55 protein-coding genes and 2 tRNA genes (2 of these 57 only partly in view) are annotated in these 57,485 nt (G+C 54.2%); 22 read left to right on the forward strand and 35 right to left on the reverse strand.

All coding sequences use genetic code 11. From position 1 onward, the window contains the following. The 7 genes from LF95_RS05695 to LF95_RS05720 form a co-directional block, all read right to left on the reverse strand. Positions 1-824: the 5' portion of a hypothetical protein gene (locus LF95_RS05695; RefSeq protein WP_073954065.1), read on the reverse strand. Its footprint begins 775 nt before the window's first position; only the first 824 of its 1,599 coding nucleotides appear in the window; its start codon is at positions 822-824; the stop codon falls past the left edge of the window. A 104-nt stretch (positions 825-928) separates the two neighbouring features. Then, entirely contained in the window at positions 929-1,099 is a 171-nt protein-coding gene (locus tag LF95_RS22930) for a hypothetical protein (RefSeq protein ID WP_168173661.1), read from the reverse strand. 235 nt (positions 1,100-1,334) lie between these two features. Beyond that, on the reverse strand, positions 1,335-1,646 hold the full coding sequence (locus LF95_RS05700) for a Dabb family protein (RefSeq protein WP_073954066.1): 312 nt from the start codon (positions 1,644-1,646) through the stop codon (positions 1,335-1,337). 88 nt (positions 1,647-1,734) lie between these two features. After that, entirely contained in the window at positions 1,735-2,886 is a 1,152-nt protein-coding gene (locus LF95_RS05705) for an ABC transporter permease (RefSeq protein WP_371440807.1), read from the reverse strand. Next, complete coding sequence (rbbA, locus tag LF95_RS05710; protein WP_083607520.1) at positions 2,886-5,768, reverse strand: ribosome-associated ATPase/putative transporter RbbA; 2,883 nt, start codon at positions 5,766-5,768, stop codon at positions 2,886-2,888. The genes LF95_RS05705 and rbbA overlap by 1 nt, the downstream gene beginning before the upstream one ends. Beyond that, the gene (locus LF95_RS05715; protein WP_073954869.1) at positions 5,765-6,787 is read right to left on the reverse strand and encodes an HlyD family secretion protein; all 1,023 of its coding nucleotides are present in this window, start codon (positions 6,785-6,787) and stop codon (positions 5,765-5,767) included. The genes rbbA and LF95_RS05715 overlap by 4 nt, the downstream gene beginning before the upstream one ends. A 276-nt stretch (positions 6,788-7,063) precedes the next feature. Further along, a complete protein-coding gene (locus LF95_RS05720; RefSeq protein ID WP_073954068.1) occupies positions 7,064-10,072 on the reverse strand; it encodes an FAD-binding and (Fe-S)-binding domain-containing protein in 3,009 nt (1,002 codons plus the stop codon). Positions 10,073-10,220: 148 nt separating this feature from the next. Between LF95_RS05720 and LF95_RS05725 the strand changes: the two genes are divergently transcribed. From LF95_RS05725 to LF95_RS23660, 3 genes are all read left to right on the forward strand, one after another. Further along, complete coding sequence (locus tag LF95_RS05725; protein ID WP_073954069.1) at positions 10,221-11,237, forward strand: LysR family transcriptional regulator; 1,017 nt, start codon at positions 10,221-10,223, stop codon at positions 11,235-11,237. Positions 11,238-11,391: 154 nt separating this feature from the next. Continuing rightward, the gene (locus LF95_RS05730) at positions 11,392-12,507 is read left to right on the forward strand and encodes a patatin-like phospholipase family protein (RefSeq protein WP_083607521.1); all 1,116 of its coding nucleotides are present in this window, start codon (positions 11,392-11,394) and stop codon (positions 12,505-12,507) included. An 86-nt stretch (positions 12,508-12,593) separates the two neighbouring features. Further along, positions 12,594-13,181, forward strand: coding sequence for a sugar O-acetyltransferase (locus tag LF95_RS23660; protein WP_073954070.1), 588 nt, complete (start codon positions 12,594-12,596; stop codon positions 13,179-13,181). A gap of 89 nt (positions 13,182-13,270) precedes the next feature. Here LF95_RS23660 and LF95_RS05740 read toward each other — a convergent pair whose 3' ends face one another. Together LF95_RS05740 and LF95_RS05745 are read right to left on the reverse strand one after the other, a co-directional pair. Next, on the reverse strand, positions 13,271-13,738 hold the full coding sequence (locus LF95_RS05740; protein WP_073954071.1) for a hypothetical protein: 468 nt from the start codon (positions 13,736-13,738) through the stop codon (positions 13,271-13,273). Between the two features lie 137 nt (positions 13,739-13,875). Beyond that, positions 13,876-15,129, reverse strand: a complete 1,254-nt coding sequence (locus LF95_RS05745; RefSeq protein WP_073954072.1) for an FAD-dependent oxidoreductase — start codon at positions 15,127-15,129, stop codon at positions 13,876-13,878. A 186-nt stretch (positions 15,130-15,315) separates the two neighbouring features. On the opposite strand from LF95_RS05745, the gene LF95_RS05750 reads away from it, so the two are divergent. Both LF95_RS05750 and LF95_RS05755 read left to right on the forward strand, forming a co-directional pair. After that, positions 15,316-15,639 carry a DMT family transporter gene (locus LF95_RS05750; RefSeq protein WP_073954073.1) on the forward strand — a complete coding sequence of 108 codons (324 nt, stop codon included), beginning with the start codon at positions 15,316-15,318 and terminating at the stop codon, positions 15,637-15,639. Between the two features lie 55 nt (positions 15,640-15,694). Further along, positions 15,695-16,456: an alpha/beta hydrolase family protein gene (locus tag LF95_RS05755; RefSeq protein ID WP_073954074.1), complete on the forward strand. Its 762-nt coding sequence runs from the start codon at positions 15,695-15,697 to the stop codon at positions 16,454-16,456. A gap of 3 nt (positions 16,457-16,459) precedes the next feature. Here the strand turns inward: LF95_RS05755 and LF95_RS05760 are convergent, their stop codons facing one another. After that, on the reverse strand, positions 16,460-17,059 hold the full coding sequence (locus LF95_RS05760) for a LysE family translocator (protein ID WP_073954075.1): 600 nt from the start codon (positions 17,057-17,059) through the stop codon (positions 16,460-16,462). Positions 17,060-17,156: 97 nt separating this feature from the next. Between LF95_RS05760 and LF95_RS05765 the strand changes: the two genes are divergently transcribed. Beyond that, positions 17,157-18,047, forward strand: a complete 891-nt coding sequence (locus LF95_RS05765) for a LysR family transcriptional regulator (RefSeq protein ID WP_073954076.1) — start codon at positions 17,157-17,159, stop codon at positions 18,045-18,047. 203 nt (positions 18,048-18,250) lie between these two features. Here LF95_RS05765 and LF95_RS05770 read toward each other — a convergent pair whose 3' ends face one another. Next, entirely contained in the window at positions 18,251-18,715 is a 465-nt protein-coding gene (locus LF95_RS05770; protein WP_073954077.1) for a RidA family protein, read from the reverse strand. 208 nt (positions 18,716-18,923) lie between these two features. Here LF95_RS05770 and LF95_RS05775 point away from each other — a divergent pair, with 208 nt between their 5' ends. Beyond that, positions 18,924-19,832, forward strand: a complete 909-nt coding sequence (locus LF95_RS05775; protein WP_073954078.1) for a DMT family transporter — start codon at positions 18,924-18,926, stop codon at positions 19,830-19,832. Between the two features lie 28 nt (positions 19,833-19,860). Continuing rightward, complete coding sequence (locus LF95_RS05780; RefSeq protein WP_073954079.1) at positions 19,861-20,487, forward strand: hypothetical protein; 627 nt, start codon at positions 19,861-19,863, stop codon at positions 20,485-20,487. Between the two features lie 15 nt (positions 20,488-20,502). Here LF95_RS05780 and LF95_RS05785 read toward each other — a convergent pair whose 3' ends face one another. The 6 genes from LF95_RS05785 to LF95_RS05810 form a co-directional block, all read right to left on the reverse strand. Then, entirely contained in the window at positions 20,503-20,922 is a 420-nt protein-coding gene (locus tag LF95_RS05785; RefSeq protein WP_073954080.1) for a secondary thiamine-phosphate synthase enzyme YjbQ, read from the reverse strand. 19 nt (positions 20,923-20,941) lie between these two features. Further along, a complete protein-coding gene (locus tag LF95_RS05790) occupies positions 20,942-21,763 on the reverse strand; it encodes a DODA-type extradiol aromatic ring-opening family dioxygenase (protein WP_073954871.1) in 822 nt (273 codons plus the stop codon). A 162-nt stretch (positions 21,764-21,925) separates the two neighbouring features. Then, positions 21,926-22,150, reverse strand: a complete 225-nt coding sequence (locus tag LF95_RS05795) for a hypothetical protein (protein ID WP_073954081.1) — start codon at positions 22,148-22,150, stop codon at positions 21,926-21,928. Between the two features lie 146 nt (positions 22,151-22,296). Then, a complete protein-coding gene (locus LF95_RS05800; protein WP_073954082.1) occupies positions 22,297-22,509 on the reverse strand; it encodes a DUF3185 family protein in 213 nt (70 codons plus the stop codon). Positions 22,510-22,647: 138 nt separating this feature from the next. Further along, a complete protein-coding gene (locus LF95_RS05805; RefSeq protein ID WP_073954083.1) occupies positions 22,648-23,217 on the reverse strand; it encodes a cysteine hydrolase family protein in 570 nt (189 codons plus the stop codon). Between the two features lie 103 nt (positions 23,218-23,320). Then, positions 23,321-27,031, reverse strand: coding sequence for a vitamin B12-dependent ribonucleotide reductase (locus LF95_RS05810; protein ID WP_073954084.1), 3,711 nt, complete (start codon positions 27,029-27,031; stop codon positions 23,321-23,323). Positions 27,032-27,901: 870 nt separating this feature from the next. Between LF95_RS05810 and LF95_RS05815 the strand changes: the two genes are divergently transcribed. The 4 genes from LF95_RS05815 to LF95_RS05830 all read left to right on the forward strand — a co-directional run bounded on the left by LF95_RS05815 (position 27,902) and on the right by LF95_RS05830 (position 29,656). Next, positions 27,902-28,264, forward strand: coding sequence for an NADH:ubiquinone oxidoreductase subunit NDUFA12 (locus LF95_RS05815; protein WP_073954085.1), 363 nt, complete (start codon positions 27,902-27,904; stop codon positions 28,262-28,264). Positions 28,265-28,334: 70 nt separating this feature from the next. Then, a complete protein-coding gene (gene mlaD / locus LF95_RS05820; RefSeq protein ID WP_073954086.1) occupies positions 28,335-28,835 on the forward strand; it encodes an outer membrane lipid asymmetry maintenance protein MlaD in 501 nt (166 codons plus the stop codon). A 135-nt stretch (positions 28,836-28,970) separates the two neighbouring features. Then, positions 28,971-29,207 carry a hypothetical protein gene (locus tag LF95_RS05825; protein ID WP_083607522.1) on the forward strand — a complete coding sequence of 79 codons (237 nt, stop codon included), beginning with the start codon at positions 28,971-28,973 and terminating at the stop codon, positions 29,205-29,207. Positions 29,208-29,212: 5 nt separating this feature from the next. Then, complete coding sequence (locus tag LF95_RS05830; protein WP_083607523.1) at positions 29,213-29,656, forward strand: DUF2155 domain-containing protein; 444 nt, start codon at positions 29,213-29,215, stop codon at positions 29,654-29,656. A 139-nt stretch (positions 29,657-29,795) separates the two neighbouring features. Here the strand turns inward: LF95_RS05830 and LF95_RS05835 are convergent, their stop codons facing one another. Beyond that, positions 29,796-30,491, reverse strand: a complete 696-nt coding sequence (locus LF95_RS05835) for an alpha/beta hydrolase (RefSeq protein WP_073954087.1) — start codon at positions 30,489-30,491, stop codon at positions 29,796-29,798. Between the two features lie 497 nt (positions 30,492-30,988). On the opposite strand from LF95_RS05835, the gene LF95_RS05840 reads away from it, so the two are divergent. Further along, complete coding sequence (locus LF95_RS05840) at positions 30,989-32,332, forward strand: MATE family efflux transporter (protein WP_073954088.1); 1,344 nt, start codon at positions 30,989-30,991, stop codon at positions 32,330-32,332. Between the two features lie 74 nt (positions 32,333-32,406). Here LF95_RS05840 and LF95_RS05845 read toward each other — a convergent pair whose 3' ends face one another. Then, positions 32,407-32,886: an Lrp/AsnC family transcriptional regulator gene (locus LF95_RS05845; RefSeq protein WP_073954089.1), complete on the reverse strand. Its 480-nt coding sequence runs from the start codon at positions 32,884-32,886 to the stop codon at positions 32,407-32,409. Positions 32,887-33,417: 531 nt separating this feature from the next. Here LF95_RS05845 and LF95_RS05850 point away from each other — a divergent pair. Then, the gene (locus LF95_RS05850; protein WP_252509666.1) at positions 33,418-33,915 is read left to right on the forward strand and encodes a GNAT family N-acetyltransferase; all 498 of its coding nucleotides are present in this window, start codon (positions 33,418-33,420) and stop codon (positions 33,913-33,915) included. Positions 33,916-33,918: 3 nt separating this feature from the next. Further along, the gene (locus LF95_RS05855; protein ID WP_073954090.1) at positions 33,919-34,368 is read left to right on the forward strand and encodes an Rrf2 family transcriptional regulator; all 450 of its coding nucleotides are present in this window, start codon (positions 33,919-33,921) and stop codon (positions 34,366-34,368) included. An 84-nt stretch (positions 34,369-34,452) separates the two neighbouring features. Here the strand turns inward: LF95_RS05855 and LF95_RS05860 are convergent, their stop codons facing one another. Continuing rightward, positions 34,453-36,717, reverse strand: a complete 2,265-nt coding sequence (locus tag LF95_RS05860) for a DEAD/DEAH box helicase (protein WP_083607525.1) — start codon at positions 36,715-36,717, stop codon at positions 34,453-34,455. Between LF95_RS05860 and LF95_RS05865 the strand changes: the two genes are divergently transcribed. Together LF95_RS05865 and LF95_RS05870 are read left to right on the forward strand one after the other, a co-directional pair. Next, entirely contained in the window at positions 36,718-36,936 is a 219-nt protein-coding gene (locus LF95_RS05865; protein ID WP_073954091.1) for a hypothetical protein, read from the forward strand. 2 nt (positions 36,937-36,938) lie between these two features. Further along, a complete protein-coding gene (locus tag LF95_RS05870) occupies positions 36,939-37,496 on the forward strand; it encodes a hydrolase (protein WP_073954092.1) in 558 nt (185 codons plus the stop codon). 18 nt (positions 37,497-37,514) lie between these two features. Here LF95_RS05870 and LF95_RS05875 read toward each other — a convergent pair whose 3' ends face one another. Together LF95_RS05875 and parE are read right to left on the reverse strand one after the other, a co-directional pair. After that, on the reverse strand, positions 37,515-38,135 hold the full coding sequence (locus LF95_RS05875; RefSeq protein ID WP_073954093.1) for a hypothetical protein: 621 nt from the start codon (positions 38,133-38,135) through the stop codon (positions 37,515-37,517). 315 nt (positions 38,136-38,450) lie between these two features. Further along, on the reverse strand, positions 38,451-40,433 hold the full coding sequence (gene parE, locus LF95_RS05880) for a DNA topoisomerase IV subunit B (RefSeq protein WP_073954094.1): 1,983 nt from the start codon (positions 40,431-40,433) through the stop codon (positions 38,451-38,453). A gap of 242 nt (positions 40,434-40,675) precedes the next feature. Here parE and LF95_RS05885 point away from each other — a divergent pair, with 242 nt between their 5' ends. Both LF95_RS05885 and LF95_RS05890 read left to right on the forward strand, forming a co-directional pair. Beyond that, entirely contained in the window at positions 40,676-41,098 is a 423-nt protein-coding gene (locus LF95_RS05885; protein WP_073954095.1) for an acyl-CoA thioesterase, read from the forward strand. Positions 41,099-41,318: 220 nt separating this feature from the next. Further along, the gene (locus tag LF95_RS05890; RefSeq protein WP_073954096.1) at positions 41,319-42,638 is read left to right on the forward strand and encodes a beta-1,3-glucanase family protein; all 1,320 of its coding nucleotides are present in this window, start codon (positions 41,319-41,321) and stop codon (positions 42,636-42,638) included. A 49-nt stretch (positions 42,639-42,687) separates the two neighbouring features. Here LF95_RS05890 and LF95_RS05895 read toward each other — a convergent pair whose 3' ends face one another. From LF95_RS05895 to LF95_RS05945, 10 genes are all read right to left on the reverse strand, one after another. Further along, positions 42,688-43,437: an SDR family oxidoreductase gene (locus tag LF95_RS05895; RefSeq protein ID WP_073954097.1), complete on the reverse strand. Its 750-nt coding sequence runs from the start codon at positions 43,435-43,437 to the stop codon at positions 42,688-42,690. A 165-nt stretch (positions 43,438-43,602) separates the two neighbouring features. Further along, the gene (locus tag LF95_RS05900) at positions 43,603-44,547 is read right to left on the reverse strand and encodes an AraC family transcriptional regulator (RefSeq protein WP_252509668.1); all 945 of its coding nucleotides are present in this window, start codon (positions 44,545-44,547) and stop codon (positions 43,603-43,605) included. 73 nt (positions 44,548-44,620) lie between these two features. Beyond that, positions 44,621-45,670, reverse strand: a complete 1,050-nt coding sequence (locus tag LF95_RS05905; protein ID WP_083607526.1) for a dipeptidase — start codon at positions 45,668-45,670, stop codon at positions 44,621-44,623. 11 nt (positions 45,671-45,681) lie between these two features. Continuing rightward, a complete protein-coding gene (locus LF95_RS05910; protein ID WP_073954098.1) occupies positions 45,682-46,446 on the reverse strand; it encodes an ABC transporter ATP-binding protein in 765 nt (254 codons plus the stop codon). Positions 46,447-46,449: 3 nt separating this feature from the next. Further along, the gene (locus LF95_RS05915) at positions 46,450-47,292 is read right to left on the reverse strand and encodes an ABC transporter ATP-binding protein (protein WP_073954099.1); all 843 of its coding nucleotides are present in this window, start codon (positions 47,290-47,292) and stop codon (positions 46,450-46,452) included. A 2-nt stretch (positions 47,293-47,294) separates the two neighbouring features. Next, positions 47,295-48,218, reverse strand: coding sequence for a nickel transporter permease (gene nikC, locus LF95_RS05920; RefSeq protein WP_073954100.1), 924 nt, complete (start codon positions 48,216-48,218; stop codon positions 47,295-47,297). A gap of 5 nt (positions 48,219-48,223) precedes the next feature. Next, a complete protein-coding gene (locus tag LF95_RS05925) occupies positions 48,224-49,291 on the reverse strand; it encodes an ABC transporter permease (protein WP_073954101.1) in 1,068 nt (355 codons plus the stop codon). A 13-nt stretch (positions 49,292-49,304) separates the two neighbouring features. After that, positions 49,305-50,894 (reverse strand): ABC transporter substrate-binding protein, encoded by a 1,590-nt coding sequence (locus tag LF95_RS05930; protein ID WP_073954102.1) that lies wholly within the window; start codon positions 50,892-50,894, stop codon positions 49,305-49,307. Between the two features lie 479 nt (positions 50,895-51,373). Next, positions 51,374-51,450, reverse strand: a tRNA-Asp gene (locus tag LF95_RS05935). Positions 51,451-51,847: 397 nt separating this feature from the next. Beyond that, positions 51,848-51,924, reverse strand: a tRNA-Asp gene (locus LF95_RS05945). A gap of 304 nt (positions 51,925-52,228) precedes the next feature. Between LF95_RS05945 and LF95_RS05950 the strand changes: the two genes are divergently transcribed. Beyond that, positions 52,229-52,639 (forward strand): hypothetical protein, encoded by a 411-nt coding sequence (locus tag LF95_RS05950; RefSeq protein ID WP_143181950.1) that lies wholly within the window; start codon positions 52,229-52,231, stop codon positions 52,637-52,639. Positions 52,640-52,771: 132 nt separating this feature from the next. Here the strand turns inward: LF95_RS05950 and LF95_RS05955 are convergent, their stop codons facing one another. From LF95_RS05955 to LF95_RS05965, 3 genes are all read right to left on the reverse strand, one after another. Further along, positions 52,772-53,284: a transcriptional regulator gene (locus LF95_RS05955; RefSeq protein ID WP_073954105.1), complete on the reverse strand. Its 513-nt coding sequence runs from the start codon at positions 53,282-53,284 to the stop codon at positions 52,772-52,774. An 86-nt stretch (positions 53,285-53,370) separates the two neighbouring features. Then, positions 53,371-53,871, reverse strand: a complete 501-nt coding sequence (locus LF95_RS05960; protein WP_073954106.1) for a response regulator — start codon at positions 53,869-53,871, stop codon at positions 53,371-53,373. Between the two features lie 145 nt (positions 53,872-54,016). Then, the gene (locus LF95_RS05965; RefSeq protein WP_083607527.1) at positions 54,017-54,574 is read right to left on the reverse strand and encodes a deoxycytidylate deaminase; all 558 of its coding nucleotides are present in this window, start codon (positions 54,572-54,574) and stop codon (positions 54,017-54,019) included. Positions 54,575-54,847: 273 nt separating this feature from the next. On the opposite strand from LF95_RS05965, the gene pyk reads away from it, so the two are divergent. Both pyk and LF95_RS05975 read left to right on the forward strand, forming a co-directional pair. Further along, positions 54,848-56,272: a pyruvate kinase gene (gene pyk, locus LF95_RS05970; protein ID WP_073954107.1), complete on the forward strand. Its 1,425-nt coding sequence runs from the start codon at positions 54,848-54,850 to the stop codon at positions 56,270-56,272. Positions 56,273-56,670: 398 nt separating this feature from the next. Beyond that, on the forward strand, positions 56,671-57,485 hold the 5' portion of the coding sequence (locus LF95_RS05975) for a DUF2336 domain-containing protein (RefSeq protein ID WP_073954108.1). 703 nt of this gene lie beyond the right edge of the window; only the first 815 of its 1,518 coding nucleotides appear in the window; the start codon lies at positions 56,671-56,673; its stop codon lies beyond the right edge, outside the window.

Consider the following 57,485-nt stretch of genomic DNA (forward strand, 5'->3'; position numbering starts at 1 on the left):
CGGACTTTTTTTGCCGTGGTTGCGGCACGCGCGGCGAGGGCGGCTGCGGCAGGGGCCGCACCAACGCCGGATGAACTTGCCAGTGCCCCGATGAGCAGGCCGATCAGCCATATGATGACTTCGGGGATGACAAAGCCGACGCCCGTGCCGGACATTTCCATCCAGAAATTTGGCGTCATCATGGTGATCACCCGCATGGCCGTATTGGCAATCAGGCCTAGCACCGGTGTGCGGCGGATCATCTCGATCAGGGAATTGAGCCATTCGACACCCTTTTCAAAGGCGTCATGGATCAATTGCCCGAATTCACCAATGACACCTTCTGCGGTTTTCAGGGCCTCTAGCAGGCGGAGTTTGGCAAAAAGCCTGTCGATGTCACCAGTCAGAAGGGCGCGAAGCACGTCAACCAGGGGTTCGAGATGGTCATAGGCCGCCTGCGCGCCCGCCCATGTGGCACGCCCGATGGATTGAGCGGTGTCAATGGGGTGGGAAATGCCATCCCAAACGGCCAGGGCCGCGTGAGAGGTGGTATCGTAAAGCCATCCGGCGGCTGAGCCCCAGAAGTCCTTTTCGCCGTCCCACCAGGAGGAAATACCGTTTCCAACACCCCGGATATAACTGCCCAGAGCGCCCGTCACGCCGTCGCGTCGCCATTCATCGACATAGGGCTGGAAAACCCGGGTCATTTCGGTTTGAAAGCGCCACAGATCGGCAACGATGGCCTTTTCCAATTGCCATGCCGCATCTGCCGCACTGTCTATATCGGCTTTTGCCCCGGTATCGATAATCAGCGGATCACGAGGCAGATCCTGTTGTTCGGCCACCCCTGTCTGCAAGCGGATCGGCGGAAGGGAGGATTCACCGTCGCGCGCCCCGAAATTGAACGGATGATAGGTGCGTGTCCGGGCCAGAACATTTTGATCTTCGCTTAAAAGCGGACCCGCAGATCCGTAATCGGCGTTTGCAGGGGATCGTCGTAGAAAAACTGGACACGACGTGGCCCTGTACAGGTCTGGGTCACACCACCGAACGTGCCGCTGAGTTTGTTGGCGACGGGTTCGGCCTTTGACGTTATTTCGGCGGGGGTCATCCGGTTCATGACGCGGCGTGCCTCCGCGCTGCTATGATGCCATACGCATATTTTTGATTGAAAGGGGAAAAAGATGTCATCAAATTTCCTCTGCCGCTGCTGCCGTGTCTCTTATTTAAAGAATTTTTCCAACTATAACATCCATAGGTTGTCGTTCAAGAGACTTGTCAATCATTGGATCGTGCGCCCGTTGGGGCCGGCACGATCCATGTGCAGAACGCGAGAGGGTGCTTGAAGGGCCGGGTCAGCCGACTTTCAGGTCAAATACCAGCAGGCCCTTGATGCCACCCTCGGCAAGGCTGACCAGTTCTGCGCCCAACGTTTTATGGTCGGGCAAGGCAAGATAGGCATCGCGGGCATCCTCATCGACAAAATCAATGCAAATGCCGTGCTTAAAGCCCTGTTCCAGTCCTTCGGGGCTGATTGACGGGCTGGCGTCGAAGTCGCGCATGCCGGGAAGGTGTTTTCGCAAATCGGCGAGGCGGTCAAACAGGCTCTGGATGGTATCGCTGCTGACGTCGGCTTTGAAATTGACCAATACGATATGGCGGATCATGTCGTTGTTCCCCTGCTGATTTGAAGGTTATGATGTGAATGACCTTCATTTGGGAGGGTTCAGACATTTCGCCAGCCATGTGTTGGGATTAGTTCCGCATTACGGCAATGGATTTGCGAAACCGGAAGGCGGCAAAGGCAAAGAACAACCCGCCAATACCAGCGACCATCGCAAATTCCGGCCAGACGATGTCGAGCCCGGCACCGCGATACAGGATCGATTGTGCAATGGTGACATAGTGGGTGGAGGGCACAAATTGCATGATCCATTGCATCAGTTGAGGCTGGCTCTCGGTCGGGGTGTAGCCGCCTGAGAGCAGGCGCATGGGCAATACCACCAGCATGAACAGCAAACCGAATTGCGGCATGGATTGCGCCAGTGTTGCGAGAAAAATGCCCAGTGCGGTGGCAAAAAACAGATAAAGCATGGTGCCAAACAAAAACAGCGTTTCCGACCCGGCGATGGGCACCTTCAATAGCAGTTCAACCACAAAAATCAGCGACAGTCCGGATGCGGCCAGAATGATCAGGCCATTGGCCCAGACCTTTGCCATCATGATTTCAAAGGGTGCCAGCGGCATCACCAGCAGATGTTCGATCGTGCCATGTTCGCGTTCCCGAATAAGGGCGGCGCCTGCCAGAATGATCGAGAGCATGGTTACGTTATTGATAATTTCCATCACACTGGTAAACCACGCACTTTCGGCATTGGGGTTGAAAGCGTAGCGTAAAACCAGATTGACAGGGGGTTGTGCCATTTCCCCGGTTGCCTGGGTTTTGCCGCCGATCCAGGTGCGGATTTCCTGATTGAAAATATTGGTAATATAGCTTTCGCCGATCCCGGCCTGCATCATGGCTGTCGCATCGATATTTAACTGAATATCGGGCTTATGCCCGGCGATGACATCGGCTTCAAAATCGGTCGGGATCACCAGCACAAAGGTATATTCGCCACTATCCATTGCCGGGTCGATCTGGTTGTAATCAATGCGGACCGGCCTTTTGAAATAGGGTTTTTCAAACGCATCCTGGATGCGCATTGAGAGTTGGGATCGATCCTGATCGACAATCCCGACCGAGGCATTGTGCAAATCGTGCGAAAGCCCGGTGGCGGCGGTGTATATGGCAAAGGAAAACGCCCAGATGATCAGGGCAATGAGCACCATGTCCTGGCGCAGGCTGAACAGTTCCTTGATGCCAAGGCGATAGATATTTTCAAGGCGGTGACGAAGGTTCATCATTAACGCTCCTGCCGGGGAAGCAGCAGTATCGAAAGACCGGTCAGGGCCGGGAAAAACAGGGCCAGAATTAAAAACTGCGGATAAAGCTGCATAAAGCCAAGCGCCTTGGTAAAAACACCGATGCTGATGCTCATGAAATGTGATGTCGGGATGATCATGGACAGCAGGCGCGGCGGACCTTCCAGCGAGGAAATGGGCTGCATCATGCCTGAAAACATCACCGACGGGATCATGGTGGCAATGGCGGTGCCAAACAGGGCGGCAATTTGGGTTTTGGTGAAAGATGAAATCAGCAAACCCAGCCCCGTCGTGGATACGACAAACAAAAACGCGCCCAGCAACAATGCCAGAAAACTGCCTTTGACCGGCACGTTAAACACGGCAACTGCCATGAATGTCATCAGGGCAAAATTCGTCATGCCGAGTGCGATATAGGGAAGTTGTTTGCCAAACAAAAATTCAAACCGGCTGACCGGTGTTACATACAGGTTGGTGATGGAACCCAGTTCTTTTTCGCGCACCACACCCACCGCCATCAATACCGAGGGAATAAACATCAGCAACAGTGCAATAACGGATGGGACTATGGCATAGATGCTTTTGAAATCCTGGTTATAGCGGTACCGCGTTTGTATCCCGGCGGGCAGGGCGGTCATTTCGTTACCGGTTTCGCGCAGAATATTGTCGGCAAGGTATTTTTGATGAATGCCCTGCACATAACCATGAATGGTTTCGGCGCGAAACGGCATGGTCGCATCGATGGTCGCAGCAATTTCCGGTTGATTGTTTTGTTGCAGTTTCCGGCCAAAACTGGGCGGGATTTCAACAACCAGTGCCAGTTCGCCGCTTTTGATGCGCCGATCCATTTCTGCATAATCATGCAGCGGTGGTTTTTCGGTGAAATAGCGCGACCCTGCCAATCCTTCCAGATATGTGCGGCTTTCGGGCGTCTGGTCGCGGTCAAGGGCGGCATAGGTCAGGTTTTCAACATCAAAGGTAATGCCCAGGCCAAAAACCGGCATTAAAATCAAAGTGCCCAACAGGGCAAAAACCAGGCGGATCGGGTCGCGTATCAGGCCCATCGTTTCGCGCAGGCTATAGGCCCACAGGCGACGCGGGCTAAAACCGGGAACGGCCTTTTCTGCGGTGTCTTCCAGGGCATCCAGCCGGGTTTGATCCGCGTTTTGGTCGTTGCTGTCGCCCGCGATATTGGTTAGCGACAAGGTAGTTTCATCGCTGGTTTGGGCGGGCTGGCCGGTGTTTTTGCTATCCGCACCCGTGGCTTCTTTAAGATAGCCGATGAAGGCTGCTTCCAGGGTTTCCGTGCCGCGTTTTTTTATCAGCGCATCTGGCGTGTCGCTATCAAGCACCCGGCCTGCGTGCATCAGGGATATGCGATCACAGCGGGCTGCTTCATTCATGAAATGGGTGGAAATGAAAATCGTCACACCCTGTTTGCGCGAAAGATCGATCAGCAATTGCCAGAAATCGTCACGCGCGATCGGGTCCACGCCCGAAGTGGGTTCGTCAAGGATCAGGATTTCGGGCGAATGAATGATGGCAACCGCAAGCGATAGGCGCTGGCGAACACCAAGCGGCAGTTTTTCAGCCAGATCATCCATGTAATGGGTGAGTCCGAATTGCTGTGAAAGTTCCTCTATCCGCGAGGAAACATGGTCCTTGGGCAGGTGAAACAATCTGGCGTGAAGGTCAAGGTTCTGGCGCACCGTCAATTCGGCATAAAGCGAAAAGGCCTGTGACATATAGCCAACCCGTTCGCGCATTTTCAGATCGGAGCCATTTGATGGTTCGCCAAACAGCCAGGCCTTGCCTTCGGATGCGGGCAGCAGGCCGGTCAGCATTTTCATGGTGGTGGTTTTGCCGCAACCATTGGACCCTAAAAATCCAAAAATCTCGCCTTTTTCGATGCGAAAGCTGACATGGTCCACGGCGGTAAAATCACCAAAGCGGCGGGTCAGTCCTTCGGCCTCGATCGCGGGTTTGTCATCGCTGTGCGGGCGCGGGGGAATGACCAGTTCGTGATGATCCTTGCGTTGGTCTTCCGGCAGCAGGGCGATAAAGGCGGCTTCCAGGTTTTGGCTGCCCGTGCTTTCCAGCAATTGTTCGGTGCTGCCCTGGGCGAGTATTTTGCCATCATTCATGGCAATCAAATGATCAAACCGGCTGGCTTCATCCATATAGGCGGTGGCAACCAGCACGGTCATATTCGGGCGTGACTGGCGAATATCGTTAATCAGGTCCCAGAATTGCTGGCGCGAAAGCGGGTCCACCCCGGTTGTCGGTTCATCCAGGATCAGAATATCGGGGTCATGAATCAGCGCGCAGCACAGCCCCAGTTTTTGCTTCATCCCGCCCGAAAGATTGCCTGCCGGGCGTTTGGTAAAGGGGGCAAGTCCGGTGGCTGTGACCAGCCTGTCAATGCGCTGTTTGCGTTCCGGTTTTTTTTGACCAAACAGGCGACCAAAAAATTCCAGATTTTCGCGAACGGTCAGGTCCATATACAGGTTTTTGCCCAATCCTTGTGGCATATAGGCAATGCGCGGCGACGTTCTGGACCGCTGGCGGGCATTGCGCATGTCGCCATCAAGGGTGGTGACGTTTCCTGTTTGCACTTCGCGGGCCCCGGCAATCAGCCCCAAAAGGGTGGATTTGCCAACACCATCAGGGCCGATAAAACCGTAAATCTGTCCGGTGGGTAAGGTTAATTCGATATCGGACAGGGCTTGGGTTTTGCCATACATATGCGAAACAGCCTCGACCCTGACGGCGGCTGCCTGGTTTTGGGGGCGTTCCCGGTTCGTCGCCCGGGCGGGGCGCGCATCCCCTGTATTGCCGGTATCGTGGTCATTCGGGCCGGTCATTTGCCCGTTTCTCCTGTCGTGGCGTCGGAGCCTTGGCCGGTGGGCAGGTGCACATGCAACTGTTCCGGCCAGCCGCTATTGGATGCCAGCATGATATAGGCTTCGCCGGGCAGGCCGGTTTTGACCTTTTCGATATTGGCTTCCAGCAGGTCGGAGCTGATGCGCACTTTCACCCGAAACATCAGTTTTTCCCGTTCGGTGCGGGTTTCAACTTCGCGCGGGGTGAATTGTGCGTTGTCGGCGACAAAGGAAACCGTGGCGGGAATCACGAATTTGGCGGCGGCATCCAGCACGATGCGGGCTTCATTGCCGACATAGGCCAGGCCGGCCTGTGATGTGGGCAGGAAAACCGTCATATAAACGTCGGTCAGATCCAGGATCGTAACAACCTTGCCCCCTGCTGCCAAAACCTCGCCCGGTTCGGCCAGGCGATATTGCACACGCCCGGCGCGCGGGGCCGTCAGGACGGAATCATTAACCTGCACCTGAATACGGGCAACTTCGGCACCAGCGGCCTCGACTGAACGTTCGGCACTGGTCTGCCGGGCGCGGGCGGCTTCCAGGCGGGCAACGGCAACGTCGCGGTCGGCCTCGCGCTGGTCAACCTGCTCGCGCGAGATATTGTTGTTTTTAACCAGTTTCTGGGCCCGTTCAAGTTGCTGCCTTGCCAGGCGCAATTCGCTTTCCCGCTGGACAATTTCGGCCCTGGCCTCGGGCACGGCCTCCTGGGCGCGGGCCTGTTCGGCCATTGCCTGTGCCAGTTGGGCATCGAGTTCCGATGTATCCATTTTCGCCAGCACATCACCCGCCTGCACCATGTCACCTTCATCGACCAGAACTTGCGAAACACGTCCGGCATATTTGGTGGCAACATGGATTTCCTCGGCCTCGATCCGGCCATTGCCCGACGCAATATAGTCTGGCAGCGTATCCTGGTTTTGCAGCCAGGCATAATAGCCGCCCCCTGCAATGATGATCAAAACGGCCAGAACAATAAGGACGGGGCGCAAGGTTTTCATTGCAGGCAGGCTCCGGGTTAAAAACAGATGTACCATGCGGGATTTTCCGCAATGCGGAATATTAGGATACTATTGTATTTCTGCTTTGCCAGTAAGACTGGCAATTTTTGGGAATAATTTTAACTAACATATTTTTTCAGTTCAGGTCGTTGATCTGGAGCAAGGGTGATATTTCAGGACTTTGTCGGGGAACAATGGCAAAAAAGGCCCGCAGAAATGTGCGGACCTTCAGGGCGTTTGTGCGCACTTATGCGCAATTGAGTATATTTCAGGTTGTCACAATAACCTTGCCAGATATTCCGCCGGGCTTTGCGGGCGCGCACCTTCATATCGTTTGACCTGGCAGCGACAGGAAAACCCGGTCACCAGCATGTTCTCAATGCCGGTTTTTTCGGCCTTTTTCTGCCAGCTCATATCATACAGGCGACGTGAATTTTCCGCATTGGCGGTTTCATGGCCATAAACACCTGCCATGCCGCAACATCCGGTTTTTTCAGCCGTCAGTTTAATGCCAAAGGCATCAAAGATTTTTTGCCATTTCACCGCAACATCGGGGATTGATGTTTTTTCCGTGCAGTGGGGGAACAGGGTGGGCATTGCATCCCTGTTCAGGGTGGTGGCAATTTGCGGCGGGGTTAAGCGCCCGGTGCGAATTTCGCTTTCCAGCCATTCATGAAACAGGTTCACGCGGTAATCGGGCCGGTTGCTCAGGCGTTGGGCATATTCCTGACGATAGGTCAGCGTTACGCTGGGTTCCACCCCAATCAGCGGAATGCCAAATTGCGCCAGTTCGCCATAAACGGCATCGTTTTCGCGCGCCTGCCTGTCAAACTGCTTTAAAAAGCCCTTTACATGTTGCGCCTTGCCGTTGGGACGATAGGGCGGAATGAAGACCTGATAACCGAGCTTTTGCAGCAAATCGACATGGCCCAAAATGGTCTCGACATCATAATGGGTGGTGAAACAATCCTGAAGCAGCAACACCGATTTAACCCGTTCCGCATCATTAAGGCGGGTCAGTTGGGCGGTGTCAAACGGCGCAATGCCGCGCTGGCGCAATGCCTTTGCCAGGTTTGTCGTGCTGGATTTGGGTAAATCCTGCAATCCGGCAAAGCGTGAAAACGCCCATTTTACCGGCGGAAGGGACTGCACCGCATTAAACAGGGCAGGGGCCTTTGCCGTTAAGGGGGCCAGGCGTTCCAGCCGGGCAATCACATAATCCTTTAACGGGCGCGGATAACGGGCGTGATAAGCCGCCAAAAACCGCGATTTCATTTCAGGAATATCCACCTTGACCGGGCATTGCCCCGCACAGGCCTTGCACGACAGGCAGCCATTCATGGCATCATACACATCGTGGGAAAAATCCCGGGCATTGGCAAAGGCCAGTTCGGGTGCTTCTGCACTGGTGCCAACGCTGATCTGGCGGATCCATTCGCGTACCATACCCGCCCGGCCCTTGGGCGAATGGACCCGGTCGCGTGTGACCTTATAGGACGGGCACATGGCATCAAATTCGTCATAGTTAAAGCACGCCCCGTTGCCATTACAGCGGGTGGCATTCAAATATTCGTCCTTCAGCCCGGCTTCGATCTGGCGGTCTAGTTGGCCGCGCATGGGCGCTTCGTCAATCGGGGTAATCGGCAAATCCATGCCATAGGGTGATGCGATTTTGCCGGGGTTTAGCTGCCCTTCGGGGTCAAATTCCTTTTTGATGCGGCGCAAAACGTCATAAAGCTCCGGCCCGAAATAAACCGGTGAAAATTCACCGCGGAAGCCTTTACCATGTTCGCCCCAAATCAGGCCATTGTATTTTTTGGTCAGCTCCACAACCCCGTCGGATACCCGGCGCAGGCGAATTTCGTCTTCCTCGTCGCACATATCAAGCAATGGGCGCACATGCAGGCAGCCGACATCGACATGGCCGAACATGCCGTAATCCAGGCCTTCCTTATCCAGAAGGGCGCGAAATTCGGCAATAAAATCGGCCAGGTTTTCGGGCGGAACGGCGGTATCTTCCACAAACGGTGTGGCGCGGCGTTTGCCTTCCAGGTTGCCCAAAAGCCCGACGGCCTTTGACCGGATTGACCATATCGCGGCCATCTGGGCGGCGTCTGTTGCCGCGACCGAGCCTATTGGGGCATTGGCCTCGTTCGGGTTATCGGTCAAATATTGCGCCAGCTGGCGCTGTTTTTCCGCCAGTTCATCCGGGTCGTCGGTGGCAAATTCAACCACGTTAAAACCGCGTGTCGGGATGGTCGCCCCTTCGGTGCCGAGCAATTTTGCCAGCAAATGCCAGCTTTCATCCTGTTCGGCCAGTTTCATCACCTTGTCATCGATGCTTTCAATTGCGACGGGGTCAAAGGCGACAAGCCGCCCGACATGGCGCAGCGCATCGTCAAAGCTGGCATAACGAACGACGGTTAGGGCCTTGTATTTCGGAAGCGGGATGACGCGAAAGGTGATTTCCTTGGTCAGGCCCAGGCTGCCTTCGGCCCCGGCAATCAGGAAACTAAGGTTGCTGGCCCCATCGTCTGCCACCGCTTCTTTCAGGTTATAGCCGGTCAGGCCCCGGTTCATTTCCGGGAAGGTGGATTTGATCTGGTCGCGGCGGGGTAAAATTTCGTTGATGATTTTGCGATAAACACCGCCAATGCGGGTTTTTTGGGCCGCCTCGATGGCGGTTTGTTCGGCAGTCAGGGCCGATGTAACAAAATCGCTGCCATCGACCAGAACGGTCGTCATTTTTTCGATGTAATGGCTGGTTTTGCCATAAATGCGCGACCCTTTGCCCGAACTGTCCGACCCGATCATGCCGCCAACGGTGGCGCGGTTGGCGGTTGATACATTGGGGGGAAAGAAATAGCCATGCGGTTTAAGCCAGCGGTTAAGCTGTTCCAGCACCACACCGGGCTCCACACGGACAAGGCCGGTTTTGGCATCAAATTCCAGAATGTTGTTCAGGTATTTTGATGTGTCGACGATCACGGTGTTGTTGAGTGACTGGCCGTTGGTGCCCGTGCCACCCCCGCGCGGGGTGATTCTGACCTTGCGAAATTCGGCCCGCCCGGCAAGCTCCATAATGACATTGATGTCATCGCGTTCGCGGGGCTGCAACACCGCACGCGGCATCACCTGATAAACACTGTTATCGGTTGCATGAATTAGGCGGGTGGGGAAATCGGCATGGATTTCGCCGCGATATTTGCCTTCGCGCTCCAGCGTTTTCAAAAAGCCCAGGGTCAGGTCATCCAGGCTGCGGTCAGGAGTCAGTTTCGGGATCATGTCGGTCTCTGCGGGAAAAGGGCAACGCCACCGGGCGGTTGCCGATGATTTTTCATTGCCGTCATTCAACCGGATTATGATTGATTGCACAAATCGAAAATTCTGAATTATTATTCGATACTGTAAAATAATAAGGCTGGATTTTAAGATGTTGTCATCGGTCAGTTTGCGTCATTTGCGGGCCTTTATTGCGGTGGCGGAATGCGGGTCTTTTACGCGGGCGGCAAATATGCTGGGTTTAACGCCGCCCACCTTGACGGCCACCATTCGCCAGTTTGAAGATATTGTCGGCATGCCGCTTTTTGACAGGACAACCCGCCAGGTGGCGTTAAGTGCGGGTGGTGCACGTTTTTTGCCGGTGGCCCGGCGGCTGATGGCCGATTTTGAAATCGCTCTGGAGGACCTTGATGCCCAGTCAAAGGGCCTGGGCGGCAAGGTGGTGGTGGCGGCCGCACCATCGGTTCTGACCCGTATTTTACCACAAATCATTGTGGCCTTTCATGCCGCGCACCCGGATGCCAGCCTGCGGCTTGATGAAATGAATGCGGGCGAGGTGCATGACGCTGTTGCCAAGGGCGAGGTTGATTTTGGCATCGCGGGTGACTGGCGCACGCTGCCCGAGATTCATTTTCAGCCGTTATTTAGCGACACGATGGGTGTGGTTTGCCGTCGTGATCATCCGTTGACCGCGCGTGACCAGGTTTCATGGTACGAGTTGGCCGAATATCCCTTTGTTGGACTGGGGCCGGAATCGGGTACTGGTGCGATTTTGGCCCAGTTGATCGGTCAGGAGGGACGTGCGCGCGTTCTGCCATTCGCAAACCAGGCCGATCAGGCAGCCACAAAGATAGATGATGCCCCCAAACCCCGTCCCATTCGGGCGATGCGGCCGGTGGTGGAAACATCAAACACCGTAACCCTGTGCGCGATGGTGGCGGCAGGCATTGGGATCACCATCCTGCCGGAGCTAGCCGCCCGGGTAGAGGCCAGCCGTGACTTGGCTTTTGTGCCTTTAAAGGATCCGGTGCGCGAACGGCATATCGGGGTGATCAGCCGCAAAAGCCGGAGTCTTTCGCCCATTGCCGTGATTTTCCGTGATCTGGTGCTTGAACATGCGCCCTCTATCCCGCTTGCGGCACAGTTGCGGTGGCATGCGTCATCCTGAAGCCCTTCACGAAACCTTTATTATCGATCCCCTTGCGCATTTTTTTGAATAACTACAATTAAAGAGCAAAGACGTTTTCGCAGTTGCAGCATTGCTGGTCGAAGGCCAGTGGCAGTGCATGATAACCTCGGTACTTTCCTGATTGGAGACCAAAATGGTGTCAGCTTTTTCTGAATCCTCAGCCAAAAATGCGTCTGCCCCCAAATCGCGTACTGCCCGTCCCCCGAAAAAGGACTGTCGTCCGCCCTTTAGCCGATCCAACCGGCTGTCGGTTGATTTGGCATTGCAGGGCGGCGGGTCGCACGGCGCGTTTACCTGGGGGGTGCTGGACCGCCTGCTGGAAGAAGACTGGATCGAGATCGAGGCGATTTCGGGCACGTCGGCTGGGGCGATGAATGCGGCCGTCATGGCGCACGGGGTTGCCGAAGGCGGACCAGAAGGCGGGCGCGCCGCACTTGAGAAATTCTGGCGCAAAATATCCAACGCCGCCATGTTCAGCCCGTTGCAGCGCGGGCCGCTTGATATTTTGCTGGGCAACTGGTCGCTGGAAAACTCGCCATTTTTTCAAATGATGGATATGACGGCACGGGTCTTTTCCCCCTATCAGCTTAATCCGATGGGCGGAAATCCCCTGTCGGACATTCTGGAAGAAATGATCGATTTTGATCGCCTGACTCACGGGGATATCAAACTGTTTGTAACAGCCACCAATGTGCAAACGGGCTGCGGGCGCATTTTTCGCAATGCCGATATTAACGAGGATGTTCTGCTGGCATCCGCCTGCCTGCCAATGCTGTACCATGCAGTGGAAATTGACGGCGAGCCTTATTGGGATGGCGGTTATTCCGGCAATCCGGCCATTGCGCCGCTGGTGCGTGAATGCGCGGCAAAGGATACTATCCTGGTGCAAATCAACCCGGTTGAACGTCCGGGAACGCCAAAGTCGGCACGCGATATTGCCCATCGCTTAAACGAGGTTTCGTTTAATTCGGTCCTGCTAAAGGAATTGCGCATGATTGCGTTTTTGCGCCAGGTGGTCAGTGTCGAAGATGAAGAAGGCGCACGCTGGGCCAATATGCGCATGCACCGGATTACTGGTGATGTGATGCTGGAACTTGACGCATCCTCCAAGATGAATGGCGAATGGGCGTTTCTGGAAATGTTGCGAGATGAAGGGCGCAAATCCTGCGAGGCATTTTTGCAAAAGCACAAAGCCGATCTTGGGGTAAAACCAAGCCTGGATATTGATGCCATGTTGCCCGAGGTTTGAGGACAATTTGGCACGATCCAAATTGTTGCACACTGCTGTCGCTTGGGGCAAAGTCAGCGCAAAACATATAAAAGGGGGAGTGTGTTTTGCCATTTAGCGAACGGGAAAAAATGGCAGCGGGCGAATGGTATCGCTGCCAGGATGATGAACTTGCCAATATGCGCATGGCCGCAAGCCGTGCTGTTTTTGCCCATAATTCAACACCGCCGGATGATCGGGAAAATATCTCACCTGGTTTGCGCGCGCTTATGGCGTCTGTCGCCCCGGATGCGCGCATAGAAGTGCCGTTTCATTGTGCTTATGGTTGCCATATTCATCTTGGCGCCGGGGTATTTCTGAATGCGGGTTGTGTACTGCTTGACAGTGCCGAAATTTACATTGGGGCGGGCTCCATGTTGGGGCCCAATGTGCAAATTTACTGTCCGCAACATCATACGGACCCGGCATTGCGCAAGGCGGGGCTGGAAATTGCCCGTCCGGTCCATATTGGTGAAAATGTCTGGGTCGGGGGCGGGGCCATTATCCTGGGCGGGGTGACGATTGGCGATCATGCCATTATTGGTGCCGGGGCGGTGGTAACACGCGATGTGCCGGCCAATGTCACGGTGGTGGGTAATCCGGCCCGGCCGATGAACCGTAACCGCGCACAGGAAGCCGCCAGCCCGGCGGAGTGATCGGTTCGTGACAAAAATAAAAAAGCCGGGCTGCAAGTTTTAAGCAGCCCGGCTTTTGTCGTTGAAGTGGGGATCGCTTCTGATGCGGATCAGCGCCGCGTTTTCATCAGTGCGTCCACCTCTTCCTGATGCTGACGGATGAATTTGACATTATCCGGGTCGATATTGGGCATGTTATCGGGGCCAACGCGCGAGGCAACGGCGCTGCGGGCCAGGGTCATGCTGGTGACCAGATATTCACGGGCGGTAAATCCGTTTTTATCAAGTAAAGCCTTGATTTTTGGCGAACTATTGAGGTTTTCAACCATTTCGTCAAATGAGCCGGGTTTCTTGGCGTGCAGATTATAGGCTTCCGGGTCGCTTTTGATGGTGGTGATGACATTGGTCATGCGGTCCAGTTCATCCGCTGTCAGCTTGTGACCCGCCGTCGCCTTGGTGATATCGGCGCGCAATGTGCTTTGGCTGTCTGCGGCAGCCGCAGGAAAACTGGTGGCAACGCCGACAAACAATGTCATGGCCAGCGCAATGATGCCGATTTTCCTGGGGGCTTTGAACATTTTTGTTTCTCCTGTTGTCCGCGTGATGTCTCTTTCAAACTGTCTTATGATTTGGGAGTACAACCATAATTTGACAAGAATGTGGGCAGATCACGTTGATATCGCGTCTGAATGATACCGTGTGACACGAACGGGTGTTATTTGCCGATCCCTGCCTTGATTGCCAGCCGCCGTAGCGGGCCAATATGGTTAATCGCGCAAAGCCCGGTATAGCGCAGATCGCGCAAAAATTTGGGTTCGGCCATTGCCGCCCGGTTCAAAAGGTCAATCCCGCCGACCCGGCCAACCGTTTTGGGTAATTGCCGCCGTTCCCAGCCCTTCAGCAATGCGTCACTGCCAATGTCCTTGCCTTCAAGTTTGGCAAGATCAATTTGCTTGGCCAGTGTTTCGATGTCGTGCAGGCTCATATTCAGGCCCTGCGCACCAATGGGGGGCACAACATGGGCGGTTTCGGCAATCAGGGCCAGGCGCGGTGCCGTCAGGCGATGTGCGACCTGGGCCACCATCGGCCAGACAGCGCGCGGGGTGACAATGTTTAAGGTGCCAAACAGATTCATGGTGTCGCGCTGAAGCTCGCGGGCAAGGGCCGCATCATCGAGTGCTGCAAGCTGCTGTGCCCGGGCATGCGGGACCATCCATACCACGGACGAACAGGGGTGGCCGTTATGGTCGGGCATGGGCACCAGCGTTAGCGGGCCGCCGGAACGGTGAATTTCGGTCGAGATATTATCATGTGGTGTTTCGTGGCTAACGGCAAAAACCAGCGCATCCTGATCATAAGACCAGCGGTTAAAGCGAATGCCCGCCAGATCGCGCAGGGTGGAATTGCGCCCATCCGCCGCCAGAACAAGGGAGGCAGAAAATTTTTGCCCGTCTGACAATGTGACAATCGCCGGGCCGGGGCCGGCTGCCTTGGGCGGGGCAAAGCCGGTAACTTTGCATTCATTGATCAGCCGCACATTATCCAGCGTGGCAATTTTGCGCAATAGTGCAGCCTTGGCGGCAATATTGGTAATGTTCCAGCCAAAATAGCCATCTTTGGTTTCTGCCCCGTCAAAATCGGCGGTTTCGCGCGGGGTGCGCTCGGTGCCGCCTGCATCAATAATGCGCATAACGCGCAATTGTGCGCCGCTGGCCTGCATGTCATCCCACACACCGGCATAGGTCAATGTATCAATGCCGGGTTTCAAAAAGGCGGTGGTGCGCAAATCCTGTGGCGGGGTGGTGCCGTTTTTAACTTCTATCTCGTTTGCTGAGGCCTGTGGGGTGTCATCGGACGCGGCTGGGGCGGGGTCAACAACAACAATCTGATGGCCGTCTGCTGCAAGTCGTACTGCGGCACTTAATCCGGCAATGCCGCCACCTGCGATCAGGATTTCCGTTTCTTGCATTATCTGTCCACCTGTTTTGACCATCATCGTTACATGCTTGATATATAGAACGCTTTGGCCTTTGGGCAAAGGTTTCCGTCATTTTCCGGAGGCGAGAAAGCAGGCATGCACGGCAATGGCTTGTGCCGAATGGCGGTTTTGGTCATGCTGGCGTGGCTGTTTGGAAACATTCAATGGAAATGATAAATGGCCGCATGGTTGTATCTGTTCTGTGCAATAAGTCTGGAAGTTGCGGGAACCGTAAGCCTGAAGTTTTCCGACGGTTTCCGTGACTGGCGATTCACAACGCTGTCGCTTACCCTTTACGGGATCAGTTTTTGGGTCTTGTCGGTCACGTTGCGGCAATTGCCGGTCAGTACCGCCTATGCGGTTTGGGCGGGCCTTGGCACGGCGGCCATCGCGATTATCGGGATATTGTTTTTCAAGGAACCGGTGACGCTGCTTAAGGCTGTTTTCTTGCTGATGATTATTTCCGGTGTTGTCGGGTTGAATGCGCTGGGTAAACATTAGCATGCCAAAGCGTTACGCCTAGCGCGCCCCGTAATGGAAAAGGAACACGGTTGTCATGTCGCTTAAAATTGTCCGGCGGCTTTTGCCTGAATGGGGAACAACATATGGTCCCGCTGGTGACGGCCCGTTTCCCGCTGTTATGGTGTTGCACGGGTCCGAGGGCGGATGGTCCGGCTGGAGCCACAGAAACGCGGTGATGCTGGCGGCACATGGTTTTTTGGCGTTTCCGTTCCCTTATTCGCGGTCTGGCAACGTTTGGAATGCGGGCAATATCAGTGATGTGCCGCTCGATCGCACCGCCGAGGCCCTGGACGCATTGCGCGCCTTTGCTCCGGTCAAAAATGATAGTGTCGGGCTGTTTGGTGTATCACGCGGGGCGGAACATGCCCTGTTAGTAACCTGTCTGATGCAGCGCGACGGTGTCGGGACACTGCCTGATGCGCTGGCGGTTCATGCCACGTCCGATGTGATTTGCGGGGGCTTTGACGCACGCGCCTATCGCGATGTTGGTGATCCCGGTTGGACCGCGTGGGATACCGCCCGCCGGGCATGGACCTGGCAGGGCAAGTCCGATGATCTGCTGCCAACAACGCCGATCCCGGTGGAAAATTATGCCGGACCGGTGTTTTTAAGCCACGGCAAGAAAGATACGTTGTGGTCGTGGAAAATGACGGAAAGGCTGGCCGCCCGTTTGCGCAGCCAGGGCCGTGAACCGGAATTGCACCTGTATGAAGACCAGGACCATGTACCGGATTCCGACGGCGAAAATGTCTTCTTCGAGCAGCTTATCGGCTTTTTTCAGCGGCATTTGCCATAATGTCTAAAACAGCCAGATCGGCATGATGGAGGCGGCCAGCAACAGACCAAGAACGATATTAACAACCTTCCATTGCCGGTCTGTTTTAAGCAGGCGAGCCAGCAGTGAGCCAGTGCTGCACCACAGCGACATGGAAAAAATCGCCGAAATGCCAAAAGCCAGCCCCAGCCAGAAGGCAAGATGCAATGGATCGGTGATCAGGGCGGAAAACGATGCCGCAGCGCCCATCGTCATTGCCCAGGCTTTGGGGTTTAGCCACAATAAACCAAGGCTGCCAAAGAAACTGATGGGTTTGGCAAGATCATCGCGCGGTTTGGGCCGGTTGCTGCGTGCAATCATGAAGGCAAGCCATAAAAGATAGATTGTACCGGCCACTTTTAGCAAAAGATGAAGGCTGGGGCTGGTCAGCATCAGGCTCGCGAGCCCGGCGGAGGCCGCAACCGACAGACTGACCATGCCAAAGGCAATGCCGATGATCAGCGGGATGGACCGTGCAAGCCCATATTGCAGGCCCGAAGCGGTGGCAAGGGTGGTCGCCCCGCCCGGTGTAATGGCCGCTGTCAGGGTGAATAAAAATATTGGTGCCAATATTTGCAGTGTCATGGGGGCGTCCTGCTGTGAACAGTATTGGGTGCCATCAAATACCGAACACGCCAATTAGAAAAGGCAATGTTTGTAATGTTTAATATTAGTAATCATAATGTCGATTATGATTGGAAACCTTGATACATCCCTTTTGCGCACCTTTGTAATGGTCGCCGATAAGGCCAGCATGACAGCGGCAGCCACCAGCCTGCATGTGACGCAGGGTGCTGTCAGCCAGCAGGTGCGCCGCCTTGAGGATATTTTGGGTGTTACCCTGTTTGAGCGGGACCGGCGCGGGTTGCGCCTTACCGCGACGGGGGAGCGCCTGTTTGCCCGTGCGCGGCAGTTTTTGGCCCTGAATGACGAAATCTGGGCGGAAATGAAGGGGGAGGCCCATAGCGGCCAGGTGCGCCTTGGGGTGCCGTTTGATCTGGTTGGTCGGGCGATTTCGCCGGTTTTGAAAACCTATAATACCGCCTTCCCGCAGGTGGAATTGTCCCTGATTTGTGCGGCATCACCGGATTTAAAAGCTGCCCTGGATGCGGGCGAGATTGATTTGGCTTTGATTGAAGAACCGGTCAATGAAGGGGTAGGGGAATGCCTGCGGATTGAACGGCTGGTGTGGGTCGGGGCAAAAGGCGGGATGGCGCGCAGCAAACGGCCCTTGCCGGTTTCAATGGTGTCGCAAAGATGCGCGTTTCGCCCCGCCGTATTTGATGCACTGGTGCGTCATGATGTGCCGTGGCGCACGGTGTTTGAAAGCGGCAATATCGAGGCCACGGCCGTCACCGTGCGCTCCGATATGGCGATTACAACCTGGTTGGCCGCAACAGTGCCAGACGACCTTGAAATCATTGCCAATGACCCGGACCTGCCAGCTTTGCCCGCCTTTGCGATTAACATGTATGGGGCGGAAAATGCGGCAAAACCAGCGCTTTTTGCTCTGGCAGAACATATGCGCAAACATCTTTTTGGCGACGATCGTGATGGGGCATCCCTGAAATAAAAAAGGCAGGTGGGAAACCCGCACCTGCCTTTGGGTATCGGTTTATACCAGATCTCAATGAGGATGCCTCATGGAGATCTGGTTAGGCGCGACTGCGCCGCGCGGCCTGAGAGCGATTGGCAAGGGCTTCTGAGAGCCCGCCCGCCGGCTGAGGGCTGCATTGATCGGTTTCGATCAGTGCAGTTTGGTATTAGTCAGCCGTTTCAGGCGACTTCAAAAATGCCGTCAATTTCAACAGCAACGCCGAGCGGCAGCGACGCCACACCCACGGCCGAACGTGCATGTTTGCCAGCATCACCAAAAATTTCGACCATGGTATCTGATGCACCGTTAACGACCTTGGGCTGGTCGGTAAATTCCGGGGCGGAATTGACAAAGGCATTGAGTTTGACAACGCGGGTGACTTTATCCAGGTCGCCAATGGCCGCACGAACCTGCGCAATCAGGTTTAAGGCACACAGGCGGGCGGCCTTTTGGCCTTCTTCCACGCCGTAATCCTTGCCCAGCTTGCCGACAAATTTCAGCTCGCCATTTTCCATTGTGATCTGGCCCGAGACATGAACCAGATTGCCTGACTGCACATAGGGCAGATAATTGGCAACCGGTGCATTGGCGGCAGGCAAAGTGATGCCAAGATCGGCAAGACGGGTTTCAATTTTACCAGACATGAATGCTTCCTTTGTTAGGGCCTGTTTTTATGCGTGGGCGTAATCTATCGGTCTTGGCGGATAAAAAAAACCGTTTCTTTGTGTGAAACATGCCATCCTTGACCGATCCTTTTGCGACTGTTCCAAATTGCTCATTTGTCATTTGCGGTTTTAACAGGCAAAAGCAGGGCAGTGAGTTGAAACACAAAAGGAAAAAGGGGAATGTGTGATGCCGGGCGGAACAAGCTGGCTTGATCGGGTACATGGCGGTTGGCTGGCCTTGCTGGGTATCACAATCCTGAGCCCCGATGCCCTGTTGATCCGGTTGATCAAGGCCGATGATATGACAACGGCCTTCTGGCGGTTGCTGATTTTGGGACTTACCCTGATGGTGGCGGCCATGTGGCGCGGGATGCGGGCACGCCAAACCTTGTGGCAGGCCGTTTGCCCCACGCGCCAGGAAATCCTCGCCGGGTTGTTTTATGGCGGTACCAGTGCCTGTTTCATTTTGTCGATCAAAAATACCGATGCGGCCAATACATTGGTGATTATTGCCGCAACGCCGTTGTTAAGTGGTCTGATCGGGGCGTTTCTGTTTCGCCGTCGTCAGGCCATGCGCACCTGGATTGCCTCGATTGTGGTGTTTGTCGCTTTGGCAACCATTGTCGGCAGCGGTTTTGGCGGGGCCAATATGCTGGGCGATCTGCTGGCATTGGGCACGGCCATTTGTATGGCGTGCTATTTCAATGTTCTGGGCGTTTGCATCAAGGTTGATACCGTGCGCGCCATGATGGTCGGGGCCTTGCTGGTGGCTGTTTTTGTCGCACCGGTGGCAAGGCCAACCGCGCTTTATCCGTGGGATCCATTATGGCTTGTCTTGCTGGGATGTCTGGTTTTGCCGCTGTCTTTTACGTTCATATCAATGGGGGCAAAACGCATTCCGGCAGCCGAGGTGGGGCTGATCATGTTGACCGAGGCGATTTTAGGCTCCGGCCTGGTGTGGTTGTTTATCGGCGAAGTGCCTTCGCGCACCACCTTGATTGCCGGTGCCGTTGTGATTACGACATTGGCCGTGCATAGCGCCTTGGCACTTTATGGTCGCAAACGGCGGCATTCTGCCAGCAAGGCTGTTGGATAGGTTATTGAGATTGAGATTGAGGATTAAAATGTTCAAATTGGACCATCTGATGGTTGAAGTGGATGAACCGGGAAAAGTGGCGGGAGAGGTGGCTGAAAAGTTTGCTTTGCCCTTTGCCTGGGACCTGATGGAAGGCGAGGATTATGCCAGTGCCGGGGTGAATTTTGGTGATTTGAATATCGAATTCATCAAATTCACCAAGCGGTTCGGCCTGCGTGATACAAACCATCACGGCTTTAGTGGCATCGCGTTCGAGGCCAACGATACGCTTGATCAATGCCGGTCCTGTTTGGCTGATCAGGGTGTCAGCACCAGAATTGGCGAGGATGCCAAAGCCCATACGACCGTTGTTGTCGATGAAGAGAACACTTTTCCAACGCTGTTTTTGGTGAAGTATAAATTCGATACGACGGGCTGGAAAAACCGCCTGAAGGCCGAGTTTGAACAGGCCGGGGGCGGGGCCTTCGGTATTACCGACTTTGCTGGGCTGGAAATCAATCAGCCGGCCGAAAAGAATTTTCTGCAGGGGTTTAGCATAACGCCATCGACGAAAAATCGCCTGAACTTCACCGCAAAGGCCGGGGCGGAGGCGGTTGTGCTGGATATGATCCCCAATCTGGAAATCGTCATAACCCCGCAAACAGCACAGTCATAATGAAATGCGGTTTGTTTACTGGCCGATCAGGTGAAGATGTACCTGCCGATGATGCGGGGTGGTGCGATGTTCAAACAGGTAAATTCCCTGCCATGTGCCTAGCACCGCCCGTCCGTTGGTAACGGGAATGGAGAGCGACACATTGGTCAGGGCCGCGCGGATATGGGCTGGCATATCATCCGGGCCTTCGCAAGTATGCCGGTAAAGCGACGGGTCTTCTTTGACCAGTCGTTTGAAAAAGACCTGCAGGTCATATTGCACATCGGGGTCGGCATTTTCCTGAATGGTCAGGCTGGCCGAGGTATGGGCGCAATAGACCGTCAGCAGGCCGTTTTCAATGGCGCAGTCCGCAACGAAGCGTTCCACATCGGGGGTAAATTCAATCAGGCCCTGCCCGTGGGTGCGAATATTCAGCCGGGTTTGAAACTGTTGCAAAAATAACCTTCCTGTTGTTTTACGCTGCTTTGTTGGCTTCTTGCTGATCGTAAAAGCGCAGGGCGGTCATGGCAAGGTTGGCAAATTCAATGCTGTGATGCAGGGTTTTACTGACATAGTTATCGTCTGCCGCCCCCAGGGCCACATAAAACGGCATCAAATGATCATCATGGGGGTGCGCCATACGGGCATGGGGGGCCTTGGTGCGATAAGCCAGCAGGCTGTCGATATCATGCTGGTTGGTGTGGCTGACCATCCAGTCACAAAATTCTTCGGCCCACGGGTCAATATGCGGGCCGTCATTGGGGTCCAGGCTGCGCAAATTATGGGTCATTGCGCCACTGCCGATGACCAATACGCCAAGCTCGCGCAGGGACCGCAATTTTTGGCCAAGCGCGTAATGATCCGCCGGGCTGCCCCGTTCCAGCATTGAAAGTTGAAAGACCGGAATATCGGCCTGGGGACGGGCCAGGATCAGCGGCATCCAGGCCCCGTGATCAAGCCCGCGCGCATCATCGGTGGCAAAATCCAGGCGTTCGGCAATGTTGCGGGCCAGTTCCGGGGCCCCGGCCACGTCATAATGCAGTTGATAAAGCGCATCAGGAAAACCGTAAAAATCGTGGATTGTTTCCTGACGCGGCGCTGTGGAAACGGTTGGCGTTGCGGCCTGCCAGTGGGCCGAAACCACCATGATTGCCTTTACCCCGTCAAGATGGGGGCCAAGCTCGCGGTGCAGGAAGTCAAAGGCGGGTGTGCTTTGGCGCGCGACCAGCATGGGGGAACCATGCGAAATGAAAATCGGCGCCAGCGACGGGGTTTCGGAACTTGCGGGGTGGATCATGGGATTTTCTCGCGCAAAGTGACATCTGTTACGGTCATCATTGCGCGCGAATGGGCATTCGACCAGCCCGTGTTTGGCAACAATCTGTTCGCAAACAGGCGATACCACCGGTTTTTTGACCGTTCGGGAAATAGTCTGGTTAAATGATGACGAGGGAAGATATTACGCGCCGCGATTATGCTTGGCGCGAAATTCTGCCTGCAGCATAAAGGCGGCTTCGACATCGTCCAGGTTTTCGCGCTTTTCCGGCGTCGGTCCACCGACATAGGACGCGTCAATCTCCAGGGCCTGAATCAGCATTTCCGCAACTTCAGCCTTGCCTTCTTCAACAGCCTGACGATGGGCGATAATGATTTTGTCCGACAGTCGCTGTCCATTATGGGACATGTAGGTTTCTCCCGATGCGAAAACACCCAAGATAACAACATTATAACCTGCGCAGAGACAGAGATTATAACGCGACCCTTTATATGGGAACCGATGAATGCAATTTCATCGGAAGAAACCGTTACTTTTTTTGTTTTTTCGCCAAATTAACGGCGACGGCCGCCAAACAGGACCATCAAAAAGCCGGCAACGGCAGCAGCGCCGCCGCCAACCAGATACCACATGGTTTGATCAGTATAGTGACCCAGGAAGGTATTGGATAATTCTTCAACTGGCTTGTCGGTGGCATTCATGCCAAACACCAACAGCAAAACGCCAATTACCAGTAAGGCTGCACCAAGAACGCGGCTCATTGCCATTTAAAACTCCTGTTATAATGCCCGTGTTGTTTTTGAACCTGCGCGCCACATTTGGCAGCGGCGTGTGAACCAAATCATAACGCCGAACAAAACCGCTTGTTCCTGCATGACCTTATTGTTTGTGACCAGAGAAAAAGGTCAGGGCAGGGCCCTGATTATGTCCTGGCTGGTGGAAAGGGTGCAATATTCCGAAGCCAGAACAGCGGCAAACAGGTCAAACACGGTTTGCGCATCATGGCGGACACCCTTGGCATCCATAACGTCAATCGCGGTTGTGGCATCCTGCGGCAATATCACATCAAAACCCAGGCAGTGGGCCACGCGAATGGACGCATCCATCGAATTGTGAATAACGACACCGGTAAAGATCAGCCGGGTAATGCCCTGATCACGCAGGTTTTTTTCGAGCTCGGTACCGATGAAGGCACAATTGACGCTTTTGGCAATGAGCGGTTCGCCCGGCAAGGGGGCGACCTCCGGTTTGAGGGCATTGCCCGCGCCCGACGTATGATAGGTTGATGCGGGGTTCGGTTCATCATGGCGGATATGGATGACCGGCAGCTTTGCCGCGCGGAACGCGGTCAGCAGATTAACGATTTTTTCAACATAACCCGGATTGTTTTTTGACGCCCATTTGGGGTCATCAATCGCCTTTTGCACATCAAGGACAATCAGGGCGGTTTCTTTGCCAAATTGCGGGAGGGTCATTTTTTTATTCTCTGTTTGGGGCGAAATAGAAACCGGCCGGGAGGTGATCCCGGCCGGATTGCTGATTAAAGCTGAAAGTTGGTAAGGCTGGAGGCCCTAGGCCTTAAGAACAACCGGTGGTGCTGCCGCAAGAATCGCATTTCAGGCAGGTGCCGTTCCGCACCAGGGTGAAATTGCCGCATTCCGGGCAACCATCGCCTTCATAGCCTTTCATGCGGGCTTCGCGGATACGGTCCAGTTTGGCATCCGTTGCCGACATCACCTCTTCACTGGCATTGAGGATCGCGGTGTCGCCGCTGCTAGGTGCTGCGGTGGTTGCGATGCTGGCGGTTTCGGCCTTGTGGCTGTGATCATGCGAATGGGCATGATCGGTGCCGGTGGCCTTCATCACCACACGTTCCTCAACCGGCGCGCCGCCATCCACAACATACAGGTTGCGACGGACAAAGCCGCTGGAGGCTACCTTGCGGATGGTTTCAATGGCGCGGTCTTCGGCCTTGGCTTCTTCGCCCAGGTCGCCTTCGGCCACACCCTTGCCAACGGCATCGGGCAGAACGTCGGACGGCTGAACATGGGCCAGGTCGTTCCGGCCAAGGTACGAAATTGCCAGTTCGCGGAACATGTAATCCAGGATGGAGGTTGCCATCTTGATCGCATCGTTGCCCGAAACCATGCCCGAGGGTTCAAACCGGGTAAAGGTGAAGGCTTCGACATATTCTTCCAGCGGCACGCCATATTGCAGGCCAATGGAAACCGCGATGGCAAAATTGTTCATCAACGAGCGGAAAGCAGCCCCTTCCTTGTGCATGTCGATGAAGATTTCACCCAGCTTGCCGTCTTCATATTCGCCAGTGCGCAGGTAAACCTTGTGGCCGCCGACGGTGGCCTTTTGGGTATAGCCCTTGCGACGTGACGGCAGCGAACGCCGGTCCCCGCGAATAACGCGCTCGATGATTTTTTCGACGATTTTTTCCGATGCTTCGGTGGCCTTGGCCGCCGTCGGCTGATCGGCGTAATCGTCTTCTTCCACCAGGGCGGAATTCAGCGGCTGGCTGAGTTTCGAGCCATCACGATACAGCGCATTTGCCTTCAGGCCCAGTTTCCAGGAATGGATATAGGCATCCTTGCAATCCTGGATCGAGGCATTGTTGGGCATGTTGATGGTCTTGGAAATCGCGCCCGAAATAAACGGCTGGGCAGCGGCCATCATGCGAATGTGGCTGTCAGCCGACAGATAGCGTTTGCCAATGCGGCCACACGGATTGGCACAATCAAAGACCGGCAGGTCTTCATCGCGCAGATGCGGCGCACCTTCCAGGGTCATCGCGCCACAAACATAGGTGTTTGCCGCTTCGATTTCCTTTTTGCCAAAGCCAAGGGCGGCCAGCATGTCAAAGCTGATATCGTTGATCGCCTTGGCATCAAGGCCAAGCTGCTTGACGCAATATTCTTCACCAAAGGTGTATTTGTTAAAGACAAATTTGATGTCGAAGGCGTTTTCAAGCGCACCTTCGATTTTGGCAATCGCATCATCATCAAAGCCCTTGGCGCGCAGCGCGTCGTGGGTGATGGAGGGCGAACCTTCGAGCGTGCCGTGGCCAACCGCGTATTTTTCAATGTCGCGAATTTGCCGTTCGGTATAGCCCAGCGTTGCCAGGGCAACCGGCACCGTGCGGTTGATGATCTTGAAGTAACCGCCACCAGCCAGTTTTTTGAATTTCACCAGTGCGAAATCCGGCTCGATCCCGGTGGTGTCGCAATCCATGACCAGGCCGATGGTGCCTGTCGGGGCAATAACGGTGGTCTGTGCATTGCGATAGCCATGCTTTTCACCCAGTTCCAGCGCCTTGTCCCATGCGGCACGGGCCGCAACCGGAAGCTCTGCATAGGGGCTGTCAGCGGCCAGCAGCGGCACCGGATTAACCGACAGGCCTTCATAGCCTTCCTGTTCACCATGTGCGGCACGGCGATGGTTGCGCATCACGCGCAGCATTTCCTTGGCATTGTCGGCATAACCCGGGAATGCGCCCAGTTCACCGGCCATTTCGGCGGACGTGGCATAGGAAACACCACACATGATTGCGGTCAGGGACGCGCAAATCGCCCGGCCTTCATCGCTGTCATAGGAAATGCCCATGCTCATGAGCAGGCCACCAATATTGGCATAGCCCAGGCCAAGGGTGCGGTAACGATAGGACAGTTCGGCAATGCGGTCTGACGGGAACTGTGCCATCAAAACCGAAACTTCCAGAACCACGGTCCACAAACGAACGGCATGTTCATAGGCTGCAATGTCAATGCCGCCATCATCGGACCGGAAGTTCATAAGGTTCATGGAGGCCAGGTTACAGGCGGTATCATCCAGAAACATATATTCCGAACATGGGTTGGACGCATTGATGCGGCCGGAATTCGGGCAGGTATGCCATTCATTGATGGTGGTGTCATACTGGATGCCCGGGTCAGCACAGGCCCAGGCGGCTTCGCCCACTTTGTCCCACAAATCGCGGGCACGGATGGTTTCCGATACCTTGCCGTCGGTACGACGGATCAGGTTCCAGTTACCGTCATCCAGCACCGCCTGCAAAAAGTCGTTCGAGACACGGACAGAGTTATTGGAGTTCTGACCCGAAACGGTCAGATACGCTTCCGAATCCCAGTCGGTATCATAGGTTTTGAAGCTGATGTCGGTGAAGCCTTCGCGGGCAAACTGGATGATCTTGTTGATGTAAGAATCGGGGATCATCACTGCACGCGCGGCCAGAATCGCTTCTTTGAGCTGCGGGTTGCTGCGCGGGTTCAGGCGCTCTTCGGAATCGGCGGCACCGTCCCAGTTGTTGCAGGCTTTCAGAACCGCACTCAGGTGCTTTTCGGCCAGTTTGGAACCGGCAACAAGGGCGGCAACCTTTTGTTCTTCAACAACTTTCCAGTCGATATATTTTTCAATATCGGGATGGTCGATATCGACAACCACCATTTTTGCGGCCCGGCGCGTGGTGCCACCAGACTTGATCGCCCCAGCAGCACGGTCGCCAATCTTAAGGAAGCTCATCAGGCCCGATGAACGGCCACCACCCGAAAGGGCTTCGCCTTCGCCGCGCACATTCGAGAAGTTCGACCCGGTACCCGAGCCATATTTGAACAGGCGGGCTTCACGAGTCCAAAGGTCCATGATGCCGCCTTCATTAACCAGATCGTCGGAAACGGACTGGATGAAGCAGGCATGGGGCTGCGGATGTTCATAGGCACCGGTGGATTTGGTCAGCTTGCCGGTTTTATAATCGACATAGGAATGCCCCTGGGCCGGACCATCGATGCCATAGGCCCAATGCAAACCGGTATTGAACCATTGTGGCGAGTTCGGCGCGCCCATCTGATGGGCTAGCTGGTAGCGCATTTCATCAAAGAAGGCGCGGGCATCGGATTCGGCATCAAAATAGCCGCCTTTCCAGCCCCAATAGGCCCAGGTGCCGGCAAGACGGTCAAATACCTGGGTTGCGCTCAGTTCGCTGGTATAGCGTTCTTCAGCGGGCATTTTCTCCAGGGCGGGCTTGTCGGCCTCGTGGCGCCACAGCCATTCGGGAACGTCTTTTTCCTTAACCGGCTTCAAGGCAACCGGAACACCGGCCTTGCGGAAATATTTCTGGGCAAGAACGTCGCTTGCCACCTGTGACCAACCTGACGGCACGTCAATGTCGTTCATTTCAAAAACCGTCGATCCGTCCGGGTTTTTGATTTTGCAGGATGACTTGCGAAATTCGATATCAGCATACGGGCTGACACCGTCCTGTGTGAACTGCCTGGTAATCCGCATGGTTTGCTCCGTTTCCGGTTTTGAGAAAGGCGCTGTGCGCTTTGGGTCTCGTAACCAGATATTGTTTGCTCAAAACGTCAAGCCACCCCGTCCGACCTTTTTAAAAGGGTCGATTTGGTCTGGCCGGTTTGTTTGGTGGGTTCCCCCTGGGATCATGTCCCGTCGGGAGCGCATTATAAGGCGATGAAAATCGCCTCGTCCACCAAACTTTGTGGTTGACATGAAATTAACCACTACATGTAGCGGTTCCGGTGTTTTTTCGCTGAAATGAATTTTTTGCCGATCTGGTTAACAATAATTGAATCCCCGGTAAGGCTTTGCAGCGTCGGGGTTTTTTACCGGCTCTGTCTGGCGGTCAATCGGGGACTCGTGCCCGATACGCTATATATAGTATGTCGCAACCCGCCACAAAATGTGTGATGCCCAACCTAAACTCGTTTGCGATTTGAATCCAGCATTGAGCGTTAATAACATTTTCAATCCTGACTAAATCTGACACAATCTGACGTCTAAGTTCATGTAATTTATGTGAAAAACGCTGCTGTTTCGGATTGCTAAAACTACAGTTTTCCTTTGTTTTCAGCCGCTTTATGCAGGGTGTGGTCTGTGGATAACCCGGGGGACAAAGGGCGCAAACCGCATCTTTACAAAGAGTCGTGCTTTCTCATGCGCTTGTGGGGAAATATTATGGCCTGACAAATGCCTTGAACCACTTTGTAGATTCTGCGCCACACGGTGCGGCGTGACGGCTTGAAACATTGACTTTGGACAAACATCGGGACATATAGGGTGCGTAATTGTCCTTGGTGCGCGTTCGCGCGCCATCGTCCTGTATGGCAGGGCAACACAATTTGGAGAGAGACCGCAAATATGGCCACCGTCGGGACCCGTATCTTTACTTCGCTGTTTGGCAAACGCGTGGGCGAAGACCGTTTTGGTAATGTCTATTATACCGAAAAAAAGGCGACGCCGGGCCGCAAAGCCAAGCGTTGGGTGATTTACAAGGGCATTGATGAAGGCTCCAAGGTCCCGGCAGAATGGCACGCCTGGCTGCATTACACACTGGATGCGCCGCTGTCTGAAAAGCCGGAAGACCGTTATGAATGGCAAAAAGAACATCAGCCAAACCTGACGGGCACCAAACACGCCTATCGCCCCAAGGGGCACGATTACGAAGGTGGTCAGCGCGCCAAGGCGACGGGTGACTACCAGTCCTGGTCGCCGGAAGGCTGATGGACCGGATAGGGGCCGAATAATGGCACAGCCGGATTTATATGTAACATTGCAAGGATGGGTTTAAGGTATGGGCAACAGGCTGGTCGAAACACTGGCAGGTGGCGCGGTTATTTGCGTTGCGGTCGCTTTCGCCTTTTTTTCCTATTCGCGTGCCGGGTTAAGTTCGGTTGACGGGGGCTATGAGCTTTCGGCGAGCTTTAACCGTATTGACGGTTTGGCAACCGGCAACGATGTGCGGATTTCCGGTGTGAAGGTTGGTTCCGTGATTTCCCAGGACCTGGACCCGAAAACCTATATGGCCGTTGTCCACATGAAGATTAAGCCCGATGTGGAACTGCCGACCGATAGTGCGGCCAAAATTGCGTCGGATGGTCTTTTGGGCGGCAAGTTTGTCTCGCTCGAACCGGGCGGTGACATTGACATGATCAAGCCGGGTGGTACCATTGAATATACGCAAGGTTCTGTGAACCTTGAGGAATTGATCGGGCAGGTGATTTATTCCAATAAGTCGCAGGGCGGCAGCGGCAGCAAGGAATCGGCACCGGATCTTGCGCCTGCAGGAAAATAAAACTGTGCTAACGGGCGAAACTTTATGCAAATCAGCGATTTGTCATGATTTCGCCCGTTTTGGTTTGCATCTTTTGGCGCAGCAAGATCAGATGTTGTTTTAACATTTGGTCCCCAAGACAGAGCGGAGCAGATCATGAGCAAGTCGGACATGACCAAAGACATGCCTGTCTGGCATAATCCTGACGGTGCACCGCTATCCTGCGTTGAGAAGATCAAGGTTCTGAACGAAAATTTCGTCGAACTGCGGGCGATGATGCAGGACGCATTGGAAGATGCCCTGTTGATGGGATGTGATGAAGAACAGTTTCGCGCTGTGTTGCGCGATGTTGTTGCAGAACTGGAAAATCCCTACGGGACGGCGGAGAAATAATCCCAATGACTGTAAAATCCCTGCTGGCAACGGGCGTGTTGACCGCCAGTTTGATGGCCGGTTTTATCCATAATGCGTCCGCGCTGGATTATCGCAAGGCCGATGTCGCGCAGCTTCAGGGGCTTGATAAAATTACGGCGCGTATTTCCACCTTTGAAGTACCGGTGGGGCAAAGTGTTAATTTCGGCTCGCTGACCATTAAGGTGGATGCCTGTTATCGTACCCCGCCCGAAGAACGGCCCGAAAGTGCCAGCTTCCTTGAGATTACCGACCATCGTTCCGAAGATAAAACCGATGTCGAGGTTTTTGATGGCTGGATGTTTGCTTCCACGCCGGGGCTTTCAGCACTTCAGCATCCGGTTTATGATGTTTGGGTCAAGGAATGCCTGGATGCCAGTGACGAGGCCCCGTCGGGCAATGATGCGATGCCGCCGGAAAATAATGGCTGATCCGGCATAAGGCCGTTCATCGGAATCTTTGTCCGGTTTTCCATATGTCCGCGAAGCTAAAATAGATAAAACCCGCCACGTCAAAATGGCGGGTTTTGTTTTTGGGGGGGCAAAGCGGGTGGCAAAATGCCACCCTATGTCATGACAGTTTTTCACTCAGAAAACGTGCCGCGATTGTCAGCCCTTCGCCATCAATGCCATGTGGCAGGCCGGGGCGTTCGTGATAGCTGACGTCAAAGCCGTTTTCGGCGAGTGCCGTCTGCGCCAATTGTGATGCCTGAACCGGTACAACCGGGTCGTCGCTGCCGTGGATCAGGGTGACGGGCGGGCGCGATTTGATTTCGCTTGCAAGGGTATCGCTGCCCAGCAAGGCCCCGGAAAAACCGACAACACCGGCAATTTTCTGCGCATAACGTGGTGCCAGTTGCAGGGCCATCATGGTGCCCTGGGAAAATCCGACCAGAGCGAGATGATCTGCACTCAGCTTATGGCGTGCTAGCACGTCTTCGATGAAGGCGGCAATTGATGTGGTATTTTCCCGTGCGCCTTGGGTCAGTGCCTTTAGCGCGCTTGGCATGGTTTCGGCATTGCGGCGCAAAAATTCGGGATCATAGGACGCCAGGCTGAACCATTGCCGCCCGAACGGCGACATTTCGCAAGGGTGGGGGGCATTGGGCGCGTAAAAAGCGGTATCTGGCAGGAACTTTGCCAATTCCGGGGCCAGACCAATCAGGTCGGCGCCATCGGCGCCATAACCGTGCAAAAAAATCACGATGCTTTTGGTTGTTCCCGATACAGCCGGAAATTCCGGCCCTTCAAGGGCAGTTTGCGACATGTGTGCGTTCCCGAAATATAATCACGTAAACCCGCACCCTGCCGGAAACCCTTGTTTAGGGCAAGGGTTTGTACCCGATTGTCTTAAATCGGGTTTTAAATGTGGATAAGGCTGTGGATAAAATATCGTGTGTGCTGGGGGCGCGAAATACCCCATTTTGGAATGATCTTTTATAAAGCCCGCCAATTATGGAATTTTTCCGAAATAACACTCTTGGGTTGATATGCCTTTGAGGTTTAGGCGATTTGTGGGTAAGCGGTTTTTATCTGTGCTGTATATGATCCTGATATGCTTTTCGATGTATATTGGATACAAATAACAATCTATCGATAATGCACTGAAATTGACGCAAGTTTTCCTGTCACTTGCCTGGTTTTGGCAAACAAACCTCGCCATGCCGGAGATTGCGGGATATGACATGAGAATAATTGGAAAACGCCAGTTATTCGGTTGTTATTCAACATTGCCGAAGATTTTTCAGGACTGATGAGGGATCAATGCCAATTTCTCGCCGCTGGTTGGGTAAAGGGGACAGGCGCGTTCTTGCACTTACGGTTCCCATCATTCTGTCCAATGCCACAGTACCGTTGTTGGGTGCGGTTGATACCGCCGTGGTGGGGCACCTCGATAGCCCACACTACATTGGTGCGGTTGCCGTCGGGGCGTTGATTTTCAGTTATGTTTTCTGGAGCTTCGGTTTCTTGCGCATGGCCACCACCGGGCTTGCTGCCCAGGCATCGGGTCGGCGTGATGCGCAGGAAGTACGGGCTGTTTTTGCCCGTGGGGCGATGATTGCGGTTGCTGGCGGGGCCTTGGTGATGCTGCTGCAATGGCCGATTATTGAGCTTGCCATGCGGTTGATAGCACCGACTCCTGACGTTGAGGCCGCCGCCCGGGATTATTTTCATGTTCGTATTTGGGCATCCCCGGCAACCTTGATGCAATATTGCATGTTGGGCTGGTTGCTGGCGATGCGGGACAGCCGGGCGGTATTTATTTTTCAGGTTGTTTTGAACTCGCTTAATATCGTGCTGGATATTCTGTTTGTGCAGGGCTTTGGCTGGGATGTGCGCGGGGTGGCCGGGGCAACCGTGATTGCCGATTATTCCGGCGTTATTCTGGGCTGGTTTTTAATGCAGCCGCATTTAAAGCGGCTGGGTGGGCGCTGGCGCGATGTGGTGCTGTTTGACCGCATCCGCTTGTTGCGTCTGATGAAGGTCAATGGTGACATTTTTATTCGCACTCTGGCACTGACATCGGCCTTTGCCCTGTTCACAACCTTTAGTGCCCGTTTTGGCGAAGTGACCCTGGCGGCCAACGCGGTTTTGCAAAATTTCCTGATGTTTGCCTCCTTTGCGCTGGATGGCTTTGCCCATGCGGCTGAAACCCTGGTGGGGCAGGCTTATGGGGCGGAACGGCGCAAACAGTTTTTATGGGCGGTGCGCAAAACCACCCTTTGGGCGGGTGTTTCTGCCTTTGTGATGACGCTGGTTTTCGCCCTGTGTGGCATACCGATTATTAACGGGCTGACCAGCATTACCGAGGTGCGTGACGCGGCATATTCATTCCTGCCCTGGGCTGTGGTCCTGCCGGTTACAGGTGTGCTGGGGTTTCAGTTTGACGGGGTGTTTTTAGGGGCGATGCAAACGCGCCACTGGCGCAACATGATGATATGTTCGGTTGCCGTGTTTGCATTATTGGCCTGGGGGGCCGTGGCTCTGCAAAGCAATCATGCCCTGTGGGCGGCGTTTAATCTGTTTTTTCTGGCCCGCGGTTTTACATTGGCTGTGCTGTTTCCCAGCATCATCCCGCGCAACGCGGCAGGCTTTGTCAAAAATTAGGCTGTTGTGCCGGGCCGGTTTGGGGCTTGCACGGGCGCTGATAAAATGGCGGGCAAACCAAAACCGGCAAAGGCTCAGTCGGTTTCGGGAACGGGCAGGCGGGTGCTGTTTTTGACTTCGTGCAGGGTGAAACTGGATTTGATATTGGCCACACCGGGCAGTTTCATCATAACCTCGGACAGGAATTTTTGATAGGCGGCGGGGTCCTGGACCACGATCCGCATCATATAGTCCTGATTGCCAACCATCGCATAACAATCGACAATTTCCGGGTGCTGCTGCACGGCCGTTTCAAAGCGTCTGAGCGAGGGTTCATCATGCTGGGTCAGGGAAACGGTGACAAAAACATTCACGCCCAAATGCAGGTGTGACGGATCCAGCAGGGCAACATATTTGCGAATAACGCCGCTTTCCTCGAGTTTGCGGAGCCGCCGCAGGCAGGGTGAAACAGACAGGCCCACCTTGTCGGCCAGTTCCACCATCGAGATGCGGCCATCTTCCTGAATTTCCCGAAGAATATTGCGGTCAATTGCATCAAAACCGTTGCGCGCCATAGCGTGCCTACTCCCTTTGACGAAAATGCAGATAGATGGCGAATGCGCGCTGCGCAAATATTTTGCCCGATTGGCAGGTTTTGCGCAGCAATCTCTTGGCCGCGATAAGCCACGACTTGGGCGTTCTGTCAATCATTGCGTGATATATCGCCCGGATAATCTGCGATGTTTGCGGGCAACAGCGTACAGGTTGAACCGGGCTGTAACCTGCTTTCTGTTTGGGTGTTTTGCCCCGGTCAAACAGGATTAACTGTTGCGATAGAACCAGGGGAGCGGTATTGCAGGTCAGGCACCCGTAAAACCTTGCGACTGTGGGAAGATGCCAATATGGTACCGGCAGGTACTTTGTTCTTTTGCGTCCTCCTGTAAAACAGGTGCGCTCTCAGGACATGGGGTGGAACTTATCATTGCTGCCTGCCATCCGGACGGTGTAGTATAATCGTACTGAATTACGCATTTGGGATGGGCGACATTGCCTGGCGAGGGCGCAGGTGCTTGCGAGGTGTCTGCGGTACAGGAAAGGCTATTTTGGTGGACGCAGCAAATAACAAACCGGGACATAACCGGGTTTATATCGATGATCATGAAATCAATATCCGGCCCGCCGTCAAAGAAGACCTGCCGACTGTTGTAGATCTTGACGAGCGCACGACCGGACTGCGCAAGCCCGAATACTGGGATGATCTTTTTGTGCGTTATGGCAATCGCAAGGACAGCCGTTTTTTCCTGGTGGCAGAAGAGGGCGAGACCCTTTTGGGCTGTATCTTTGGTGAAGTTCGTTCATGGGAGTTTAATTCTGTCCCGTGTGGCTGGGTTGGCACGGTTAGTGTCGAGCCTGATTTGCGTATGGGTGGCATTGGGACCATTCTTTATCGCGAAATTTGCCGTTGTTTTCGCCATGCCGGTGTTCAAAAGGTACGTACCATGATCCCGCGTGATGCGACCGACCTGATGTCGTTTTTCCGCGCCCAGGGCATGATGGCTGGGCCTTTCATCCAGCTTGAAACCGATATGGAAGAGGAGGGCTAAGCCATGATGTCTTTGCAAAAGGCGACATTGTTTGCCCTTTATGCGGTTCTGGAACTGGCAGAAGATAGTGAACGTCAGCTCTCGGCATCCGAAATTGCCGAACGTTACAATATTTCCACCAACCATCTGGCCAAGGTCCTGCGCGATCTGGGCCGTGCCGGGCTTGTGGAATCGGTACGTGGTGCCGGGGGCGGGTATCGGTTTTGTGGCAATGCCAAACGGACAACCCTGCTTGATGTGGTGGAGCTGTTCGAGGAGGTCGGTGCGGGCCCCTCAAACGGTATTGTCCAGGAAACCAATGCGGGGGTTGCGCTGTCGCTTGTCATGGACGAAATCGAAGCCATTACCTATGCCACGCTGCAATCGATCTCGATTGAAACGATGCTGAAATTGATGCGCCGTCGCAAACCAATGGAACGCAAAACATCAACTGGTCTGTTCCGCGCCGTATAATGGTTTTGTATTAACCATAACAAAGGCCGCCGAAATGTGTTTCGGCGGCCTTTGTTTTGCTTGTAACAGAGATATTGTCGTGTGTTAACTGGTCTGCCCTGATGTAGCGGGCTCGGTGCTGGTTGCAGCCGGGCCTTCGGTTGTGCCGCTATCGGCATCCTTGGGCGCAGATTCGGCCTTTTTGCGTGGTTTACGCGGTGCGCGGGGCTTGGCAGGTTTTTTGGCCGCAGCTTTTTTCGGCTTGGCGGTTTCACCCTCTGCCTGTTCGGTTCCCTCGGCATTGGCTTTGACGTCTTCACCATCACTACTTTGCGCTTTTGCCGTTTTGCTGGCGGTTTTGGGTTTTGCCGCCGCCTTGGCACGCGGTTTGCGCGGTGCACGGGTTGTTTTCGCCTTGGCCGGTTTTGCTTCGGTCTCGGCTTCTACCGCTTTTGCTTCACCTTCGGCGGGTTTGTCGGCTTCGGCTTTAACGTCGGCTGTGGTTTCTTTCGCCGGTGCGTCAATGGCTTGGCCAGTATCGCCTGATGCCGTATTTTCCGATGCCGGGGCAGCGGTAGTGGCAACAGGTGCTGGCTTTTCAGCCGTCTCAACCGGTTCTTTTGCCGGAGCCTCTGCAGGTGCTTTTACCTCGGTGGCTGATTTTACAGCCTCTTTGGCTTGGTCGTTTGCAGTTGGGGCCGGTTTGCGGTTTCTGCGCGGGCTGGCCGTTTTGCGACCGGTGGTCTTGCGACCTGTCTTTTTCGCCGGTGTGTTGTTGTTTTCGTTGTCGCTATCATCTTTTTCGGCGGCAACGGGCCGACGAAGGGACGATTGCGGAACAGGGGTCAGCAAAAAGGCCGGGACATGGTCGCCCATACCAATGACCGGTTTGTCGTCATGGTCATCCCGGTCGCGACGGTGATTGTTTTTACGGTCGCGCTGCGGGCGGTTTTGATGGCGATCTTCACGCGGGTCGCGCACATGACGGGGCGCGGTATTGTTATTGCTGTTGGCGCCCGAATTGCCGCTAGGTGCGAGATTGTCCCGCTTGCTGGCCTGCGGTGCCGGTTCTGCCGGTTTGGCAGGGGATGCTGCTGCGGGCTGGTTGTTTGGGGCGTCCTGGTTTTGGGATGTATCACGCCGCGATGCGTTGCGGGTATTCCGGTCATTGCGGTCGCTGCGGTCATTCCCTTTGCGGCTGTTGCGCTTGTTCCGGCGCTTCTTGCCGCTAAAGTCCAGCTCCAGGGTTTCGATTCCCTCAATTGAGGTGAGCGGAATCGACATATTGATGGTTTTGTTGATCGCCTCCACCAGTTTGCCATCTTCTGGTGTCGCAAGGGTGAAGGCCTTGCCATCGCGCCCCGCACGGCCTGTACGACCGGTACGGTGAACGTAATCCTCGGCATTGAAGGGCACGTCAAAGTTAAAAACGTGCGAGACTTCGGCAACGTCAATGCCGCGCGCTGCCACATCCGAGCAGATCAGAACCGTGATTTCGCCGCTTTTGAATTTATCAAGCGTCTCGGTCCGTTCGCTCTGCACCAGGTCGCCGTGCATGCGACCGGCATTAAAGCCGTGCTTGGTCAGTGACTTGTAAAGAATATCGACGTCTTTTTTGCGATTGCAAAACACAAAGGCATTTTTGACATCTTCATTTCGGATCAGGCGGCGAAGGGTTTCGCGCTTGTCCATTTCGTCAATGACCAGCAATTTATGCTCAAGCGTGGTTGCCATGCTCGAGGGGGCAGAGACCGTAATTTCTTTCGGGTTGCTCAGGAATTTGTCGGCAAGGCGACGGATTTCCTTGGGCATGGTGGCCGAAAAGAACAGCGTCTGGCGCTGCTTGGGCAGCATATTGACGATTTTTTCGATATCGGGAATGAACCCCATATCAAGCATACGGTCGGCTTCGTCGATGACCAGCAATTTGCAGTCCGACAGCAACAGTTTGCCGCGCTCGAAGGTGTCAATCAGGCGGCCCGGGGTCGCGATGATAACATCGGCACCCTTTTCCAGAATCTTTTGTTGTTCAACAAACGATTCTCCGCCAATGACCAACGCCTTTGAAAGCGGGACATATTTGCCATAGGTGTCAAAATTGTGTGCCACCTGGGTGGCCAACTCGCGGGTTGGCTCAAGGATAATGGATCGCGGCATCCGCATGCGCGCACGGCCATGATGAAGAATATCAAGCATCGGCAACACAAAGCTGGCCGTTTTCCCCGTCCCGGTTTGGGCGCAGCCAAGAATGTCACGGGCCATCATCACAGATGGGATGGCCTGGCGCTGAATGGGGGTCGGTGTGTCATAACCGGCGTCTGCAACGGCTTTGAGGATATCTTCGCTCAGACCGAGATCGGCGAAAGTCATATGTTTCGGGTTCCCGCAAAAAATGCGTTAAAGATTGATTTACTTAGAGACAAATCTGCTTGGGTGGTAATGCCAAGCCCGGCCCAAGTCAAGAAAAACGCCTTTAAAAAGGTGGTTTACCTGCATTTTTCGCTCCTTCGACGCTTGTTTGGGGCCTGGTTCGGACATATCGTGGTTGAAAGACGCGCTTTAGTTGTCGTCATTCCCCAAGGAGGCTAACGATGTTAATGGATGCTGCCCGCTCAACCCTGGTGATTGTGGATGTTCAGGAGAAGCTTTATCCGGCATGCCTTGACCCGGTTGAAATGATCGAAGCCTGCTGCTTTTTGTTAAAATGCGCCAACCGTCTTTCTGTTCCCGCGATCGTGACAGAACAATATCCCAAGGGCCTGGGGCATACCGCCAAATCCATTCTTGATCTGCTTGAACAAGACAGCGACGGCAGCAATGTCGTGGATAAAATCAGCTTTTCCTGTTTGGGGGCTAAGGAATTTCTGACAAAACTTGAAGAGAATCACGGGCGCGATCAGGTCGTGGTGGCGGGCATGGAAACCCATGTTTGTGTGCTGCAAACCGTATTGGACCTGATCGAGCGGGGGCGTGAGGTTTTTGTTGTGGCCGATGCCGTATCATCGCGCAAGCAGCATGACCGCATTTTTGGCCTGGAGCGGATGCGCGATGCCGGGGCCAAAATTGTCACCCGCGAAAGCGTGATGTTTGAATGGTTGCGCGTGGCGGGCACGCCGGAATTCAAGGAACTGAGTGCATTGATTCGCTAGACGTGCCCGAACCGGCACCTAGCAGGGCGCAAATCGCGAGCAGCGGTTTTCATTGTGGTCAGGCTGGCTGATCGGAAACAGGTAATGGATGAGGGTGGGGGCCATCTCGTCGATCTGTTGCGGGGTAATCGGGTTTGTTATGTTTGCCCGGATTTCCGAAATTACACTGTCGCCCGAACAGAAGGCAAAACGGACAGGAATTGTTTTTTCACCGGGCGTTAATGGCGTGTTTTGCGGGTTCTGGCACATGGCATTGCGCCAGGTATCCTGCGTGGGATTGACCACAACCACCATTCGTTGATCCGGGCGCAGTGTCGGGTGATCTTTGCGGGCATTGGAATCGGCGCTGGCGCTTGCCATGTCGGCCTTGGCCTTTTTTGGGGTGATAAACGCTAATTGCGGGGCAAACCCGTGATTCGAAAGAAGGCTGGCCCAGCGGGCGTCATCAATGCCGGTTTGTCCGTCATGTACTTCCATCACCATGATATTCGATGGTGCGGCATAGCTTCTAAACCCGGCGACATTGGTGGTTTCGTAATAGGGGGCCTCGACGATGTTGCCACTGCATGCGCCCAGCAGCGGGGCCACAAGGCCGATAACGGCAACGAGCAAAGCGTATTTGCGGGTTCTGACGGACATGGAAGGCGGACTCCTGAATGATGTTCCAACCAGGAACGAGGAACGTAATATGAGGACCTTAATATAACGGGTGCGGCTTGCACGGTCAGGGTGGGGCAAAGCCAGGACAAGACCGGTTGAAAGCTCTGGCATCCAAAACATAGGTCATGGAATCGGAAAATGTCAGTGCTTTTGCAAAGTTTCTTGGCCGCATCGCTACAATAGCGCCGGTCATGTGTTTGGGTCTGATCCGGGCACATGCTGGCTATAGTCAACAAAAAACCCGGCACGCAAATGCCGGGTTTGGTGATAACGGATGACGATGTTTGCAATGCCTTAAACGTCGATATCCTCGACAAAACGCGCATGTTCCTGAATGAACTGGAAACGCAGTTCCGGCTTTTTGCCCATCAGGCGGTTAACCAGGTCCTTGGTCTGTTCCTTTCCGTCCGGCTCGGCGGCGTCGGGCAGGGTGACGCGCAACAGGGTGCGGTTTTCCCGCGACATGGTGGTGTCACGCAACTGCTGGGATGGCATTTCACCCAAACCTTTAAAGCGCGAGATTTCGACCTTGTTGGGGTTTTTAAACTCGGTATTGAGCAACTGTTCCTTTTCGGCATCATCCATCGCATAGATGCTTTTACCCCCCTGTGTCAGGCGATAAAGCGGCGGCATGGCAAGGAACAGGCTGCCATTTTCGATCAGCCCGGGCATTTCCTGATAAAAGAACGTCATGAGCAAGGATGCGATATGCGCCCCGTCCACGTCAGCATCGGTCATGATGATGATGCGTTCGTAACGCAAATCTTTCAGGCTGAAATCAGACCCTGTACCGCAGCCAAAGGCTTCGATCATGTCCTTGATTTCCTGGTTCGCCATCATCTTTTCCCGGGTGGCCGACGCCACGTTCAGGATTTTACCGCGCAGCGGCAAAACAGCCTGGGTTTCGCGATCGCGCGCCTGTTTGGCCGATCCACCAGCCGAATCCCCTTCGACGAGGAAAATTTCGGTACCCGCTGCAATCGAGCGCGAACAGTCTGTCAGCTTGCCTGGCAGGCGCAGGCGCCGTGTGGCGGACTGACGCTTGGTTTCTTTCTTTTCCTTGCGGCGCAGGCGTTCTTCGGCCCGCATGACAATGCGTTCCAACAGCCGCTTGGCATTTTCGGTATCCCCGGTCAGCCAGTGGTCAAAATGGTCGCGAACCGCGGTTTCAACCAGTTTGGTGGCGTTCTGGGTACCCAGCTTTTCTTTGGTCTGGCCCTGAAATTGCGGGTCAGGGATAAAGACGGACAACATAATGCAGCCGCCACCAAAAACATCTTCGGCGGTGATGGTTGAGGCTTTTTTCAGGCCCACCATATCACCATAGGCCTTGATTGCCTTGGTCAGGGCATAGCGGAAACCGGCCTCGTGTGTGCCGCCGAGCGGGGTGGGGACGGTATTACAATAGGAATGGAAATACCCTTCGCCGCCTTCGGGCCAGCCCACGGCCCATTCCACCCGGCCGGGGCTGTCGGCAAATTTGGTTTCGCCGGCAAACGGGCGTTCCGTCACCATCTCGCGACCCTTCAGGGTCATTTCCAGATAGTCCAAAATGCCGTTGGGGAATTTCAGAACTTCTTTTTGCGGGGTTGGGTCGTCACTGGTCAGAAGTGAGGGATCACACGACCAGCGAATTTCAACGCCCTTGTAAAGATAGGCCTTTGACCGCGCCATGCGGAAAATGGTGCCAGGCTTCAGTTTGGCACGCGCCCCAAAAATTTCGGGGTCGGGACGGAAAATAACCGTGGTGCCGCGCCGGTTATTGACCGTGCCGCCATCTTGAAGCGGACCCAGTGGCGTGCCCTTGGAATATTCCTGAAATACCAGTTTGCGGTCGCGCGCGACTTCGACCCGGAATTTGTCGGTCAGCGCGTTCACAACCGACATGCCCACACCGTGCAAACCGCCTGAGGTTTCATAGGCCTTGCCGGAAAATTTGCCGCCCGAATGCAGGGTGGTCAAAATCACTTCCAGCGCCGACTTGTCGGGGAATTTCGGGTGTGGGTCGGTCGGGATACCACGGCCGTTATCGCGAATCAGAACAGTATTGTCGGTCTGCAGTTCCAGTTCGATCCAGTCGGCATGGCCCGCCACCGCTTCGTCCATCGAGTTATCGAGGATCTCGGCCACCAAATGGTGCAGGGCGGTGTCATCGGTACCGCCAATATACATGCCCGGACGCCGACGAACGGGCTCAAGGCCTTCAAGAACCTCGATATCCTTGGCGGAATAGGCGTTGGTGGTGCTCTGGTTTGAATCTTCGAAAAGGTCGGTCATGTTCCCCGGAACGCAACTGGTTGTTTTAATGGCATAATTTGTCAGTCAGGCTTGCTGCGACGATTATTGCATGTGGTGCATAACACCCTGTCCAATACCGTACTGGCATCACCTGCCGGTAAACGAGTACCATAAGATTTGAATACCGGCTCATAAAAATGTTTTTCCTTTTGCAATGCAACCGGGTTCGATGAAAAAAATGCAGAATAAAGCCGGATATTTGGCAACCAGGAGTGAGTGAGATGGTCAATAAAAACGAAAAACCCCAGGATGAAGGTGCGATGCCGCGTGGCGATATGTGCACGCGAACCCTGGCAATGCCCGGCGACACCAACCCCAGCGGCGATATTTTCGGCGGTTGGCTGATGTCACAAATGGATATAGCCGGTGGCGTGCTGGCAAGTCAGATCGCCGAAGGCCGCGTTGCCACGGTCGCAGTGGATGGCATGACCTTTCATCGCCCTGTTTATGTGGGTGATGTGGTGTGTGTGTATGGCGACATTGACCGCATTGGCAATACATCAATGGTGCTGCATCTCGAAGCCTGGGTTCTGCGCCGCAACCAGCCACCGCGCATCAAAGTGACCGAGGCCACCTTTACCTTTGTCGCCATCGACGCCAATGGCCGCCCGCGCCCGGTGCGTAAGGATGAGGCAACCGCTTAAAGGCTGCGGTCTGACGGTCATCACCAATTTCGTTAAACCTCCATTTCCTTGGTATCGGGGAATGGAGGTTTTTTTATCGGTGACTTATCTGTGGTTTTACAGGCGGTTGAATGAAGCCCCGTTTGACTACAGTGTTCCCATGCCCATCGACAATCTTTTTCACAAATCTCTCAATGGTTGCGTTGATATGCGTCATGCAATGTGAAAAAGGAACGCGACAATGAAAACGCTCAATACCATCAGTATCGTCAATAAATCCGGACTGGATCCATCGGAATATACATTTTGGGTCGCAGGCTATATCACGTCGGCCCCAGGGTCTGTCATGGTATTGGGAGAAAACGGTAAATTCTCTGCCCCGTCGTCGGGCAGTTTGGTTCCCTATGTCAAAGTGCCCGGCGGCAGCGGGAATTCTTTGGTAGTGGACGTGCCCGATACCTCCAGCACAGGGAATAACCGGCTTGTTTTCCTTGTCTTGCCGACAGGTACGGTGCCTGCTGCTTACAATATGGTTACGCCCTATGCGGCATATCCTTTCCCCGCGCCAACTTCTGTCAACCCGCCGGGCCCCTATGACATTTTTGAATTTGGGCCGAACGCCCAATATGATGTTTCGGCTGTTGATTGTTTTGGGCTCAATCTGTCATTCACCGTTTCGGGCGACGGTTTGGTGTATGGCGTGCGCCCGGATGTCACGCGCGGGGCGATTGGGGATGCCTTTGCCACATTCACCAGCAGCCATCCCAAAGCCAAGGGATTTGAGCCGCTGTTATACACAAGCCCAACCGGAACGGGGTATCCCGTTGTTGTTGATGGTCAGTTCAGTGCCATTGTATCGCCCAAGTGCTGGCTTGCGATCCATCCCAAGGCGGACGGACTGGCTGGTTACTGGGAGGATACCGTGGCTGCGTTCTTCAAAAAGGGTAATCAAATGAACCTGGCGTTGAATGCGGCGACCGTCGGGACTTATGCCGGGACCTGTGATGGCACGAAATATGTGCTTAATGGGCCGGATAATTTGACCATTGAAATCCCCCGCAAGGATTTTGAGGGAAATCAGCCCTTCATACAGGCCGTGCGTGGCAAAAAAACGCAGGAAAGTGCCAAGGAATATGCGGCGTTTGGCCAATTGGAAGCCGCTATGTTCCAGGCGTTTTCGCGCGGTGTTGCCCTGGATGGAGTAAAACCCAAGGGGCCGGTCATAGATGCCGGTTATACCTCGAAGGCCTGGCTCAAAACCGAAAACTGGTTTACCGACCATGCCAATGCGTATAACGGGCAGCCCAGCGTTTATGATTTTTACGCCAAGTTCCTGCACTATTCTGATGAGCATGGCAAGTTAGGCGGAAAAACCATTTTTGGCCCCAATGGCAGCAAGAAATTCGGCATGGCTTATGGTTTCAGTCTGGATGAAAACCCGAATGTTGGTGATGCCACTTGGCCGTCTGACGAAAATGTCCCGTCAAAGAAGGAAAAGTATGTCGGGAAAAACATGGACGTTACCCTCACCATCGGCCCGTGGTACGACGTACTTCGGTGAAGTTGGAGTGATGCCCGGTAAGGATTTGACCGGACATCACCCCGGTTAATTACCAGCTTTGTTCGGTTGGCATGATGAAGATTTCAGCCAGATCGACATGCTTGGGGGCCTGGGCGGCGTAAAGAATGGTATTTGCGATGTCATCGCCTTCCAGGAAGGTCATTTCTTTACGCAAATCTTCCATTTGCGCTTTGACGGCCGGGTCACTGATCTGTTCGTAAAGTTCGGTTGCGACAGCGCCGGGCTGAATGCAGGTGACGCGGATATTGTGTTTTTTACCTACCTCCATGCGCAGCCCGTCAGAAAAGGCGGTGATCGCATGTTTGGTGGCGCAATAAACCGTCAGGCCAGCAAAAACCTTGCGTCCGGCGATTGAGGATGTATTGAAAATATGCCCGGATTTGGCGGCAATCATGTGGGGCAGTACGGCCGCCGTGGTGTTTAAAACACCATTGATATTTACATCCACCATGCGCTGCCATTCGTCGGTTTTGAACTGGTCAATATCGGAAAGCGGCATCAGCCCGGCATTGTTAAACAGGATGTCGATGGCACCGGTGGCATCGACCAGTTTGGCGACACCGGCCTTGATGGATGCGACATCGCAAACATCCATTTCAAGGACGATGGCCTTGCTGCCCTTGGCTTCAATATCGGCTTTCAGGGCTTCAAGGCGGTCTGTACGACGGGCGGCAATGCCAACAGTGACGCCGGCCTGTGCCAGTTTACGTGCTGTTGCGGCACCAATGCCGCTTGATGCGCCGGTAATCAGGGCAGTTTTACCTTCAAGATTGGTCATTTCGGGGCTCCTGTTAAATTGGTTTCCCGGTTTGCCAGCCTGTTTGGCATTCCGGTTCGATCAACAGGGCGTATCCTAGGGCAGGGGAGATTTACCTTCTTTCGGTGGATTGCGAAAACCATCGCGATTTTGCGCAAAGTTTCACGGACGCGGGTGGTGTGGCCGTTACCCTTGCCGGTATTGACGTGGTGTCATGCCGGTTTCACGTTTGAATATCTGTGAAAAATGGCTGGAACTTTCATATCCCAGCATTAATGCAATTTCGAGAATGCCAAGGTCGCTTTCGCGCATCAATTGTTGCGATTTTGCGATTTTCTGGGCGATGAAATAGCGCGAAGGCGTGGTGCCGGTGGTTTTCTTGAACAATCGGGAAAAATGATAGGGGCTTAATCCAGCTTCGCGGGCACAGGCATCCAGATCAAATTTCTCGCCAATATGCGCCTGCAAATAGGTTTGTACCCGATGCAGGCGATGGGCGGGCAGGCGTGCTTCCAAACGCATGGCATGATCCTGTGCCTGACCATAGTCACGGATCAGATGCACAATCAGGCTTTGCACAATGCCGTTAATGAAGGCGGCACTTGCTGGCAAGGGGCGAATAACTTCGTGATACAGCAGCTCCAGAAACGTGCTGACTGTGTCATCGCGCAGGCCCGAAACTTCGCGCAGGGTGATGTGCTTGCCACGGGATGTGTGGGTTTCTTGGGCAAGTTTTTCAAACACCTGCAAGGGTAGGTAAAGGTGCAGCACTTCAAATGGAGCGTCGCCCTGCGCCTGCCAGCGAATTTCATAGGGGTTTTGTGAATGGATCAGGAAAAAGTCCTGGGCTTTGACATTGGCGGTTTGCCATGTGCCGCCCAGTTCGCGTTCATCCACCGAAGCAGCCCCGCTGACAACCCATACCAGCATGGGTTCGCGAACGGCAGGCACCAGAAACGGGTTTACAACATGCTGGTGGGCGTATAGCTGCATGTAAATGTCATGGCCCGGCGTATTATCATTTTTCAGTAAATTGCGGCTGGGAACAAAGCTATCCATGCCGCGTGGTGATGTGCGCAGCGTTGGGGCCGCTTGTTCGGTCTGGACGGCCTTGTGGTTGAGGTGCGGCAACGTTTGTTGCCCTCCTGTGCTGGGATGATACCCCGACCATCGTTATGGGTCGGGGTATCGGTTGCTTGTCGCTTTACCAGCTTTCTTTTGCCACACGGATGAAGTTTTCGCCCATGATTTTATCAACATCATCGGGCAAATAGCCTTCATTGATCAGCGCGTCGGCCAGCAGGGGCAGTTTGCGCGGGTCAAATACGGCGGCCCCGCCCGCATTGGGGCCATAGCCACGTTCTGCGGGCCAGTAATAGGCGCGGTCAACCCCTTCGGGGAAGTCATTGGCACCCTTGACCGATGGCATGGTATCAAGGCCAATGCCGACATGGTTCACGCCGACAAGCTCGACCAGATAATTGATATGGCGCAGCATATCCTCGACCTCGGGCGCATTGGCCGATTTGATGAAACGCTGGAATCCACATACGCCGATCACGCCATTGGTATCGGCGCAGGCTTTGATTTGCTCGTCATCAATGCAGCGTTCATGCCCGCCCAGCGCCTTTGGGTTGGCGTGGCTAAAGACCACGGGCTTACTGGAGACCCGCATAATATCCAGGCTGCTTTGCCGCCCGGTATGCGAACAGTCCATGATCATGCCGGCAGCATTAACCGCCCTGACCATTTCATGGCCCAGCGCGGTGAGGGGCACATCGGTATCGTGGCAGCCACCCGCGACCGAATTGTTGCGGTTATAGGCAAAGTGGATTTGCTTTACGCCCAATTTGGCAAATACCGGCACCATTTCGGGCATGTCCTGCAGCATCAATGACCCTTCAAGGTCAAAACCAACGCCAAGTAAACCGGCCTTTTTGGCTTTAGCCAGATCCTCAAATGTTTCGATTTGCATGTATTTGTCGGGGTGGGCGGCGATTTTGGCGCGGAAATCGGCAATTACCCGCAGGATATGGGCAACCGAATTCATATCCATGCCAACATTGATGCAGACATAATCGATATGACCGGCGCGATAGGTATCAAGCAGGTCAATCGGCACAATCGGGTCAAGTGGCAGGCAGGCATGCGCATCCCAGGTAAAGGAGGGGATGTGCTTGCGTTTGTAGTCGCGCAAGGCGCTGTCGGCCGGGGCGAAGGGGGTGGAAAATTCGGTGTTGGTGGCGATTGTCATGGTGTCTCCGGTCAGTCCCAATCAACAAAGCTGTCAATCACGGCGCGGTCATATCCGCCTGCCGCCTTGTAAAGCTGTTGCGAATAGGGATGTTCTAGTGAACCCTGGGCAAGCTGGCTGGCGGTGGCGCGTTCAACAATACGACCGTGATTCATGATCGCGATATCATCACATACATGCGCGACAACCGCCAGATCGTGGCTAACCATGACATAGGTCAGCCCCAGATCCCGGCGCAAGGCCGCCAGCAGATTAAGAACCTCGGCCTGGATTGAAACATCGAGTGCTGATGTCGGTTCATCGAGCAGCAATACACTGGGTTCCAAAATCAGCGCACGGGCGATGGCAACACGCTGGCGCTGCCCGCCCGAAAGCTGGTGCGGGTAGCGGAACCGGAAGGAATTATCCAGCCCGACCTGTTCAAGCGCCTTCACAACCCGTCGGTCAGAATCGCCCAGTTTGTGCACCGAAATCGGCTCGCTTAAAATCCGGTCAATGGTATGGCGCGGATGAAGGGACCCAAACGGGTCCTGAAACACCATTTGCACTTCGCGATAAAAGGCCTTTTCGCGTTTGTGCCCCAATTCGTGACCATGCACGACAATATTACCTTCCCAGTCATCGACCAGGCCGGTCATGGTGCGCAAAACGGTCGATTTACCCGAACCGGATTCACCGACCAAGCCAAAGGAACCGTTTTTCGCCACCTTGAGCGAGACATCCTTCAGGACGTGGTTTTCGCCAAACCAGGCATTGAGATTTTCAATTTCAATCATTGCTTATCCTTCCGCCCAGCTTGCCTGGCGTTGCAGAACGGGCAGGTCGTCATGGTTGCCATCCATTTTCGGCAGGCAGTTGAGCAGGCCCTGGGTATAGGGGTGCTTGGCTTGGTCAAGCTCGCTTGCGCGGATTTCCTCGACCACACGGCCCTGATACATCACCAGTACCCGGTCGCAGAAACTCGACACCAGATGTAAATCATGGCTGATGAAAATCAGCGCCATGCCGCGTTCACGTACCAGATCGTCGAGAATCGCCATCACCTGCAACTGCACGGTTACATCCAGGGCGGATGTCGGTTCGTCGGCAATCAGCAATTCTGGATCGGGGATCAGCATCATGGCAATCATCACGCGCTGGCCCATCCCGCCCGAAACCTCGTGCGGGTAGGATTTGAAAACACGCTGCGGATCACGAATCTTCACCGCTTCCAGCATTTCGATGGCGCGGTGGGTGGCTTCTTTGGTGTCGACCTTGTGATGTTCGCGGTAGGCCTCGATGATTTGATCGCCAATGGTCATGACAGGGTTTAGCGAATATTTCGGATCCTGCATGATCATGGAAATGCGCGCGCCGCGCACCTTGCGCCATTGGCGCGGGCTCAGGTTGCGTAAATCCACATCATGGAACTGCATTTCATCGGCCGCAATGCTGCCATTGGCCGCCGTCAGGCCCAAAATGGCCCGCCCGGTTTGCGATTTGCCGGAGCCTGATTCGCCTACAATGCCTAGCCTTTCCCGGCCAAGATCAAACGAAACACCGCGCACCGCGTTAACCGGCCCCTTGGAGGTGTTGAAGGTGACGGTCAGGTTTTTGACGGACAGAAGTTTTTCCTGGCTCATGGTCAGTCTCCTCCACGCGGGTCAAGCACATCGCGCAGACCATCGCCCAGCAGGTTAAAGCCCAGGCTGACGATAAAAATAGCCAGGCCCGGCACGGTGGAAACCCACCATTGTTCCAGCAGGAACTGGCGTCCTTCGGAAACCATTGCGCCCCATTCCGGCATGGGCGGCTGTGCGCCAAGGCCCAAAAAGCCAAGACCAGCGGCAATCAGGATCATGCCAGCCATATCGAGCGTGACACGGACAACCAGCGAGCTGATGCACATGGGAATAATATGACCAATGATCAGGCCGGTATTTGAAACACCCTGAAGGCGGGCCGCCTGAATATAGTCTGAATTGCGCACCATGATGGTTTCGGCACGGGCAATCCGGGCGTAGGGCGGCCATGCTGTGATTGCAATGGCAAGAATGGCATTCTCGATGCCCGGCCCCAGGGCTGAAACAAAGGCCAGTGCCAAAATCAGTTTTGGAAAGGCCAGGAAAATATCGGTGATACGCATCAGTGTTGCGTCAACCCAGCCACCGAAGAAGCCGGCGGTTGTGCCAATCAAAAGACCAATCGGGGCGGCCGTGATGGCCACCAGCCCCACAATAAGCAGCGTGTATTGTGCCCCATAAATCAGGCGTGACAGAATATCGCGCCCTAACTGGTCGGTGCCAAACCAGTGAGCGGCACTGGGGGGCTGAATACGATTGGTCAGATCAGCGGCCAAGGGGTTGTACGGGGCCAATAGCGGGGCAAAAATTGTTACCAGAATCAGGCCGACGACAATCGAAAGGCCGATCATGGCCAGGCGGTTTTCCGTGATTTTGATCCAGGCGACCCAGGATCGCCCGCATTTCGCCTGGAACCTTGATTGTGGTTTGTCGGTCGTAAGCCATTGTTTCAGGCCGGTTTTGGGCGTGTGTACTTGTGTTGTCATGCTTCTTATTTCCGTGCTCTGGGATCAAGCAGGCGATAAAGCAGGTCAGAAAGCATATTGACCCCGATAAAGACCGTGCCGACAACAATTGTGCCGCCAAGAACTGCGTTCATATCCGCATTCAGCAACGAATTGGTGATGTAAAGACCCAGTCCGGGCCAGGCAAAAATAATTTCGGTCAGCACCGATCCTTCGAGCAGGTTGGCATAGGAAAGAGCGATGACGGTAACCAGCGGGACCATCACGTTTCCAAGCGCGTGGCGCCAGATGATCCGGGTTTCGGAAATGCCCTTTACGCGTGCTGTCAGGATATATTCCTGGCTTAGTTGCTCAAGCATGAACGACCGTGTCATGCGGGCAATATAGGCCAATGAAAAATAAGCAAGGATGGATGCGGGCAGAATAATGTGCGAGACGGCATTCCAGAATAAACTCGGGTCATCCCCAAGCAATGTGTCGACAAGCATCAACCCGGTTCGCGGTTCGACAAAATCAACGTAGAATGAATCCAGTCTGCCTGGTCCGGCGACCCATCCCAGTTTCATATAGAAAACCAGCAGGCCCATGAGACCAAGCCAGAAAATGGGCATGGAATAGCCCGCAAGACCAATCACGCGGACAATGTGATCAGGCCATTTTCCTTTGTGGACGGCGGCAAAAACGCCAGCCGGAATACCAATAGCCACCCCGATAATTGTCGCCAGAGTGGCAAGTTCCAGGGTTGCCGGGAAAACGCGCTTGATATCTGTCAGGACAGGATTGGTTGTCAGAACAGATTTGCCGAAATCGCCCTGCAGGACATTGCTTATATAAATAAAGAATTGCTGCCAGATAGGCTGGTTTAGCCCCATTTCTTCGCGCACGCGGTCATAGACGGCTTGTGGTGCGCGGTCGCCCACAACCGCCAAAACCGGATCAATCGGCAATATTCTGCCAATCAGAAATGTGACAAGCAGCAGGCCTAGAAATGTAATAATAAGCGAAAACAATACCTTGGTAATGTTTTTGCTGGTGCGATAAAAAGGACGGGCGCGTGTGCGCCCGGTCCCGGTCTGTTTTGAAACAGCGGCCATTCAACCGGTTTCCTTAGTCTTTGGTGACGAAACGATAGAAGTTTGTGTCAAATGACGGGCCAAGGATGAAGTTATTGACATTGGCGCGCAAGGACGAAACTTCGGTTTCCTGGAACATGATGATAAACGGCCCGGTTTTCAGAACTTTGTCCTGAAGGTCCTGGTACATGGCAGCGCGTTTTGCTGCATCACGTTCCAGAACGGCGGCGTCAACTTCCTGGGTCATGTCACCCGGGTTCCATGAATTGCGCCATGCCAGAGGTTTGGCTGATGCGTCATCGGAATTGTCGGGGTTCCAGGCAAAGGTAGACGCATTGCTGTGCGGATCCTGATAGTCAGCACCCCAGCGACCGATATAAATATCGTGCTGGCGAGCGCGATATTTGGTCAGGGTCTGTTTGTTGTCCCCGGGAATGATTTCAAGATTGATGCCGGCCTGCGCCCAGGTGGACTGGATCGACTGTGCCATTGCCATCACTGCCGTTGTGTTACGGGTATCGATGGTCACCGTAAAGCCGTCTGCAAAGCCTGCTTCATCCAGAAGGGCGTTGGCTTTTTCAACGTTTAGCGAATAGGGGGTTTCATTGCTGGCACCAAGGAAGCCATCGGGCAGGAAGGTCTGATGGACAGTGGCACGGCCAGCCATAATGGTATCGGAAATGCCCTTGTAATCGACCAGATATTTAAGGGCCTCGATGACCTTGGGGTTGGACAGATATTTGTTTTTCTGCGACAGCCCCAAATACCAGACGGCCCCTTTGCCGCGTTTCATAATCTTGATGTCGGGATTGTCTTTAATCGATGCAATCTGGTCGGCTTCAAGGTTACGTGCGATGTCGATATCGCCTTTTTCCAGCAATAACTGCTGTGAGGCGGCTTCTTTGACATTGCGGATGATGACGCGCTTCATTGCCGGCGCACCATCCCAGTAATTCTCGTTGGCCACCAGGCTCAGGCTTTGCCCTGCCGTCCAGTTTTTAAGGATAAACGGACCAGACCCTGCATAATGGCTGCTCAGCCAGCCGTTTCCGAGGTCTCCGTTTTCTTCGTGGGCCAGAACTTCTTTTTGATCAACAACGGCGCCAATCATTGACGTCAGGCAGTTCAGGAAAAAGCTTGGCGCGAAGGGCTTGTTGACTTCGACAACAAGGGTCTCGTCGTCAGTAGCGCGAATTTTCTCTTTGACATTTTCAGCATTGAAACCGAACTGGCCCAAAATGAAAGCCGGCGATTTATCGAGCAGAATAACACGCTGCAAGGAAAAAGCAGCATCGTGCGCTGTCATGCTGTTGCCCGACGCAAACTTGATTCCCGGACGCATTTTAAACGTATAGGTCATGCCATCGTCAGAAATGGTCCAGCTTTCAGCCGCCCCGCCGACCAGTTTGCTTGAGTCTTTGATGTCCAGTTCGACCAGACGGTCATAGGTGTTGCCGTTATATTCGGTCGCTGAAAATTCAAACATCTCTGCCGGGTCAAGCGAGATGATGTCGTCAATGGCATTGGCCATGACAAGTGTGTCTTTGGGGGTTTGTGCCACGGCGAAAACGGGCGTGGTAGCAAGAGCTGTCCCCATAATCAGCCCGGCGATTAGCTTGCGCATGTTGCGCCTCCCTTACGGTTGATATCCAAAGTGCGAACATTACCACGGTAAAACCATTGTTCGCCTCATTTTTGTAACGGCGGGATGACAGCATACTTTGTTGGGCTGATCAATGCTGCGGCGCAATAAAACACTCTTTTGCCATATAAATAGGCGTCAAATAACGGATTGCGGGAAAACGCATGAGGCAAAACGATTAAAGATTGTGAGACGTCATCGTCATTACGGAAAACAGCAATTGCGGCGGGGGCAGGCTGTTGCGGCAGGGTTGAATAATTGGAAGTGTTATTTTTACAACGCTTTCCGGATTCTTTAACGCAACCAATATATTGGGTGTTTTCAGTGTCGGAATCGGCGCGTGCATCAATCTAAAGCAAAAACTAAAGCTAAGGGAGGCTGATCAGGTAGGGACCTGAAAACAGATACAAAAAAAGCCGCATGATCCAAAGATCAGCGACCTATTTGTACTCTAAAGAGAGTGGCGCGAGTGACGGGACTTGAACCCGCGGCCTCCGGCGTGACAGGCCGGCGCTCTAACCAACTGAGCTACACCCGCTCGGTGTGTGGCGCGGTTTATATAAAGGGTGGCCGGGTCTGGCAAGCGTTTTTTTGCAAAAAAATAACAATGACTTGGCAGCCCCGGTTTTCCGGGGGAAATCAGTCCCCGGCGTGTCGTTTGTGGTGGGCCATCATTGCCAGTACCGGCTAAAAATAACTGCAAATCGCAAACCGGACGATAAATTTGCCGTGCCAGGGATACGCAAATGATGCGCGATCCGCGCGGCAGATCTTCAAATCAATCAGATAAAGAAAGATAAGGGCAGGATAAATTCAGGAATAAGGCATCATCGACAAGATGTTTCCTGAAGAGGAGCTGTGTTTTACCGATGCCAAAAACAAAAAAACGCCAGCGAATAAATCGCGGCGTTTCTTTTGTTTTTCCCGAAGGAAAATGGCGCGAGTGACGGGACTTGAACCCGCGGCCTCCGGCGTGACAGGCCGGCGCTCTAACCAACTGAGCTACACCCGCTCGGTGTGTGGCGCGGTTTATATAAAGGGTGGTTCGGTCTGACAAGTCCTTTTTTCAATGAAGTGTCGTTTTTTTTACCGCACCTGTTTTTAAGGCGACCTGGCAGCGGGAAATTCGCCCGAAAAGTTGAAATCTCTCAGCACGGTGAAAGTGTTTCTTTGACGGTTTGAAAACGTTCTTGATGCGGATCAACGTAAAAACGGGGCCAAAGTTATATTTTTAAAATCATAACGTTTTCAGGTAACTACCGTGAATTTCCTGCATTTGCGGGCAAAGGATCGGGCCAGCACGAATGGACCCTGTCATGACAGATGATGGACCAATACCACCGCTTTTGCGCCAGATTGGCGACGCTTTGAACCATGTTCAGGTCGAGGGGAATTCTTCGGAAAAATCCACTTCGGAGGATGAAGCTGTGGAAATCGCGAACATCCTTGCCCTGTTTCGCAGTGTCGTAAAATTGTGGAGCGCTCAGAACGCGATGTTATGCGGCGATGCGCCGCTGGCGCGTGAATGGATGCAGGCCCGGCTTGGTGTTATTTCACACGAGCTTGATGGCCTGGTATTCAGGCTTGATCAATTGGCGGGCAAGCCGCATGGCACGGATATGGACGTTGCGCTGAAAGGTGCAGGCAAGGAAGCGTCTGCCCAGGATGGAGACCGGTTCGAGTTGATCGACTTTTTCAGCCATCTAAAAGGCCGTCAGGACGCCTGAGAGCACATCTGGACCATATTGCCGTGTTGTGTGGGTGGCTTGAAGATGAAGGGGCGCTGAGGTGCAAATCACGATAGCGGGCGGGGTGTTATCCTGCCCGTTTTGTTTGTTGCAGAGCCTTATTTTCGTTTTTTAGTGCCGCGGTTCGGCATAGCGGCTGGCGAGTTTGGCCAGTGCAATTGTGGTGGCCTGTTCAACAGATGTGCCAAATCCGGTAACGCGGCTGGCCAGAATTACATAAATCGCATCGATATGAAGCTGCGCGACCATCAATTGTCGCCGGGTTGCCGTTGTGCGGTCTGCCAGGAATATTTCCAGCGATTTTGCAATCTGCGTCATAAGCGGATAATCAAATGTGCCGCCCAGCGCCTTGGTGGCATAAGCAAGATCGGAACATTTTTCGATCGCCGCGCGGCGCAAATCTGGGTCTTCTATGGCTTGTATGGTTAATTGACGGCTTTCCGTCAGGTCATGGCCGATGCTGCGAATAAAGGAATCGCTGCTGCGCTGAACCACCTTTTCCAACTCTTCAAGTTGTTCTGGTGCCAGATTGATATCGACCCCCTTGGTGAAATTGACAGCACGCTGCCGGAGTTCCGTGCGGGGCGGGATGATTTGAACTTTTGGCCGTTTTTGTCCAGTCATCGAGGGGGATCAGTCCTCACGGGTTGAAGAAAAAGACGCAGGCAAGGCATTAAATCCGATCTTTTTGGGGGATGCGATAGTTGTTTTTAATTTCGCGAGTGGTTTTCACGGCGGTCCGGGCCGTCAAACGGGACCTGGCGCCGGCGGCGGTCCGGGCCAAAATAGGTGTCGGTATTAATAAAATGCCGGGGGCGGGTGATGACCGAAACAAGTCGGCTATAAAGGGCCTTGGCGTTAAAGGGTTTTGCCAGAAATTCGGTGATGCCAAGGTCGCGCGCCGTGGTGACATAATGTTGTTCTGAATGCGCGGTTAACATGATGACCGGAACAAAACGGTTGGGCGATGACGCGGAATTGCGCAGGGAGTCGAGAAATTCCAGCCCATCCATACCGCGCAGGCGCCACTCCGTGATAATGATGTCGATTTGCTCGGTCCGCAAAATACGAAAGGCATCTTCCGGTTTGCCAACGCGCTTTACACTGAGTGCCCCCAAATAGGACAGTGTATCGAACACAACCTGCGCCGATATCTTGTCGCCATCAACGACCAGAAAGCTGACTTTGCTGAAATCAATTTTTGCACTCATCGGGTTTTGTATCCGTCCTGGATTGTGTGGCAATCATTGCCAAACCTGATATCGCAGCATACCGTAGGCAGATCTGCTAACAGCATGTGTTACATGGATTAGTTATCATTAATTACCGGTTTGTCGTTTGGGCGGCAAGTCTGATCTATGCTGTTGGCGTTGGTTTGGTTTGGTGTTTCAAATCCTCGGGGCTAAGCGATTCTTTATCGTCAGGGTCCCCTGTTCCTTCGGCTTCAAGCACAACAGCCGCGCCTTCGGCATCAATCAGTTTTACCCGCACACCGGATTCGCCAAACATTTCGGTGGAAATGTTCATATCGTGCTCCCAGCGTTCCAGAAAATCGGCCGAAAGTTTTTGCCGGTCTACATAAACCTCGGCAATGCCAGCCTGAATAATGGCGCGCGCGCAATCGCTGCAGGGGAAATGCGTGACATAAAGTGCACAGCCATCAAGTGACGTGCCGGTATAGCTGGCATTGTAAATCGCGTTGCGTTCGGCATGTTCGGTATAGGCATATTTGGTCGGGCGTTGGTGGCGTGCTTCAACCTCGTCGTCAACGCCACGGGGAAATCCGTTATAGCCAACGGCGCGAATTTCCTTTTTGGGGCCAATTACAACGGCGCCAACCTGGGTGCTGCGATCTTTGGACCATTCGGCGATGTGGGCGGCCAAAGCCAGAAAACGGTGGTCCCATTTGCTCATGTTTTGATGTTCCCAAATAAAACCCGGGAGCGTTGCTCCGTCGGTATTGATGTCTGATTTGTCTTTTAAAGAGGGCGGGGCAGGGGGGTGTCCAGCGAAAAAAATGTCATTGGACCTTGGCTTAGTCGAAAAGTAACTGTTCAAAGCGGGTGTGATTCACTATTAAGGGGAACCCCCAGACACGAAAAATCAGGATATTTTGGCGCGCCCTGTGTCATTCTGGTTGTCGCGCCAGAATTCAATGGAAACCGAAAAACAACGAGGTAAAAGCGGATGCGCCGTCAACGCAAGGCGAAAATCATCGCAACCCTGGGGCCGGCAAGTTCCAGCCCGGACGTTCTGGAAAAGATCGTCCAGGCAGGCGTCGATGTCTTTCGTTTGAATTTTTCTCATGGCGAGCACGCCGAACATCAGGAACGGTTTGAAGCGATCCGGGAGGTCGAGGCGAAACTTGGTCGTCCGATTGGCGTTCTGATGGATTTGCAGGGCCCGAAAATTCGTGTTGGCACCTTTGCCGACGAGAAAATCACCCTGGAATCCGGTGCCAAATTCAGGTTCGACCTGGATAAGAAACCGGGCGATCAAAATCGTGTTTCACTGCCCCATCCCGAAGTTTTTGCCGCTTTGCAGCCGGGCGCCAGCCTGTTGCTGGACGATGGCAAGCTACGGATGCGGGTGGATAAGTGCGATGAAAAATCAGCTGATTGCACGGTTGAAATCGGCGGTCCGCTGTCGAATCGCAAGGGTGTGAACCTGCCCGATGTGATGCTGCCCATGTCGCCGCTGACCGATAAAGACCGGGTTGATCTGGTCTATGGTCTGGAGATGGGGGTGGATTTTGTCGCTCTGTCCTTTGTGCAGCGCCCCGAAGACGTGGCCGAAGCCCGCAAGCTGATCAATGGTCGCGCCGCGATCGTTTCCAAGCTGGAAAAACCGCAGGCGATTGAACATCTCGACGAGATCGTTGCCCTGTCGGACATCATCATGGTGGCCCGTGGCGACCTTGGTGTGGAATGCCCGCCCGAAGATGTGCCGATCCTGCAAAAACGCATCATCAAGGCCTGCCGCGAAGCGGGCAAGCCGGTGATTGTGGCAACCCAGATGCTCGACTCGATGGTGTCAAACCCGGCACCAACCCGTGCAGAAGCATCCGACGTTGCAACCGCCATTTATGATGGCGCGGATGCGGTGATGCTGTCGGCTGAAAGTGCCGTTGGCAAATATCCGATTGAAACGGTCAGCATCATGAACCGCATCATGGTGCGGGTTGAACGTGACGAGCTTTATTTCCGTCTGCGTGAAGCCTCCCGTCCGGATCCGGAACATAATGCCCCGGATGCGATCAGTGCGGCGGCCCGTCAGGTGGCCGGGACAATTGGCGCAAAGGCTGTCGTGACCTATACCACGTCCGGCTCTACGGCTTATCGTGCCGCGCGTGAACGGCCGGAAGTGCCGATCCTGGGCCTGACACCGAAAATTCAGACCGCACGTCGCATGGCGTTGTGCTGGGGTGTTCATCCGGTCTTTACCCGTGATGCCACCAATTTTGGTGAAATGGTGGGGATTGCCTGTGACGTCGCCAAACGCGAAGAATTTGCCGACAATGGTGATTCGCTGGTGATCACGGCGGGGGTTCCGTTTGGAACGCCGGGTGCAACCAACATTCTGCGTATTGCGTGGCTTTCGGGACGCAGCTGATTGCCGGTTGGCATCACTGCTTTGTCCTGCATTATATCCTGTGCAAAGGGCTGCCTTCGGGCGGCCCTTCGTGTTTGGGGCGTTCTGGTTTTCTTGTGTCGATGGGGGCTGCGCCACTGTTGTCCGGCTACAACCGGCTAAATATATGGCATCTTTGGGTTTTGCCGGGTGGTCGTTAAGGTTTTTTTGAACATTTCTGCCGATAGTGAAAAACATGGAAATCAGCCTGTCATGGGGACATTTACTGGCAGGTCTTTGTTCTAAAAAGAACTTTTGGGGCTAATCTGTTGTTCCGGGCATGACGCCTTGCTACAAGGTGTCTGTCAATTCAGCGATTGATCTTGGGAAACGGCAAATTGGTGCTGCAACCCGTTAAAAAAGTGGGGAAATAAAAGAACATGCTGGCCTGGATGTTCAATCGGCAAAAATCGAAAGACACGGACAGCAACGACCGTGCTGGCGATAAATTGCGCGAACTGGCCGACATTGTTCGCACAGTGGCCCCTGATGAATTCTCGCTGAACAAAACCGGCAGTACCCGTTCTGAAAATGCCGCTGCCCCGCATAATCCAGGTGATCTTTCATCACCGCCTGACGAATCGTTTCTGAGTTTCGCCGCCCGCATTGGCGCGGATGAAGACGAATTTGACGATGACGAAGATGCGTTTTACATGCCCACCCGCCACGGCGAGGATGATGGCGAAGCGCGTATGGATGTATCACGTCGGTTGCGGCGCCATTTGCCCGACCTTTCCTCTGCCCAGCGGATGGAGATGGTGGACGAGTTTATGGATGCCATCGAGCGTCTTGCCGATTGTTATCGTCCGCAGGTGATTGCCCTGATCGAGCAGGAATTTGGTCATACGCCTTATCTGACCCGCCAGGCGGCAAACCGGTTGCGTCTTGATCTGGCAAATATCGGCCAGGTTCATATCATCGAATATGTCGAACTGCTTAACGAATCCGATTTTGTCGATTTGGTGCGCGGGCGCGGTGAATTTACCACCACAGCCTGGAGCCGCGAGCGGCTGCGGGCCCAGCGTGCTCTGGCCCGCCGGGCGCAGGACAGTGCCGAACAACCCAAGGGTGGCCTGTTTTCGCGCCTGCGACAGGGTGACGAACCGGCGGAAAATGTTGTCGAGATTGCGCCGCATTTTGACCGCCCAACATCGCGCAAGCATGAAACACCTGAACAGCGCATGGTGATTGGCCG

This window comes from Thalassospira sp. TSL5-1 (assembly GCF_001907695.1).
Classification (GTDB): Bacteria; Pseudomonadota; Alphaproteobacteria; order Rhodospirillales; family Thalassospiraceae; genus Thalassospira.

Coding starts and splice junctions, on each gene's coding strand:
- pyk (WP_073954107.1), top strand. CDS start 54,848: ATGCGCCGTCAACGCAAGGCGAAAATCATCGCAACCCTGGGGCCGGCA.
- LF95_RS05755 (WP_073954074.1), top strand. CDS start 15,695: ATGTCGCTTAAAATTGTCCGGCGGCTTTTGCCTGAATGGGGAACAACA.
- LF95_RS05845 (WP_073954089.1), bottom strand. CDS start 32,886: ATGGCGCGCAACGGTTTTGATGCAATTGACCGCAATATTCTTCGGGAA.
- LF95_RS05750 (WP_073954073.1), top strand. CDS start 15,316: ATGGCCGCATGGTTGTATCTGTTCTGTGCAATAAGTCTGGAAGTTGCG.
- LF95_RS05745 (WP_073954072.1), bottom strand. CDS start 15,129: ATGCAAGAAACGGAAATCCTGATCGCAGGTGGCGGCATTGCCGGATTA.
- LF95_RS05870 (WP_073954092.1), top strand. CDS start 36,939: ATGTTAATGGATGCTGCCCGCTCAACCCTGGTGATTGTGGATGTTCAG.
- LF95_RS05860 (WP_083607525.1), bottom strand. CDS start 36,717: ATGACTTTCGCCGATCTCGGTCTGAGCGAAGATATCCTCAAAGCCGTT.
- rbbA (WP_083607520.1), bottom strand. CDS start 5,768: ATGACCGGCCCGAATGACCACGATACCGGCAATACAGGGGATGCGCGC.
- LF95_RS05770 (WP_073954077.1), bottom strand. CDS start 18,715: ATGTCTGGTAAAATTGAAACCCGTCTTGCCGATCTTGGCATCACTTTG.
- LF95_RS05810 (WP_073954084.1), bottom strand. CDS start 27,031: ATGCGGATTACCAGGCAGTTCACACAGGACGGTGTCAGCCCGTATGCT.
- LF95_RS05835 (WP_073954087.1), bottom strand. CDS start 30,491: ATGTCGCAAACTGCCCTTGAAGGGCCGGAATTTCCGGCTGTATCGGGA.
- LF95_RS05915 (WP_073954099.1), bottom strand. CDS start 47,292: ATGAGCCAGGAAAAACTTCTGTCCGTCAAAAACCTGACCGTCACCTTC.
- LF95_RS05700 (WP_073954066.1), bottom strand. CDS start 1,646: ATGATCCGCCATATCGTATTGGTCAATTTCAAAGCCGACGTCAGCAGC.
- LF95_RS05865 (WP_073954091.1), top strand. CDS start 36,718: ATGTTTCGGGTTCCCGCAAAAAATGCGTTAAAGATTGATTTACTTAGA.
- LF95_RS05780 (WP_073954079.1), top strand. CDS start 19,861: ATGTTCAAATTGGACCATCTGATGGTTGAAGTGGATGAACCGGGAAAA.
- LF95_RS05965 (WP_083607527.1), bottom strand. CDS start 54,574: ATGAGCAAATGGGACCACCGTTTTCTGGCTTTGGCCGCCCACATCGCC.
- LF95_RS05805 (WP_073954083.1), bottom strand. CDS start 23,217: ATGACCCTCCCGCAATTTGGCAAAGAAACCGCCCTGATTGTCCTTGAT.
- LF95_RS05715 (WP_073954869.1), bottom strand. CDS start 6,787: ATGAAAACCTTGCGCCCCGTCCTTATTGTTCTGGCCGTTTTGATCATC.
- LF95_RS05910 (WP_073954098.1), bottom strand. CDS start 46,446: ATGATTGAAATTGAAAATCTCAATGCCTGGTTTGGCGAAAACCACGTC.
- LF95_RS05875 (WP_073954093.1), bottom strand. CDS start 38,135: ATGTCCGTCAGAACCCGCAAATACGCTTTGCTCGTTGCCGTTATCGGC.
- LF95_RS05825 (WP_083607522.1), top strand. CDS start 28,971: ATGAGCAAGTCGGACATGACCAAAGACATGCCTGTCTGGCATAATCCT.
- LF95_RS05795 (WP_073954081.1), bottom strand. CDS start 22,150: ATGTCCCATAATGGACAGCGACTGTCGGACAAAATCATTATCGCCCAT.
- LF95_RS05740 (WP_073954071.1), bottom strand. CDS start 13,738: ATGTTCAAAGCCCCCAGGAAAATCGGCATCATTGCGCTGGCCATGACA.
- LF95_RS05890 (WP_073954096.1), top strand. CDS start 41,319: ATGAAAACGCTCAATACCATCAGTATCGTCAATAAATCCGGACTGGAT.
- LF95_RS05705 (WP_371440807.1), bottom strand. CDS start 2,886: ATGATGAACCTTCGTCACCGCCTTGAAAATATCTATCGCCTTGGCATC.
- LF95_RS05725 (WP_073954069.1), top strand. CDS start 10,221: ATGTTGTCATCGGTCAGTTTGCGTCATTTGCGGGCCTTTATTGCGGTG.
- LF95_RS05760 (WP_073954075.1), bottom strand. CDS start 17,059: ATGACACTGCAAATATTGGCACCAATATTTTTATTCACCCTGACAGCG.
- LF95_RS05730 (WP_083607521.1), top strand. CDS start 11,392: ATGGTGTCAGCTTTTTCTGAATCCTCAGCCAAAAATGCGTCTGCCCCC.
- LF95_RS05855 (WP_073954090.1), top strand. CDS start 33,919: ATGATGTCTTTGCAAAAGGCGACATTGTTTGCCCTTTATGCGGTTCTG.
- parE (WP_073954094.1), bottom strand. CDS start 40,433: ATGACCGACCTTTTCGAAGATTCAAACCAGAGCACCACCAACGCCTAT.
- LF95_RS05895 (WP_073954097.1), bottom strand. CDS start 43,437: ATGACCAATCTTGAAGGTAAAACTGCCCTGATTACCGGCGCATCAAGC.
- LF95_RS05950 (WP_143181950.1), top strand. CDS start 52,229: ATGACAGATGATGGACCAATACCACCGCTTTTGCGCCAGATTGGCGAC.
- mlaD (WP_073954086.1), top strand. CDS start 28,335: ATGGGCAACAGGCTGGTCGAAACACTGGCAGGTGGCGCGGTTATTTGC.
- LF95_RS05775 (WP_073954078.1), top strand. CDS start 18,924: ATGCCGGGCGGAACAAGCTGGCTTGATCGGGTACATGGCGGTTGGCTG.
- LF95_RS05765 (WP_073954076.1), top strand. CDS start 17,157: ATGTCGATTATGATTGGAAACCTTGATACATCCCTTTTGCGCACCTTT.
- nikC (WP_073954100.1), bottom strand. CDS start 48,218: ATGACAACACAAGTACACACGCCCAAAACCGGCCTGAAACAATGGCTT.
- LF95_RS05815 (WP_073954085.1), top strand. CDS start 27,902: ATGGCCACCGTCGGGACCCGTATCTTTACTTCGCTGTTTGGCAAACGC.
- LF95_RS22930 (WP_168173661.1), bottom strand. CDS start 1,099: ATGAACCGGATGACCCCCGCCGAAATAACGTCAAAGGCCGAACCCGTC.
- LF95_RS05720 (WP_073954068.1), bottom strand. CDS start 10,072: ATGATCCCGAAACTGACTCCTGACCGCAGCCTGGATGACCTGACCCTG.
- LF95_RS05800 (WP_073954082.1), bottom strand. CDS start 22,509: ATGGCAATGAGCCGCGTTCTTGGTGCAGCCTTACTGGTAATTGGCGTT.
- LF95_RS05930 (WP_073954102.1), bottom strand. CDS start 50,894: ATGCGCAAGCTAATCGCCGGGCTGATTATGGGGACAGCTCTTGCTACC.
- LF95_RS05905 (WP_083607526.1), bottom strand. CDS start 45,670: ATGACAATCGCCACCAACACCGAATTTTCCACCCCCTTCGCCCCGGCC.
- LF95_RS05790 (WP_073954871.1), bottom strand. CDS start 21,763: ATGATCCACCCCGCAAGTTCCGAAACCCCGTCGCTGGCGCCGATTTTC.
- LF95_RS05885 (WP_073954095.1), top strand. CDS start 40,676: ATGGTCAATAAAAACGAAAAACCCCAGGATGAAGGTGCGATGCCGCGT.
- LF95_RS05925 (WP_073954101.1), bottom strand. CDS start 49,291: ATGGCCGCTGTTTCAAAACAGACCGGGACCGGGCGCACACGCGCCCGT.
- LF95_RS05840 (WP_073954088.1), top strand. CDS start 30,989: ATGCCAATTTCTCGCCGCTGGTTGGGTAAAGGGGACAGGCGCGTTCTT.
- LF95_RS05830 (WP_083607523.1), top strand. CDS start 29,213: ATGACTGTAAAATCCCTGCTGGCAACGGGCGTGTTGACCGCCAGTTTG.
- LF95_RS05960 (WP_073954106.1), bottom strand. CDS start 53,871: ATGAGTGCAAAAATTGATTTCAGCAAAGTCAGCTTTCTGGTCGTTGAT.
- LF95_RS05955 (WP_073954105.1), bottom strand. CDS start 53,284: ATGACTGGACAAAAACGGCCAAAAGTTCAAATCATCCCGCCCCGCACG.